Origin of the sequence: Campylobacter concisus, from assembly GCF_001298465.1 — a bacterium.
GTDB classification, from domain to species: Bacteria; Campylobacterota; Campylobacteria; order Campylobacterales; family Campylobacteraceae; genus Campylobacter_A; species Campylobacter_A concisus.
Window position 1 is genome coordinate 346029 of the sequence record NZ_CP012541.1, and the last position, 57671, is coordinate 403699.

Here is a 57671-nt window from a genome sequence, read left to right on the forward strand (position 1 = left end):
AGCAGGTAGGTCTGTGATGAGCTCAAGCTCGCTTAGACCATCTTTAAAGGCAAAAGCGTATCCATCCATCGCTGAAACTGGCTTTGCTGGGTAATTTTCAGCGGCTGTCACATCGTAGGCGATATTTCTATCAAGTGCGTCCGTAATGGCCACTTTTTCGATCTTATCCCACTCGTTTATAGTATCTTTTAAAATTTTTAGGCTATCTGCATAACTCATAAAATCTTTCATTATTAACCCTTTTATGAAATTTTTGCATATTTTATCTACTTTGCTCTTAAAAAAATTAATCTTTGTTTTATTTAATGATTATTAAAATGTCGTTTAAGAAATCAGTTTGATTTTACTCTATACACAGGAATATTTATGAATAAAACAGTGCTTTACATCATTGCAGGTGCAAGCCTTGGCATTCTTGGCCCAGTGCTTGTTTATTTTGGCAACCCAGCAAACATGGGCGTTTGCGCGGCTTGCTTTTTAAGAGATAGTGTAGGTGCTTTTGGTTTTCATCAAGCCAAAGTGGTACAGTATCTAAGGCCTGAAATTTTAGGGCTTATCATTGGAGGCTTTTTAGCTAGCCTGCTTTGGAGCAGAAATTTTACTCCAGTATCTGGCAGTGCAGCATTTTCTAGATTTTTCCTAGGTGTGTTTGCTATGATTGGTTGCCTTATCTTTTTGGGTTGCCCATGGAGAGCGTTTTTGCGCCTTGGCGGCGGAGATATGACTGCTATTGCTGGTCTTGTCGGTCTATTTGCCGGCGTTTTTGTTGGACGATTTTTCAAGAAAAATGGTTACGTTATACCTGAAAATGATGCCACTACAAAACCAGTTGCATTTTTGCCATTAATCATTGCTATTTTGCTTTTAGCAGCCCTTGTCTTTGGCTTAAAGCTTGGCGATAATGGTGCTTTATTTAGCTCAGAAAAAGGCCCAGGTTCACAGCACGCAAATATCTTTATCTCACTTATTTGCGCCATTGTTATTGGCATTTTTATGCAAAGAAGCAAATTTTGCTCGGTTGGAGCGATTAGTAAAGTTTTTGAGCGTGATCTTTCAATGTTTTATGGCATTGTATCTATCATCGTTTTTGCAAGTATCACAAATTTAGTTCTTGGACAATATAAATTTGGCTTTGAAGCTCAACCTATCGCTCATAATGATGTTCTTTGGAATTTCTTAGGCATGAGCTTGGCTGGTCTTTGCTTTAGCCTAAGTTATGGCTGCCCAGGCAAACATTTAGTGCAAATGGGAGCTGGAAATTTAAGCTCAGCTGTATTTGTTTTAGGCATGGGAGCAGGTGCCGCGATAAGCCACAACTTCATACTTGCAAGCTCAGGAGATGGCATCACTCCTTACGCTCCATATGCCGTAGCGATCGGCTTTATCTATGCTATTTATGTCGGAGTTTTTACTAAAAAAGCATAATATAAATTTGGCTGCCTTTGCAGTCAAATTTACTCACTTTTTATATTTATTATTTCATCAAAAAGTTTAAAAAGCTCACGTTGGTGTGTGATCATTAAAATACTAGCCTTAATCTTAAAATTTTTTAGCGGCAATAGTAATGCATTTTGTTTTAAGATATGGCAAACGATAATTCTAAATCGAACTAAAATTTTAACAATGAATTGATAAAATTAATAAACATCAATATAAAGTAAATATTTTAAGCTATTTTGATATAGAATATCGATTTTAATTTTATCTAAAGGAATTCTATGAAGTTTAGTATACTTGCTTCATCACTGATCTTTAGCTCGCTGTGGGCTTTAGATACAAATAACAGTGATTATTCAGTTGTTTTACCAACTATCGAGGTGGAAGGTATCTCGGAGCAAAATACCCTAAAAGGTTATATCGCGTATGATAGCGCGGATATCAATAGGAATGGACTCAGCAACAAAGAGACGCCACAAACTATCGAAAATATCGATATACAAAAGAATAGAAACTATGGCACAAACGATCTTTCAAGTATCCTAGAAGGAAATGCTGGTATTGATGCAAGCTATGATATGAGAGGCGAGAACATCAGGATAAGAGGCTTTAGTGTTGATGGCGGTGATATATATAGAGATGGTGTTAGAGACTCTGGCCAGATAAGACGCAGTACAGCAAATGTTGAGAGAGTTGAAATTTTAAAAGGACCAGCATCGATCTTGTATGGAAGAAGTGACGGCGGTGCGGTTGTAAATTTGGTTAGTAAAAAGGCAAATTTTATGCCTGTTTACAAGCTCTCAGGCAGGGTTGGTAGCTGGAGCAGATATGGCGGTGGTGTTGATATAAATCATGTAGTAAATAATCAATTAGCCGCAAGACTAACGACTGATATGGAGCGTGGAAAATCATGGAGAGAGGGCGTAAAATATAAAAATTTTATGATAAGTCCAAGTATTATTGTGACAAATGATGGTGGAACGGTGAGCTTTGAGGCGCAATACACATATGATAATGCTTGGCGCGTACCTGATAGAATGCCAACAAAAAGTGTCTATGACAAACTTGGTATCGACTATACAAAGGGATTTTCTCACGATGGAGACTTTGTTGAAGATAAGCTTCATTTCTTCCGTACTGAGCTAAATGCGCAACTAGTAAAGGATATAAATTTAAAATGGGTTTTTGGATACAGAAAAGCTAGTCAAAATTTTGATCATTATTTTAGTGGTACCATCATGCCTGGAAATAGATTAAAGCAAAACTATGCTAAACAACAAACCGATAATGACACGCTCTCAAATGCTATAACACTTACAAAAGAGCTTGAATTTACAAGATTTAAGCATAATCTTACTTTTGGATATGACAACAGCGTAGAAACTCGCCATCCAAGGCTTTGGTATGACAAAGCAAAAAATGTAACCATAAATCCATACGCATCAAGATTAAGTTGGGGTAGCGTGGGCTACATGCCGCTTACGACAGACAACAAACACAAAGCTATAAATAATGGAGTATTTTTAGAAGATCTAATAAGCCTAGATGATAAATATAGGCTACTTCTTGGTGGCAGGTTTGACTTTTATGAGTTTAAGACAAGAGACATAAATGGTAAAACAAATAGCTATAAAGGGGATTCTTTTAGTCCAAGAGTTGGCCTATTGTGGGATTTTTTGCCAGAGCATACCGCATACGCTTCATACTCAAAGAGCTTTGCCCCTTATGGTGGTCGCGGAAATATAGGTATAAGTACAGGCGATACAACGATGCTTGATCTAAAACCACAAAATAACGAGCAATACGAAATCGGCTTAAAAAGCACATGGGCTGATAATAGATTTAGCTCAAATCTTGCGATATTTCAGATCGAGCATAATAATATAAGATACCAACCAGATTCTAAAAATGATCCATATACATGGGCAGTTCGCGGCAAGGAGCGCAGCCGCGGTATCGAGCTAAACATCTTGGGTCAAATTTATGAGAATTTATACTTGCGTAGCTCTCTTGGATATATGAGAGCTATTATCGCAAGTGATAAGTCAAATCCATTAAACGAAAAACTTAGTCTAAAAAATACAACTAACTGGCAGGGAAATGTTTTTTTAAGATATGCTAAAAACGATAAATGGTATGTCGAAAGTGGCGTAACAGGATACTCTAAAAGATATAGTTACGAAGTAACTAAAACAAGCGTAACCGATCAACACTTGCCCGGCTTTGTAAGGCTTGATGCAAGTGCTGGATATAACTTTAATGAACACGCTCAAATAACACTGGCAATAAATAATATCTTAAATAAAAAATACTGGCGTTCTGATTCAAGACCGGGCGACGAGAGATCGTTTATGCTAAATATGCACTACACTTTTTAACTAAAATTTACACCGCCTTCTCTTTGGCGGTGTAATCTTTTGTCATGTGAAATTTGGAGAAATTTAGCCACCAAGGATGGCTAAATTTGAAGTTATCTTAAAATTTGAATCTTTGCTTTTGCGCGGAGTTTGTCAAAATAATCAGCCATAAGTTTTTCTTGCTCACCTTGATAAAGCTCGTTTATAACATTATCCTTAACATCTGCAAAGCTTGGAGTATATGAGCCGATCTTCTCTTTTACTAAAAACATATCAAAGCTGTCAGGCCCTTGCAAAGGCTGTGTGTAGTCACCGTTATTTGTGCTTGAGATGATCGCAGCAAGCCTTGGATCTATGCTTTGATAGTCCAAACTAACCTCTTGTGTTTGCACGCCGTCTAGCAGCTTCGGACTTGTCTTTTGAGCCTCAAGTAGCTCAGGATCTTTTGCTCTATAAACTACGACTCTAGCGGTGCTAAAGACCTTAAATTTATCAGGATTAGCATCAAAATACATCTTTGCTTTTTGCTCATTTACATTTTTACCAGCTTCAGCCAAGATGCTTTTATAAAGCTTTTCTTGAAGCATCTTTTTTTCTATGTTGTTTTTAAACTCCAAAAAGTCCATGCCTTGAGCTTGGATAGAGCTTCTAAACTGCGAATTTGTCATGCCATTTTGCTTTGCGATCGATTCGATTCTATCGTTTAGCTCAAATGGCGTTACACTAATGTTTAAATTTTTTATTTGAGCATCTTCGAGCCTATCTCTTATGAGTAAATTTAAAGCATCTTGTTCGCTAGCTCTTAGCTGTTCTTTCAAGCTATAAACTTCATAAAGCGTGATTGGTTCGTTCTCTACAATAGCTGCGATACCGTTTATCATCTGAGCCGAATATAAATTTAAAGCACTTAGCATGCCAGCAGCCAAAAAGAGCAATTTTTTCATAATAAAACCTTTATTTAAGTATTTAGTAAATATAATTTTGGGCAATTATAACATAAAAATAAGGCACAAAATGATAGTTACTAGATTTGCTCCGTCGCCTACTGGATACCTACATATAGGCGGACTTAGGACAGCCCTTTATAATTATTTATATGCAAGAGCTAATAATGGAAAATTTTTACTTCGTATCGAAGATACTGACCTAAAACGAAACTCAGAAGAGGCCACGCAAGCCATAAAAGAGGCATTTGCTTGGTGTAAGCTTGATCACGACGGCGAAGTGACATATCAGTCAAAGAGGTTTGATCTTTACAAAGAGTATGTTAAAAAACTACTTGAAGAAGGCAAAGCATATAAATGCTATATGAGCAAGGATGAGCTTGAGGAGCTTAGAGCCAGCCAAGAGGCTAGAAAAGAGCGCCCAAAATATGATAATAGATATAGAGATTTTACTGGCACGCCTCCAGCTGGCATCGAGCCAGTCATCCGTATAAAAGCCCCGCTTAGCGGCGAGATCGTCATACATGATGGCATAAAAGGCGAGGTTAAATTTAAGGTTGAAGACATATTAGATGACTTCATCATCGCTAGAAGTGACGGCACACCGACTTATAACTTCACGGTCGTAATAGATGACGCATTAATGGGCGTAACAGACGTCATCCGTGGTGATGATCACCTCTCAAATACCCCAAAACAGATCGTTCTTTACGAGGCACTTGGCTTTAAGGTTCCAAAATTTTATCACGTCGCTATGATAAACGGCGAGGATGGCAAAAAGCTTAGCAAAAGGCACGGCGCAACTGATGTTATGGAGTATAAAAAGATGGGCTACCTGCCTGAAGCGCTCTTAAATTTTCTCGTTCGTCTTGGCTGGAGCCACGGCGATGATGAGATTTTTACTATTGAAGATATGCTTAAATACTTCAATCCAAACGATATCAACAAAAGCTCAAGCACTTATAACGCTCAAAAGCTTGACTGGCTAAATTCTCACTACATCAAGACCTTGCCTTATGAGAGGCTAGCACAAGATATGCTTGAATTTGGCGTGGATTTTAAGGCTTTGGTAAAGGGTGAGCTACTTCTAAATTCGCTCCGTGAGAGATCAAAGACACTAATCGAAATGGCAAATAGCGCAAATGCGATCATCAACTCTCCAAAAAGCTACGATGAGAAAGCTTGGGCTAAATTTATAAATGAAAATAGCAAAGAAATCTTGGCTAAATTTGCTCAAATTTTAGACCGTGACCTTGACGCTAAGGGCTACGAGGAGCTAACTAATAAATTTTTAGAGCAAAATGGCTTAAAGCTAAAAGACCTAGCTCAGGCTCTAAGAATAGCGCTAACTGGCTCAAGCGTGAGCCCAAGCATCTTTGAAGTGCTTGAAGTAGTGGGCAGTAGCGAGACGAAAAATAGAATACAAAATTTATTAAAGGAAGAAAAATGACACATGTAACTAAAGAAGAAGCACTAAACTACCACATAGGCGGTAAGATCGAGATAAAGGTAAAGACGCCTTGCGAGACATCAAGAGACCTTTCAATGGCCTATACGCCTGGCGTTGCAGAGCCTTGCAAAGAGATAGAAGCTGACAATGAACTAGCTTATAAATATACAAATAAAGCAAATCTAGTAGCCGTCATCACTGATGGTACAGCTGTTCTTGGACTTGGCGATATCGGCGCTATCGCTGGTAAGCCAGTTATGGAAGGAAAGTCAGTTTTATTTAAAAAATTTGCAAATGTTGATGCCTTTGACATCGAGCTAGACGAGCATGATCCTGATAAGATCGTTGAGATTTGCAAGGCTCTTGCTCCGACATTTGGCGGTATAAATTTAGAAGATATCCGTGCTCCAAAGTGCTTTGAGATCGAGAGAAAGCTTCAAGAAGCAGTCGATATCCCAGTCATGCACGACGATCAGCACGGCACAGCGATGATAACAAGCGCTGGTATGATAAATGCGATGGAAATTTCTGGCAAAGATATATCTAAGATAAAAATCGTAGTTAGCGGCGCAGGTGCGGCTGGCATAGCGTGCGCGAAGATGTATAAAGCGCTTGGCGCAAAACACATCGTGATGATAGATAGTAAAGGCGTCATTCACTCAAAAAGAACAGACCTAACGCCTGAAAAGGTAGAGTTCGCGCTTGAAACTGAGGATAGAACTTTGGCTGATGCGATGAGGGGTGCTGATATGTTTTTAGGTCTTTCTAAGCCTGGTGTGCTTACAAAAGAGATGGTTGCGTCAATGAATAAAGAGCCTATCATCTTTGCTTTGGCAAACCCAGTGCCTGAAATTTATCCAGAGGACGTTGAGGCTGTAAGAAGTGACGTTATGATGGGCACAGGCAGAAGCGACTATCCTAACCAAGTAAATAACGTGCTAGGTTTCCCATTTATCTTTAGAGGCGCGCTTGACGTTAGGGCTAAAAAGATCACTGAAAATATGAAAATGGCTGCAGCTAGAGCGCTTGCGCAGCTTGCAAAAGAGCCAGTACCAGCTGAAGTTTTAAAAGCAAGTGGTGTTAGCGAGCTAAAATTTGGCAAAGAGTACATCATCCCAAAACCATTTGATAAACGTGTGCTAACAGCAGTTGCTCCAGCAGTTGCAAAAGCTGCGGTTGAAGATGGTGTAGCGAGAGTAAAAGATTTTGATGTTGAGGCTTACAAAGCCAAGCTTGCAAAAGGATTTTAAATTTTAGCCCAATTTTTGGGCTAAACTCTTTTGGCATTTTGTAAAGATAAACCCTGTAAAAACAGTAAATTTAAGGATAAAAAATGCAAAACGTTAAACTCATCTCGCACCCACTGATTGAGCATAAATTAACCATTCTACGTGATAAAAACACCCAACCTTTTCAGTTTCGTATGCTAGTTGATGAGATCAGTTATCTTATGATCTTTGAAGCGACTAGAAATTTAAAGGTAAAAGATGTCAAAGTCCAAACCCCAGTTGCGGTAGCAGATGCAAAAAGGCTTACTACAAAGGTGATGATATGTCCTATTTTAAGGGCTGCTCTTGGTATGCTTGATAGTGTTTTTACCATCATCCCAGATGCGAGTGTGGGCTTTTTGGGTTTTCAGCGAAACGAAGAGACCGCTCAGGCTGAGTTTTTCTACGCAAAGCTTCCAAAAGACGCAAAAGAGCGCATGGCGATCATCATCGATCCTATGTTTGCAACTGGCGGCACGGCGATAGATGCGGTCAAATTCTTGCGTGAAAAGGGCGTTAAAGAGATCAAATTTATCTCTATCATCGCCGCACCTGAGGGGTTAAAGAGATTTAGCGAAATTTACCCAGACGTCGAGGTCTATACGGCATCGATTGATGAGAAACTAAACGAGAAAAACTATATCGTTCCAGGTCTTGGTGATGCTGGCGATAGAGTTTTTAACACACTTTAAGGGCTAAATTTGAACAAAAGACTTTTGCCAGCCCTAGTTGCCTTTGTCATCGCTATCATCGTTGGCACCTTCTTTTTTTCAAAAGAGGGCGACGAGGCGAACAAAAACGCTCAAATTTTACTTGAGCAGCTAAACAAAGAGGGACAAAAGAGCCAGAGCCTCGCAGAAAATGGCTCGTACACTTCAAAAGATGAGGTCGCACTTTATATCTATAAATTTAACAAGCTACCAAAGAATTTCATAACCAAAAAAGAGGCACTTGAACTTGGCTGGGATGCAAAAAGCGGAAATTTATGGCAGATAAGCGGCGGCAAAAGTATCGGCGGAGATAGATTTTCAAACAGAGAAAAGAGGCTGCCAGAAGCTGATGGTAGAAAGTGGTTTGAGTGCGATGTAAATTATAATGGTGGTAGGCGCGGCGCTGAGAGAATTTTATACTCAAACGACGGGCTTATCTACTACACGCCTGATCACTACGAGCATTTTTACCTGCTTTATGAGAAGAGGATGCAATGAAAAGCGTGATCTTAGATGCCAAAAAGATGCTTGAAAAAGAAAAAATGCATGAGTATATTGCCAAGAAATTTGAGCTACCAGAGTACTACGGCAGAAATTTAGACGCACTCTTTGACTCTCTCTGCGAGATAAGTGAGCCAACATTTATAAAGCTAAAAAATGAAAATTCTTTGGATGATAGTACAAAAGAGAGCCTAGCCCTGCTATTTCGCGATGTTTGCAACGAAAACAAGATGGTTAAATTTGAGCTTGTAAAAGATGAAAAATGATATTTGGAAAGATTGATTATCTAAATTTACTCCCATTTCACGTATTTTTAAAATCAGCCCCACTAAGTTCTCAGATAAAAAAGGCGATCGAGTTTAAAAAGGGCGTGCCAAGTAAGCTAAATAGGGCGCTAAATGCCAGAAAGATCGACGCTGCGGTGATCTCAAGTATAGCTAGCAAAAAGTCAAATTTAAAGAAGCTAAATTTTGGAATAGTCGCCAAAAAAGATGTCAAAAGCGTGCTTGTTCGCAAAAACTCAGATATGAAATTTGACCCAGCCTCAGCTAGCTCAAATGCCCTAGCCAAGGTGCTTAATCTAAATGGCGAGGTGATCATAGGTGACAGGGCGCTAAAAGCATACTTAAGCGAGGGCAAAGAGTGCTTTTACGACCTTGGTCAAATTTGGCACGAAAAGACAAATTTGCCATTTGTTTTTGGTAGATTTTCTTACGTAAAAAACGGCTCGTTTTATAAAAGGTTGGTTGCAAAATTTTTGCAAAAAAATATAAAGATCCCAAACTATATCTTAGCCCAGTACGCTAAAAGTCGCGCCATAAGCGAGCAAGATATCAAGTGGTATCTTAGATTTATAAGCTACAAGATCGGTCCAAAAGAGCAAAAATCACTCAGAAAATTTTTTAAAGAAAATAGATTATTAAAAGCAGCAAAAAGAATTAAATTTTTATAGCTTCTTAGTAGTTGCCAAGAAGCTATAAAATTTAGTGGTGCATATGCATATTAGTTGAGTTATCTTCACTCATATTTTGCATCATCATCTTGTGGTGATCGTGCATCGGCATATCTGCTGGCATATTCATATGCATATCCATCGCGCCATCATTAGCCTTGTAGCCTGTTATGGTAGGATCAACCATGCCAAATATCATAGCGACGTGTCCGACGATCAAGAAGAATATGAGTAGGCAAAAATGAAGCTTTAGCTTTGCCTTTTCGCTTGCGTTTTTGTAGATCAAATTTAGCTCTAAAAGCGCGATGCCAAGAAGTGGTATGACGCCGATGAGATATGAGTAGATAGCTATAACATCGGCATATCCACGCCATTTTATACTTGGATAAATTTTTGCCATAAAATAGATTACAAGAGCTGTAAAATAGACCCCAAGCACTATGCCAACAAATTTACTAATAGCCTTAAAGCCAGCATTTTTGCCGCTATCCATGTGATACATCGTAAAAAACTCCATCGCCACTAAAAGCTCCGCAAGCCCCATAGGTATCACCATGTAGAGGATTAGGTTATAAGGTTGATCGAGCGATAAAAGCTCCATGTAGTGTGTCATTACCATTGTAAATCCTTTGTAAAAATTTAAAGAAATTTACTACCAAATTGCTAATAATTATAAAATATCAAGAATATTAGCAAATTTAAGCGGATGTTAAATTTACTCCTAGCCAGGCTAAGAGTAAATTTAAGCTAGTCTTTAAACTCGTGTGAAATGACTGGAGAAAATTCTTCCCAGTGAAGCTTGGTTTTAAATGTTGGCATCTTGCTTTGAAATGGCTCTTTCTTAAGAGCTGCCATAGCGACACTATCGCCTTTTGGTTTAGCTGGTGCTTCTACGTTTAAGACCGCTCTTTCAAGCTCGATGAAGTCTTTTAAGATGATCGCATACGAACGAAAGAAATTTGCCTCTTTGTGAGCTGAAAGTAGCTGAGAAAACTCATCTACAAATAAATTTAAAGTTTCAGAAAATAGCTTATTGCTAATATTTTTTGCATCATCAAACTCATCTTTTAAAAATGTAGCCATTGCTAAAAATATAAATCCAACGTAGTCCTCGCTGTCTTTGCAAAGCTCGCTATCACGTCTATATGGGCTTAGTTTTAAACATTCAATAACCCTAAGCCTAGCTGCTCCGTTATCTCTGCCCTCTTCATAAAATGAGGCACTTAAAGGGATATTTGTAAAGCCAAAAAGAACATCATTTTGTTCTTTTGAAAATTCTTCAAAGCTAAATTTATCTAAATTTTTAAATGCAGCATCACTATCCTCACTTAAAGGATTTGCGCTTAAGTATCTTAACTGCTCTTTCCACCTTGAAAATTTCTCATCATTTGTGTAAAAAAACATAGGATATGCTAGAAATTCGTAAAAATATGATCTTGCTTTTATGATGTTTTTATCCATTTAATAAATCCTCTTTCATCGCGTTTATTTGGGCTTGAACCATTAGTTTGGCCTTACAGTCAGCACAGCAGTAAAGCGCTTTTATCTTAACCCTATCGTTGCCAAATCTTGGTTGCATTATAGTTGCGATCTTTTCGACTGCTTTTTTAGTCGCAAACTCTTTTCCGCACTCCACGCAGGCAAATAGCTCGTCGTGTGCAAGCTCGCTATAAACGAAAAACTCAGGCTTAAGAGCGATCTTGCCGACCTCAAGTGAGATGGTGTTTTTCTCGGCGCAGCTTAGCTCGCAGTAGCCGCAGGCGGTGCAAATGCTTGGGTTAAATAAAATCGAATTTGTCTTCTTATCAGCCATCAAAGCGCTTACGTTACAAGCTCCAACACAGCTAAGGCAGAGCGTACAGGTGTCAGCATTTATCGTGACTTCGCCATATCTTATCATCTCGCCGCTTTTTACGACGCCAAGATCACTCTCTCCTACGATAAACTCAAGCCTTTTGGCAAAAATTTCTCTCTTTGGTAGCGCGTATTCTGTCATTGAATGCTGTGAGCCATCAATTAGTTTAGCCTTTTTTAGCGCATTTTCAAGGCTAGCCTTGTCTTTTGCGTGGTAGATCGCGGTCTCTTTAAATTTAAGCTCATAAATTTGATTTAAGATGCTAATGGCGTCTTTTTCGCCTTTGCCAAGAGTTTTGCTAAATAAAATCACACTCGCACCACTTTCTTGAAGGAGTGTCAAAAAGTGCGTTTGGCTTAGAAAATGTGCAGCTGAAATGGCAAAAGGTAGGACATTTTCTGGTAGGCTAACTCTAAGATCTTCTAAATTTATCTCTTCAGGCACAATGAGTGCAATCTTGCCTTTATAAAGCTTTGCCACAGCGGTAAATGAGCTTTGTGGCATTAGAGTATAATCAAGTGCGCCGCTAGGGCAGACGCTGATACAGTTTCCGCAGTTTGTGCAGTCTATCTGCGAAAAGACAAGGTGCTTTGTCTCGTCCTCTTTTAATATCGCAACCGTTGGGCAAACTTCGGCACAACGCCCACAAATTTCAGTCCTGCGCTCGTGATACTGGCATATTGACGAGTCGTACTGTGTAAAGCTTTTGTATCTAAATTTTGGGCTTTTTGCATTTAAAATTTCAAGCACTTTTTCATCTTTAAGCCCTGCTATCTCGTAACAGCCACTTTGTTTTAGCATATAGTCCCTTGCGTTTTCAACCAAGAAAAAGTCGCAATCAACTTCAAATTCGTCGTTTGCTCTAAGCACCAAAACACTTAACTCGCCAGCCGCACCGTATAAAAATTTTACTTCAAAGTGCGTTAGCTCAATGACTTTGTAACCATTTTCTTTTAGTAAATTTGCTAGCTCTTCGCGGCCTGAGTTGCTTACTATTACGACATTTTTGCCGACTTCTTTTTCGTAGTCGACATCCTTTGCCATGTCAAAGGCACTAGCTCTTGCCTCGTAGAGCAAAAGCGTGTTTTTGGCTTTTTCTAAGACGCTTGCGGTTGTATTTTTAAGGTAAAAATTTATCTCAGGTGCGATGACATTTGCTTTTAGCTTTGGCGAGTTAGAGACAAGATAGTCGCCATTTTCGTTGTTGATCTCTATTTGTTCATTTAGCATCAAAGCATCGTCAAAATCGTTATAAAAGCCAAATTCTTTCATTGTTTCTCCTATTATCAAAAACAGGCTTATTTTAATATTAATGGGATTAATGGACTCTGAATTTTATATGTTCCTTTTTGCTCTAAGGTTTAATTTATAATATTTTTTATGTTAAAATCACGGCTTGGTAAAACTAACTTACTAGGAGCACAAATTGAACGATTTAAGAAATATCCCACAAGTTGATAAGATCATAAAAAACGAAGCATTTTCGGGGCTTGATGTGAGTTTAGTCACAATGCTAGCAAGACAAATTTTAGACAAAGTAAGGGCTAAAATTTTAAATGAAAACGCAAGCTTTAGTGGCGAAGAGATAATAAATTTGATCCTAGATGAGTATGATAAATTTAACGAAGCCAGCCTTCAAAGGGTGCTAAATTTAACCGGCGTTGCCATACATACAAACCTCGCTAGAAGCGTTATAGATAAAGAAATTTTAAGCCGAGCGACACCTGTTATCACAGGTTATTCTAATCTTGAATATAACCTAGAAACGGGTAGTCGTGGCAACAGATATGACTATATAGGCTCACTCATAGCAAGAGCTTTTGGCTTTGAGGATGCTATCGTCGTAAATAATAACGCAAGCGCTGTATTTTTGGTGCTAAATACCTTTGCAAAGGGCAGGGAGGTAGTCGTTAGTAGAGGCGAGCTTGTCGAGATAGGCGGTAGTTTTAGAGTGCCTGAGGTGATGGCAAATGCAGGCTGCATCCTAAAAGAGGTTGGCACGACAAACAAAACTAAGCTAAAAGACTACGAAGAGGCAATTAGTGAAAATACGGTGATGCTTGTAAAGGTTCATCGCTCAAATTTTGACATAGTTGGTTTTAGCGAAGAAGCCACGGCAAATGAACTAAGCAAGCTAGCGCGTGAGCAAAATTTAATAGACTATTTTGATCTTGGCAGCGGTTTTTATGGAAATTTACCGTTTAATCTAGACAAAAACGAGCCAGATCTAAAAAATTTAAAAGATGTTTCCCTGGTTAGCTTTAGCGGTGATAAGCTGCTTGGTGCGGTGCAGTGCGGCATCATTGTTGGCAAAAAAGAGCTCATCACAAAGCTTAAGAAAAACCAGCTTTTAAGGATGCTTCGCGTCGATAAAGTAATCATCTCGCTTTTGGCTGAGAGCATAAAAGCTTATCTAAACAAAGAATTTGAGCTAATCACAACGCAAAAACTGCTTCACAAAAGCGTAAAAGAGCTTGAGAGCTTGGCAAATTTTATAAATAAAAGCCTAAAAACTCCGCTTGAAATAGTGCGAACTTCGACCTTTGTAGGGGGTGGTGCTATGCCAAATAAAAAGATCCCAAGCGTGGCGCTTGCATTTAGTGGCGACGCAAATTTAAACGAGCTAAAATTTAGGCAAAAAAGGGTGATCGGCCGCATAGAAAATAACAAATTTATGCTCGATCTTAGATCGCTTCTTGATGATGACGTAGAGACGCTAATAAAAATAATAAATGAAACGGAAGAAAAATGAGTTTAATAATAGGAACAGCAGGGCATATCGACCACGGCAAAACCGCGCTTATAAAGGAGCTAAACGGCTTTGAAGGGGACAATCTTGAAGAGGAGAAAAAGCGTGGCATAACGATCGATCTAAGCTTTTCAAATTTAAGTAAAAATGATGAGAATATCGCATTTATCGACGTGCCAGGACATGAAAATCTCATAAAAACGATGATAAGTGGTGCGTACGGCTTTGACGCGTGCTTGTTTGTGGTGGCGGCAAATGACGGGCTTATGCCTCAAAGCTTGGAGCACCTTGAAATTTTAAATCTTCTTGGCGTGAAATCTGTGATCGTGGCGCTTACAAAGTGCGATTTGGTTGATGTTGCCACCATAAAATTAAGAAAAAAAGAGATAAGAGATGAAATTTCTAAATTTAAAAACCTGCAAATTTTAGAAATTTTCGCCGTTAGCATAAAGGATAAGGCAAGCATCGATGAGCTTAGAAACTATCTCTTTACACTAAAAGCCAAAAAGCGCGATGAGGAGGGCGTTTTTAGATACTACATCGATAGGGTCTTTAGCCTAAAAGGTATCGGAAATGTCGTAACTGGGACTGTGATAGAGGGAAGTGTCAATAAAAATGAGAAGCTTTTTAACTACGACGCTGGTAAAGAGGTGCTAGTAAGAAGCGTGCAAAGCCATGATAAATTTGTAGATAATGCAGGGGTTAGCAGCCGTGTGGCGCTAAATTTGACAGGAATTGAGCTTAATGAGTTAAAAAAAGGGCAGTTACTTAGTAAAAAAGGCTATTTTAGAGGATTTAGAGAGGTTGATGCGGTCGTAACTGCTAAAAATCTCATTCACTCGCAAAGCGTAACCTTTTGCGTAGGAGCTAAAAATGTGCCTGCAAAGGTGCTAATCCTTAGCCAAAAAGATGATAGCTACTTTGTTACTTTTAAATTTCAAAGCGATATGTTTTTGAAATTTGACGAGGCATTTGTGCTTATCTCAGATGCACGCGTGATAGGCGGTGGCAGAGTGCTAAATCCTGTGCTTGAGCCACTAAAAAAAGCTGGCAAAATTCTCTTTTTGGCTGCACTTTTAAAGCATGATTTCATTGGAGCATTTTCTATACTTAAAGAAGCCCACAAAAATGGCTTTGGCATAATCTCTTCTTATCAAAGGTTTGGACTAAGTCACGAAGAGGCCGTAAATGTGGCTAAAAAAGTCTCAAACGTCTTTGTCGATGAAAAAGCTTTAAATATCTACGATCTAAGCGCGATTGAGCGGATAAAATCTGTGGTTAAATTTATGATAGAGAAAAATGAATTTGCCGTTTTCTCAGCTCAAAGTATAAGCCTAAAGCTTGCTTGGGCTAGTCAAAATTTGGCTCAAAAAGCACTTGATGAGCTTGAAAGTATAAACTTAATCTCTAAAAATGATGGCGTCTATACAAAAAAAGGCGTTGATATAAGCAAACTAAAAGTAAGGCTTGAAGAGAAAATTTATGAAATTTTAGAAAGCGGAAAGCTAGCTCCAACAGCACCTTATAATATATATGATGAGCTGGAAATAGATAGGTTAAGTGGTGATAATGCCCTTAAAAAGCTAACTGCAATGGGCAGAGTTGTAAGGCTGGAGCATAATCTTTTTATTACTAGAAATTCGCTAAAAATGGCACTTGATAAACTAAGAGAGATCATCAAAAATCAAGGCTTTGTAAATGTCACAAACGCCAAGGATGCACTAAATTTAAGTAGAAAATATGTAATCGCTTATCTTGAGCAACTTGACCTTGAGAGTGACATAATGAAGCAAGGAAATGATAGAGTCTTTCGTGGTTAGTATTCATTTACAAAAAGCAAATATAATCCGCCAAATTTTTAAAAAGGAAAAAAATGAAAAAAGTGGTTTTGGCCTCTATTATTGCAGCAACTAGTCTAATTGCAGCAAGTGATAAACAAATAGAAGATTTTTACTCAGAAGTTTTTAAAAATCAAAATATCGATGGTGTTAATGTAAAAGTCGTAGAACGCACTAAAATTTTAGATGATATAGAAAAAGTAAGCTTAAAATTTAGCAAAGGGGATATGTCTCAAGAAGATGTGACTTTTGTTAAGGGCGATCTTATGTTTCCTGATGTTGTAAATTTAAAGGAGCAAAAGTCTTATTTGGCTGAAGAAAAAAAGGTAATCGCAGAAAAAGCAGCACTTGATTTAGTAAAATCACTAGCTAAAATTTATAAAAATGAAGACAAAGCAAATGTTATAACTCTTGGCAATGATAGCAAAAAGCCAACTCTTATCATGTTTTCAGATCCTGAATGCCCATATTGTAGAGCCGAGCTAGCAAAGATCGAGACAACACTAAAAGATAGCAACGTTGAGATCGTCCTAACTCCAGTGCATGACATCTCATCACTTCAAAAAAGCTCGCTAATCTACAAAGATGCAAAAGCTGCTAAGAGTGACAGCGATAAGGTTAAAATTTTAAGAAAATACTACGCTGAAGACTACAATGTAGATGATAAGAGCGTTAGCAAAGATGATGTCGCAAAGATCGATAATCTCCGCAAAAAATACTTTGCAGCTGGCGTTAGATCAGTGCCATTTATCGTAAATAAAAGCGATCTAAAATAACATTTTCTAGGGAGATCTCCCTAGAATTTCTACTACAAATAAATTTCATAAATTTAAAGTATATTTAACTATATTTTTAATAAATACTTAACATTCGTAATTAAACTTTTATATTTACTTTGCTTAACTTATAAATATGCTAAATTTACATAGTTTAACTTTAGGGTACTAAAATGCCCTAAAATGGACTATTTGCGATATTTTAGAAATTCTAAATATGCAAATTTTACATATTAATGAACCAAATTTCTCAAAAATTTTTGAGGCATAAGGAGAAAAAATGCAAGGATCAAGAAGAGATTTTCTTAAAAAATCTCTAAAAGTCGGTGCTGCCAGCGGAGTACTCGCAGTCTCAGCCGTAGCAAAAGTGACTAGCGATGACTTGGCTCCTGATGACAATGGCGTTGTCGTAGGCAAGTCTAACAAAAAAGAGGTGCTTTATAAAAAAAGCAAGAACTGGGAAACCTACTATAAAATCGCATACTAAGGGAGATAACCATGAGTGATGCACGTATAGGAAGACGTTCATTTTTAAAGCTAGCCGCACTAGGTGCAGGCACTACAATGGCTTTTGGACAAAATGATACGATAAGACACGCTAGCGCAGAGGAGATAAAAGATCCTTTCCCTGGCTCAAAAAAGGTTAGAACTATTTGTTCTATTTGCTCAGCAGGCTGTGGTATCGAGGCTGAGGTACAAGATGGTGTTTGGGTTCGTCAAGATATGGCGATGTTTCACCCGATATCTCAAGGCTCACACTGCTCAAAAGGTATCGATCAGATCGACCTTACACACAGCAAACAACGCATCAAATATCCTATGAAAAAAGTTGATGGCAAATGGCAAAGAATTTCATGGGATCAAGCTGTAAATGAGATCGGCGATAAGATGCTTCAGATCCGCAAAGAAGACGGTCCTGATAGCGTTATATTCTTAGGATCTGCGAAATTTAACAACGAGCAAGCATATTACTTTAGAAAATTTGCTGCGTTTTGGGGCACAAACAGCAACGACCACGTAGCAAGAATTTGACATAGCGCAACAGTCGCCGGTGTGGCGAATACTTGGGGTTATGGCGCGATGACAAACCACTTTGGAGATATGGCTGCAAATTCAAAATGTATATTTATAATAGGTGCAAACCCAGCTGTGGCAAATCCAGTTGGCGGTATGAAGCACACTTTGCAAGCAAAAGATAGAAACAACGCAAAGGTGATCGTAGCTGATCCAAATTTTACAAAATCAGCCGCACACGCTGATCTATACCTAAGACAAAGATCAGGCACAGATATAGCGCTTGTTTATGGACTTATCCACATCATCTTAAAAAATGGCTGGGAAGATAAAGAATTTATAAAAAATAGAACTTACGGCATCGACGAGATAGCAAAAGAGGCTGAGCACTGGACACCAGAGGTCACATCTGACGTTACAGGTGTGCCAGTTGATAAGCTGATAGAGGCTGCAAATATCCTAGCTCACACAAAACCAGGCACAGTGATCTGGGCACTTGGTATCACACAGCACTCAGTTGGTAGCTCAAATACGAGAATTTTACCTATTTTGCAACTAATCCTAGGCAACATGGGCAAATCAGGTGGCGGCTGTAACATCATCCGTGGTCACGACAACGTTCAAGGCTCAACCGATATGTGTAACCTCTCAGATAGCTTGCCGATGTATTACGGACTAACTGACGCAGCTTGGAAGTATTACTGCCAAGGCTGGGGCGTTGATTATGACGAGTTTGTAAAACGCTTTGCAGTCTCAACCAAAGAGCCAAAACAAGGTGGCACACCAGTTAAAAACACTGTTTTTGAAGAGTATTACTACCACGATCCTAAAAATCCAGAGGATAGAAACTGGAGAAATGAAAAAGGCTGGTCACTTTCAAAATGGTGGCAAGGCGTCTTAAAAGAGGAAAATACCTTTAGCAGTGGCGCGTTAAGAGTTCTTTGGGTTCAAGGAACTGGCCTTACATCTATGGCGCACCTAGCTAAAATTCAAGAAGCAGCTTCAAAACTAGATATGATCGTAGTTGCTGAGCCATTTGTAAATGAAATTTCTATCCTTTCAGATAGAAAAGATGGCGTTTATATCTTGCCAGTGGCAACTGCCTTTGAAAATGAAGGTCACCTAAACGCTACAAACCGCTCAGGTCAGTGGAGAACAAAAGTCGTTGACCCACTTTATGAGAGCAAGGGCGATCACGAAGTAATGTTTGCATTTGCTAAGAAATTTGGCTTTTACGATGAATATGTAAAAGGCATGAAGATGGCTGTTGTAGATAGAGAGCTAAAACAAGTTAAAGATGACTTTGTATGGCCAGATGATGCAACAAATGAGATAGCAAGGGTTGGAAATTCTATCGGTTATGGCGGCAGAACTGCTGAGATGTTTAGACGTCACCAAGCAAACTGGGATAAATTTGACCCAGATACACTAATGGGTCTTGGTGGCGAAGTAAAAGGTGAGTACTACGGCAAGCCGTGGCCAGCATGGGATGAAAAACACCCTGGCACACCGATACTTTATGATATGAGTAAGTCTTATGCAGAGGGCGGCTCTGGCTTTAGAAACCGCTTTGGCTTAGAGCATAACGGCGTTAGTCAGCTAGCTAGCGAAGAGGCAACTTTAGTTGGCTCAGCCATAAAAGGTGGCTACCCACAAATCACAAAAGAGAATATAGAAAAAGTCTTAGGCATAACTCTAACTGAAGAAGAGAAAGCTAAGATGGGACCAAGCTGGAGCATGGATTATAGTGGTATTATCTTTGAAAAATGTCGTGAAAAAGGCGTTGTTCCTTATGGTAACGCAAGAGCTAGAGCCATTGTTTGGGAATTTCTCGATCCTATTCCAAAACATAGAGAGCCTATCCACTCACCACGCTGGGATCTTGTTCAAAAGTATCCAACATTTGAAGATCAGGCTAGAAATTTCCGTGTTGCTACTAAATATAAATCAGAGCAACAAGCAAAAGACTGGTCAAAAGAGTTCCCTATCGTGTTTAGTACTCAACGCGTCGTAAACCTAAGTGGTGCTGGTATGATCGAAAGAACGAGTAAATATCTCTCAGCTATTACACCTGAGATGTTTGCTAACGTTCACCCTGAGCTTGCTTTAAAACACGGCATAAAAGACCGCGACATGATGTGGATCCACAGTCCACAAGGTACGAAGATAAAAGTGAGATGTTATCACAGCTATATGGTAACTCCAGATAGAATTTGTATGCCTTACAACTTTGCTGGTGTTATGCAAGGTGTTGATCTTTCAGATCGCTATCCAGAGGGCACTAAGCCTTATGTTATCGGCGAGAGCTCCAACACGATCACAAACTACGGATTTGATCCTGTTACTCAAATATCAGAGTTTAACGCGGGCCTATGCCGCATAGAAAGGGCTGAAGAAGATAAATTTGCAAAATCGTTTTTCCATGAGTATGGCGAGAGAGACGCCACTGGTAAAGAGTAAGGAGAGATAAAATGGCAAGAATGAAATTTTTCGTAGATACTAATAGATGTATTAGTTGTTATGGGTGTCAAGTAGCTTGCTCTTCTGCTCACGAGCTTCCGGTTGGAATTTATAGAAGAAAGGTCATCACGCTTCATGATGGCATAGAAGGTAAAGAGGTCTCGACTACCATCGCATGCCAACACTGTACTGATGCACCTTGCGAGCAAGTTTGTCCAGTAGATTGTTTTTACATTAGAGCTGATGGTATCGTGCTTCACGATAAAGATAAATGCATAGGCTGTGGATACTGCCTATATGCTTGTCCATTTGGTGCACCACAGTTCCCTAAAGATGGAGCATTTGGCATAAAAGGTGTAATGGATAAATGTACTATGTGTGCAGGTGGTCCAGAGCCAACAAACTCGCACGAAGAGAGAGAGCTTTATGGCCAAAACAGAATGGCTGAGGGTAAAATACCTATGTGTGCGGCAGTTTGTGCTACAAATGCACTTTTGGTTGGTGATGCAGCCGATGTGTCAAATGTATACCGCAAACGCGTTATGCTAAGAAATACAGGATTAAACGTATAACACTAAGGAGGGCGCTTGCTCTCCTTTTAAATTTATAAAATTTAAATTATTTTTTATGATTTTTATAATCTAAAATTTCATCAATAATTTTTCTTATCTATTGAAATTATCAAAAATATATAACTTTTTTATCCCGATATGAAATTTTACTCTGATCCTCTAAAGCCCTAAATTTAGGTAAAGTTGATTATTAGATTGTAAAAAATATTATTTATACTTTCAATTTACATTCTTTTATGATAATCGTTTTTATTTTAATCAAAGTAAAGCATTGGTAATATTTCACTTTAAAATAATCTCACAGGTGGTTTAATTAATGAATAAAATTTTTAAATTTATGCTTATCATGCTACTGCCTATCTGGCTTGTGGCAAAAAATGACGACTATACACAAGTCGCAGCTCAGATAAAAGAGTCATTACAAAAAGTAATAACAGAGTATAGAGCTGGCAACGTCGAGCAAGCAGTTAGCGATACTCAAAATGCTTATTTTGGTCTGTTTGAAGATGTCGAAGCTGGCATCAGAATAAATTTAGGTCAGAAAAAAGCTTACTCTATGGAGAAACAGTTTGGCGAGATCAGAAAGGCGATAAAAGCTGGCGAAGCACCAGATGATGTGCAAAAAAGAATAGATCAGATAAATAGCGAAATCGCTGAAGTTTTGCCAGTTATTTTAAATGGTCATAAGCTTGTTGGTGAGTACTCAGACAGCCCAGCACAAGCTGCTGCAAGTGGCTATGACACTTCTAAATTTATCCCTGAGTGGAAGGTGGCATTTGAAAATTTATCAGCTGCTCTAGATAAAGCTATAGCAAGCTACGAGGGCGATAAACAAGATGATGCTAAAAATTCTATCCAAGATGCTAAATTTAATGATTATAGAAACACTCAACTTGAAATCGCCGTTCGCCAATATATAGAAAATGGCAAAAGCATAGATGCTGACATCCAAAGAAAGATGGGTGAAGCGATCAGTGGCATCACAAATGGCATAAGCAAAGATGACTTTAAAGTAAAGCTAGAAGAGATCAAAAAGTTAGCTTATGATGCCGTTGCAAAACTTCCAGCTGAAACAGTAAAACTAGCAAAAGTTGATATGAGCAGTGCAGTATCTAGCGATAGCAGCGAAGATAGTGGCACAGACTACACTCAAACTGTTAAAAACATAAATGACAAAATTCAAGCAGCCATCGCGCTTTACAAAGGTGGCAATAGTGCTAAAGCTATGGGCGATATCCAAGACATCTACTTTGATGAGTTTGAAGGTAGCGGCATGGAGAACAAAGTAGGTGCGATAGATGTAAATTTAAAAACAGCTATCGAAGCTACATTTGGTAACCTTGTAGCCCTTATGAAATCAGGTGCAGACGAAAAAACACTTGAAGAGAGTGCAAGCAAGATGTCATCTCAGCTAGCAGCTGCACTTGAGAAAACTAGCGGTTCAAGCTCACCTTGGACGCTATTTATCTGGGCACTAACTATCATCTTAAGAGAGGGTTTTGAGGCTCTTATCATCGTTGCAGCCGTCGTTGCATATCTTGTAAAAACTGGCAATGCTAAACAAATGGGCAAGGTCGTATATAGCTCAGTCGGCGTGGCTGTCATCTTAAGCTTTGTCATGGCTTGGATAATGAACATCATCTTTGGCGAGGCAGCAGGTCAAAAAAGAGAGCTTATGGAAGGCATCACGATGCTTGTTGCTGTGGGACTTCTATTTTATGTTGGCTTCTGGCTTCTTTCAAATGCTGGCGCTAAAAAATGGAACGACTACATCAAATCTCACGTATCTGAGTCTATCTCAAGTGGCTCAAGCACGGCGCTTTGGTGGACTGTATTTTTAGCGGTATTTAGAGAGGGCGCTGAGACAGTGCTATTTTATCAAGCACTTATCTTTGATGCAAAAGACTCAGCTGGCTACTCAATGATCGCAGCTGGCTTTGTCGTAGGTCTTATCGTTCTTTTAATAGTCTATTTCTTATTTAAAATTTTCGCTGTTAAAATTCCTATTAAGCAATTTTTTATATTTACATCAGCTATCATCTTTTACATGTCGATCGTCTTTGTTGGCAAGGGCGTTGGCGAGCTAGTTGAGGGCAAAATTTTCATCCCAACTATCATAAAAGGACTAAATTTCCCTGACTGGATGAGAGACTGGCTAGGACTTATGCCATATTACGAGAGTTTAGTACCTCAAATCATTATGGTGCTTGCCCTAATTATAGGCATTGTTATCATGAAATCAAAACAAAATAAAAACTAATCTTATTTAAAGGAGAGGATATGAATAAAATTCTTAGTTCAGCTCTAGCACTTAGCCTAGCAGCTGGTTTTGCACTTGCTGGAGAGCACCCAATCGGCGAGCCTGTAGAGGCTAATGGCATGGAGATAGCTGCTGTTTATCTTGAGCCAATCGACATGGAGCCAAAAGGCGTTGATCTAGCTCCAAGCTTAGCTGATCTTCACCTAGAAGCTGACATCCACGCTGTAAAAGGCAACAAAAACGGCTTTGGCGAAGGCGAGTGGATCCCATATCTAAAGATCAACTATGAGCTAAAAAACCTTGATAATGGTAAAACTAAAAAAGGTACATTTATGCCGATGGTTGCAAGTGATGGCCCACACTACGGCGCTAACGTAAAAATGGATACAGGTGTTGGTAACTATGAGCTTAAATTTCACATCGACAATCCAGAAAAACAAGGCTTTGGTCGCCACGCTGACAAAGAGACTGGTGTTGGTAAATGGTTTGAGCCTTTCACAACAACTTATAAATTTCAATGGACAGGTGGTCCTGTTAAATAATCACTTTGGGGCTTTCTCGCCCCTTTTTAAAAATTCTCATAGGGTTTAGTTATGTCAATTTACTTCTATCAGGTCTTTTTAGCCCTCCTTGGATTTACGCTTTTTGCTGCCTTAAATAACAATGGCAAAAGTTTAAAAACGATCTTTTTACCGTCATTTCTTGGTGTTGTTGCTGGTGTACTTATCTTTAAAGCTGCTCGTCATGCGCTTGTTGATGACCAGTTTAAAATTTTCATAGATTCTGTGACACTGGTTTTTCTACTCATTAGCATTTTATGGATATTTTTCGAGCTTAAGATAGCAAAAATCGTAACGTTTTTTATTTTAGGCATCGGCTTTGGCTTTGGCTATAGCTCAAGCAGTGTGTTATTCCCACTATTTGGTGGCGAACTGCTTGACACGCTTTCAGTCATAAGCTTCTTTTTGATGATCTTTGCGATGATCTTGATACTATTTTTATTTTTCTTCATTTCAAATTTAAAAGCAAGCATCCCATCATCAATAGCTAAAATTTTAGCTCTTATCACATTAGTATTTTTACTAGTTGATAGAAGCTCACAAACTGCACTTGAGCTTTTACGTGCAGGCGCTTTAAAGATAAGTAGCGAGCTAAATTCTCAAATTTTATCTATCAGCGCAAAAGGCATCTACGTCACAGAATTTAGTGCCTATTTTTACATAGTAGTGATTCTTCTTTTATGCATCATCGCGCTTTGCTTTGTGCCAAAGAGTATCGATAAGAGCACGTTTGGCTCTATCAAATACCGCTTTACAAAAGCCATTAGAGAAAATGTCTTTGACAATGCAAAATTTGCATTTTGCAGCGTTTTAATAGCGCTTGGATTTTCACTTTATTTTGATCTTTACGCATCTCGCCCACCTCAAATTTCAGAGCCGGTCTTGGTTGAGCCAGTGGGAGATAAATTTATATTTGATGTTGATATGCTAAAAGATAATGAACTTCACAGATTTGCCTACATCACAGATGAGGGTAAACAGATAAGATTTTTCTTACTAAACCGCTTTAGTGACCGCCCATCTCCAGTCATCGTCTTTGACTCGTGTATGATCTGCGGCGACATGGGCTATATCAAGAAAGGAAACGACCTTATCTGCATCTCTTGTAACGTCAGAATTTTCTTACCGTCAGTTGGCAAAGAGGGTGGTTGTAACCCGATCCCTATGGCATTTACCTTTGATGGTAAAAATATCATAGTTGATTACAAAACGATCGTCGCAGGGGCAAACTACTTTAGCAAGGTCGTCGAAAAGATGGTGCTTGACCCAGTTAGTCGCAAAAAGGTGAGCAATCTTGATTCAAGATCATATTTATACTACGGACGCACATATTTCTTTGAGAGCAACGAAACTCAGGCGAAATTTGAAGCAAATCCAGAAAAATATGTAGAAACAAATGGAACGTTAAAATGAAAAATATGCAACTAAGAATGATAAAAAGCTCGATCACGGGCTCAAAGGTGCAAAAGACGATGGCCTTTATCACTATCTTGCTAGCTGCTCTTTTGATAGCTTGCATGCTAAATATCACGCTAAAAATCGGCGATCAAGTAGCAACCGAGCTTAGAGGATATGGCTCAAATATCGTTGTTTTACCGCGCGGTGAGAGTTTAAGCATCGAGATCGAGGGTAAAAATTTCACTCCACTAAAATCACAAAATTTACTCCCAGAGGCTGATATCTACAAGATAAAAGAGATCTTTTGGAGAAACAATATCGTTGCTTTTGCGCCGTTTTTAGAAGCAAAAGTTAAAGATGAAAAAGGAATTGAATTCGCTTTTGAAGGAACCTATTTTGATAAAAATATCGGTCTAAAAGATGAGCCAGAATTTAGCACAGGCGTTAAGAGCTTGTATGGATTTTGGGGCGTTGAGGGTGTTTGGCCAAAAGATGAAAGTATGGATGAAATTTTAGTTGGCGAAGAACTTTCTAAGGCTAAAAATTTAAAGGTTGGCGACGAGCTTAGCCTTGTGGGCAAAAATGGTACAAGAGAGGTTAAAATAGTTGGAATTTTAAAAGGAGCTAGTGACGAGACGCATAAGCTAGTTGGCTCATTAAAGCTTGCTGGAGATCTTTCAGGTCACGCTGGCTCATATACAAAGGCTGAAGTCTCAGCTATGACGATCCCAGAAAATGACCTATCGTTAAAAGCAAGAAGAAATTTAGACAATCTTGATAGCGCAGAGTACGATAAATGGTACTGCTCAGCCTACGCTGGCTCGATCGCATTTCAGATAGAAGAAAATTTACCAAATGTTAGCGCAAAGGCAAGCCTTCAAGTAAGCGATGCAGAGAGTAACATTGTAAAGAAAATTCAAAGCCTAATGGGCATTGTTAGCATCATCGCTCTTGTAGTCTCAGCTATCGGTATAACGTCGCTAATGACAAGTGAAATTTACCGCCGTAAGAAAGAGATCGGTCTTTTAAAAGCCATAGGCGCAAGTAACTTTGAAATTTACGCCCTTTTTGCTAGCGAAAGCCTTGTGGTTGCATTTTTTGCGGGCATCACTGGAGCATTTTTAGGATATGCGCTAAGCTACGCGATGTCTTACATCATATTTTCTCACGGTATAGGCATAGCTTGGATCGTGCTGCCAATCAGCGTGGCATTTGCCCTGCTTATCTCAGTCGTTGGCTCGCTAATGCCAATGAGAAACGTCATAAATTTACTACCTGCGGAGGTGCTATATGACCGCAAATAGCAAATTCTTTTACAATACAATTTATAAAAGTTTAAAAAACGGCTCATCAAGAGTGATGGTCATCGTGATCTCTATCTTACTTGGAGCATGCGTGTGTGCTGCGTTTGTCAATGTCTATCTTGACATTGACTCAAAGGTCTCACGTGAGCTAAAAACTTATGGTGCAAATATGATCTTTGCTCCAAAAGATATGGCTACAAGTGATGATATGAGTGAAAAAACTTACAATGAAATGATCGCTAAAGTGCCAAAAGACAAGCTTCTTGGTGAGAGCGGTTATCTCTTTGCTCAGGCAAATATCGGTCCAACAAACGCTATCGTCATGGGAACAAAATTTAGCAATCTAAAAAAAGTTAAACCATTTTTAGATGTTAGAGATGGAACGATGATAAATGTCGATTTTGACGATAAAAACGTGCTAATAGGCGTCGATCTAGCTCGTCAGGCTGGCTTTAAAGCAGGCGATGATATAGAAATTCGTGCCATTGGCTCAAATGAGAGCATAAATGTAAAGATAAAAGGCGTAGTCGCAAGCGGCGATAAAGAGGATGCACTTTTGATCACGTCACTATCTTTGGCTCAAAAAATTTCAAATAAAGCTGGCAAAATAAACTATGCTGAAGCTGTTGTGCTTGGTAACTTTTATGAGATAACATCGCTCGCAAAGACTATAAGCAATGATGAAATAGCTGCAAAACCAGTGGCAAAGGTCTCAAAGTCTGAGGGATATATTTTGGAGAAAATAAAGCTATTAATGGCACTTGTTAGCCTTGTTATTTTGCTCATTACTTCAATGTGCGTAAACACAACGCTTAGTGCTATCTTGCTCTCTCGCTCAAAGGAAATCGCACTTCTTAGAGCCATAGGTGCAAGCAAAAAAGATGTACTAAATCTATTTGGTTTTGAAACATTTGTGACAGCGCTCATCTCAGCATTAGTTGGTGCATTTTTAGGATATTTACTAGCTCAAATTTTAGGTTATGCGATATTTGATTCTAGTATTGATTTTAGAATTTTAAGCATCCCAGTAGCTGTGATAATATCGCTTTTATTTGCAGCGATCGCAGCATTTTATCCGATCAAACGGGCACTTAATAACAAAATGGCAGATACATTAAGAGGAGAATGATATGCAAAATGCACTAGAATTAAAAAATATTTGTAAAATTTTTGGCGATGTTAAAGCACTTGATGATATAAATTTTGAGGTTAAAAAAGGTGAGTGGGTCAGCGTAATGGGACCAAGTGGTAGTGGTAAGAGTACGCTTGTAAATATCCTTTCTCTAATGGATACTCCAAGCAGTGGTACTTATATGCTCGGTGGGGATGACGCGAGCAATCTAAATGCTGATGATACACTTAAATTTAGACGTGAAAAGATCGGTCTTATTTTTCAGCAGTTTCACTTAGTACCATATCTTAGTGCGCTTGAAAACGTGATGATCGCTCAGTACTATCACAGCTCAGTTGATGAAGAGGACGCTAAAAAGGCACTCGAGGCAGTTGGTCTTTCACATAGGCTAACGCACAGACCAAGTCAGCTAAGTGGTGGTGAGCAACAACGCCTTTGTATCGCGCGCTCGCTCATAAACGATCCTGAAATTTTAATAGCAGATGAGCCAACTGGTAACCTTGATGAAGCAAATGAAAGAGTTATACTTGATCTATTTTGCAAGCTAAGGAAAGATGGAAAAACTATTCTTCTAGTAACTCACAACCCTGATCTTGGCGAGTATGGCGATAAGATCGTCTATCTAAGACATGGTAAGCTAGAAAAAATTCGCACTATTGAAAATCCAAAGGTACCAAATGAGATATAAAATTTTATTTTTATGTCTAGTCTCAGCCCTAGTTATGGGCTGCGTCAAGCAGTACGAAAAGCATCATATCACGCTAAATGACTCAAGCGGCATTGATACGCAGTTTTTTCCAACAGAAAAGAGGCTAAAGATAGGCGATAAGCCATATATGCTATTTTTCTTTGGTACGGACTGTGGAGTGTGCAAGGCCGCTATACCTGATCTAAATACACTTGAAAAAGAGTATGGTAAAGAGGTTCAATTCATTGGTGTTTTAGGACCTAGTAAAGGCTTTGATAAAGATATTGAGCTTTTAAAAGAGCACAACATTACCTTTAAAACTACGAGCGATAAGGTTTCAGTTGATTACTTTAGCAAGGCAGTTGGTGGCGTCATGGGCGTGCCAGTTATCTATTTTTTTGATAAAGATGGTAAGATGCGATCAAAATTTATCGGTCTTACACCAAAAAGCGTACTTGAAAGTGCTATAAGATCGCTCTTGTAGGAGTGAATATGAAAAATTTATTTTTATTTGTCTTAGCGGCATTTTTTGTTGGATGTGCTAACAGCACTCCAAATATCTCGGTCAAAACGAGTGAGCCTATATTTTTTACGCTTAATGAAGCAAATAAAAGCGTTTATGTAAATTTTAAAAATAGTGCGACCGGGCAAGATGTAAATGCTGAAATTTTAAGCGAATTTGCAAAGGCTGGCTTTAGAAACGAACCAAATATCAAAAATGCCGACTTCATCATCCTTGGCGATGTGCAAAGCTTTTCTAGGATAATCAAAAGAGATCCTAGATTTTCGATGGGAATGGGATATGGCTTTGGTAGACCAAGCTTTGGCTTTGGCTACTCGATGTTTTTCCCATTTGGCTATTACGATGATGATGACTTTAGTACAAATAGCTACACTTATCACATGCAAGTAAGCGTGCTAGTGCGTCTAAAAAATGGTGGCGAAAAGGCGACAAATATCTCGCTTATGCAAGCTGGTAATGTCTATTCGCCAAGCTATATCTGGCCGTTTTTTAAAGAACGCCTAGCAAAACAGATCGTTAGCTTTTTTTATAACGTCTCGCAAAAATAGGAGAAATTAGCAAATTTAAAAGGATTTAAATGCTAGTTGATGGAAGCTATGAAATTTCATCTTGTGATGATATTGAACTTGGTATAAAAAGAAGCTCTCCTCTCTCCTTTTATTCCTGTTATGACGATGCCAAGGATGCAAAAGCCCTTTTGGTGATTATCCCTGGGCTTGGAGAAGACTCTGACCTTGGATATAGAGCTAATCTTATTCGGACTATGGCAGAGACTTATGATGTTGCATGCATTAGTGTGGATTATCACTGCATAGGCAACCGCCCACAGCTTGGGGCGAAATTTGGGCTTGATGATATAGATCGATCAATATTAATAAGGGAGCTAGCAAAGATTGGTATAACATTACCTATTGATTTAAAAATAGTTAATAATTATGATAAAACTTGTGTTTTGCTTAAAAGCCTTAGCGAAGAGATTACTATGCAAAAAGAGAGTGGAGTCTTGCCATGTGATTTTAGCTTAGATATTAGCATGACTATGATGCCAATAAAAAACGAATATCAAAATTTTGGTCTTATGCAAGCACTAGACGTGCTAAATGCTCTACTTTATACAAAAAAATATATAAATAATGGTAAGTTTGAGTATCTACCAGTCATAATGGTAGGTAGCTCACATGGTGGATATTTGGCACACATGTGTGCTAAGATTGCTCCATGGCTAGTTGATGCCGTGATAGATAATAGCTCTTATGCTATATTTTTGTGGCGACTTATTGGTTTTGGTAAAGAGATTGACTTTACTAGATTTGCTGGCTGTGGCACCAGAGTTTTATATAAAAATTTAAATCTTTACTTCTGTGATAAAACTTATTGGACTCTTAATAAAAGTTCACCGTATTATTTTAGTGACGCAAGAAAGGAAATAAGAAACATCCTAAATTTAGATCATTTAAATGTTCAAAGCAGCTATAAAAAGCCAATTTACGTGAGCTATCACTGTATTTGCGATAAAGAAATAGCTCCAGCAAAGGATAAAATCGAGCTCTACGAGGCTCTTAAGAAGCTTAAATTTAATGCAACATTACATATGATAAAAGATGAGAGTGAGGTTGATGGCAAATTTATAAAGTCTCTAACGCATGGAATGGGGATGTCTTATAAACTACTTTTACAAAAAGAGCTTCCCAGTATGATGGAGAAAATTTTATCTCAAAAAAACAAAAAGAGCAGCAAGAGTATTGAGTATAAATGCGGCGATACGATCTATAAATTTAGTGAAGTCTTAGATCAAATAAATCTTGAAATTTTAGATATTGCTTAGTATTTAACTAGGCCCATAAAGACCTAGTTTTTATCAGTCATTATCTATCTCAAAGTCGTAAAATTCGCTTTCATACTCAACATTTCCTATTTTGCTGTATTGTATAAGAGCTGCTTTTATATTATCTATCTGCTGATACATTAGGCCAAGAGCTATTCTATTTTCGATAGCACTAGCATCATTTAGTTTTGTTAGCTCTAAAAGTGCGATTGCGTTTGATACTTTTCCAGCTCCTATCGCGGCCACAGATGCTAAAAACAATGTGCTAGCGTCATTTACTTTAAACTCATCGATTGCCTGATTATAAAGTTTATAGCTTTCATCAAAGTCGTTTGTAAAGATATCGACATAGGCCAGAGTTTGGATTAAATTTATATTCTTTGGAGTATTTTTTAGCTCAGCTCTTAACTTATCACGCTCTCTTGTAAGTAAACCTGAAATTTGAAGTAGCTTGATGTATTGCTTTTTGATGATGTCAGCGCCGTGATAGAAAGCGTTTGAATCAAGCTGCTTGCCATTAAAGTGAATTTGTATCGCTTTTGCATACTCTTTGACATTTTGCTCTTTGTTTTTAGAAATGAAATTTAAGATATTTGCAATAATATCATTTGGCAAAATTTTTAGTAGCTCATCAGCTTTTTTTACCATTAGCTCATCATTGTTTGTTGTTTTTGCGATGATGATATCAAAGGCTAAATTTAGCATTGTCTGCTCTTTTGGCTCTTCAAGCCATCTTATCATCGCACTTTGGTTGCCGCTAACCAGGCTTAGAAGCGAGGCATATAAATTTACAGGCTTTAAACTCTTATCGTTTTCTAAATTTTCACCGATCTCCTCGATGAGTTTTGGATTTAAATTTCTATTTATATCTAGACAAATCGCCCCAAAAATACCTGCAAGATGGTTATTTACGTCCTGGTGATAGCTTGCTATGAAGTGCTTTGCAGCAAGGCTAAAATTTCCAAGCTGAGCGTAGCTTAGAGCAAGGTTGTATTGCAAGATAGAGTGATTTGGATAAGTACTAGCTAGCTCTTCAAACTCTTTATTTGCTTCTTTTAAGCGGTAGCTTAGTGCTTTTGCAATAGCTTCGCTAAGTTTTGCATTTACTTTTGAAGCAGCTGCACTTTGGCTAAGATAGTCATTTGCTGCTGATGTATCGTCTAAAAAGACGCTAACACCGCCTTTTCTTATCTGCTCGATGCTCTGTTTTGCATCAAAGACCTTGTAAGGCGCGAAGTAAAAAAGCGTCTCATAGCGCCTTGTTCTATCAAAAAACATATCATCGCTAAAGTGTGCCTGAGCTAGGCTGACATCAAAAAGATCAGGCTTTAGTATCGTTTTTATCTTGTAAATTTTGCTTGGCAAAAAAGCATTGTAGTCGTAAACATCTTTGATAAATGCAGCTGCGTCGCCGTAGTCAGCAGTTTTTAGATCAATTAGCGCCTCAGTCATCTTGATAAGATCGATATTTGGCGTATTTTTAGAAGCTTTTGTTAAATAATCCCTTGCCTTGTCATATTTGCCAAGTCTTGCGTAAAGTTGAGCTAGCGTGAAGTCGGCCTTAAATGCTTTTTGGCTCTCAAGTTTGGCTATTGCTCTTTCATCATCTCCAAGAAGTGATAAAATTTTTGCACTTAAATATGCATATTCGTTTTTATAATCTGCAGTATTTGGATGAGAAAGTGCTTGAAGTGCCTCGTAATAGTTGCCTTTATAGTAGTTTATAAGCGCGTAGTAATAGCTATAAAGTGGCGAGTTGTTTTCATACTGCAAAAATGAGTCAGCAAGTCCTATATAGTAGTTAAAATTTTTAGTGTTATTTAGCTCAAGTGAGCAAACGGCAGCATTTATGGCGCTAACTGCTGTGTTTTCTCTATCGGTTATAGCTTTGTTAAAAGATACGATCGCCTCATCACATCTTTCTTGTTTCATCTGCGAAACACCGAGGTTGTAGTTTGAGAGAGACTGGTTATAAACAGCTACGTTTTCATAAATTTTTAGAGCCTCAAATTTATTGCCACGCTCATAAAGCTGATTGGCTTTATTTATCATTTCATCGATCTTTGAAGCGCCAAAATTTTGCGTTTGGTAGTTATTTTCTATATTTTTTACGATACTTGCAGTATCTATGTTCTCTTTTTTGTCTTTCTTTAGCAAGATAACTAGCAAAACCACTATCAAGATGATAAGTACTAGAGCGACCATACCTGCTATTATAAAGAGCTTTTTATTGCTCTTTTTTACAGGGATTGGCTCTGGGATGCTCTCATCTTGTAGCACACCTTCACTTGCGATACTCTCAAGTGAGACGATCTCTTCAGGCGCTTCGGCTTTTGCCTCTTCAGGCGCTTGCTCTGCTTGCTCGCCAGGTGGTTTTAAAACTACAACCTCTTCTTCAGCCACTACATATACCTTTTAAGAACTTCTGGAATTTCGATAGTACCATCTGCCTTTTGATAGTTTTCCATAATGGCAATAAGAGTCCTACCCACAGCTAGACTTGAGCCATTTAGCGTATTTACAAGCATATTTTTCTTGCCATCTTTAAAGCGAATTTTTGCACGCCTTGCTTGAAAATCACGAGTGTTGGAAATAGAGCTAATCTCTCTATATTTACCTTGACCAGGCAACCAAACCTCAAGGTCTATCGTCTTTGCCGCGCTAAAGCCTAGGTCACCACTGCAAAGAAGCATATGGCGGTGAGGAAGCCCAAGGCTAGTTAGTAGATCGCTCGCACACGCTACCATTTCATTTAGCACGTCTTCGCTTTGATCAGGTCTTGTGATACTTACTAGCTCGACCTTTTCAAACTGGTGCTGGCGGATCATACCTCTAGTGTCACGTCCTGCTGAGCCTGCCTCTTGGCGGAAGCATGCTGAGTAGCAAGTCATCTTTATAGGTAACTGCTCAGCTTCAATGATCGTGTCATTGTATAGATTTGTCACAGGCACTTCGCTAGTTGGGATGAGGTAAAGATCCTCATTGCGCACTTTGTAAAGATCATCTTCAAATTTTGGAAGCTGACCGGTGCCAAAAAGCGTGTTCGAGTTTACAAGATACGGCACATTTACAAGCTCAAATCCACGAGCACTGTTAAAATCGATCATGTAGTTTACAAGTGCTCTACTTAGCCTTGCTCCCATACCACGAAGCACGGTAAAGCGTGATCCAGAGAGTTTTGCACCTCTTTCAAAGTCAAGCCAACCAAGACTCTCGCCTAGTTCCCAGTGTTCTTTTGGACTAAAGTCAAATTTACGTGGCTCAAGCACCGTTTTGATGCAGACATTGTCATCTTCGTCTTTGCCAAAAGGTACGTCATCATCGGTGATATTTGGCACATTAAATGAAATTTGCTCTAATTTTTCTTCGTAGCTTTTTACAATATTTTCAGCGTCAGCAAGGGCGGTTTTATTTAAATTTAGCTCATTTTTAAGCTCGCTTACATCTTCGCCAGCTCTTGCCTTTATGCCAAGCTCTTTGCTCTTTGCGTTTTGGATCGCTTGGAAATTTTCAAGTGCTTTACGTTTTTGTTTTAGCTCGTTAAAAGTTTGTAAAAGCTCGTCAAGTAGCCCAGCTTTTACATTTTTGCCCTCAAGCTTTTTTACAAATTCATCGTAATTTGTCTCGAGTAGTTTTAAATTTATCATCCTATATCCTTAAACCATAAACATAACTTTTGCAAAAAGTACGATAAAAACTGCCGCTGTTAGCGCAAATGGATGTATGTTGCCAAGTGGGCTAGGGCGTTTAAATATAAATTTGCAGCTCAAATTTGTTATAACTGCAGCTACGATTAGCATCGCTAAGAAAAATTTGATCATAAAAATGATTTGTAAATTTGTCTCAAAGTAGCCTCCAGCCTTTGATCCGACCCAGTTACTCATCATCATGCCTCCAGTTAATACCAAAAGCAAGATACAAAGTGGCATTATCTTAATAGCAACTGAACCGATAGCTTGTTTTGCCTTTTGAGCAAGCTCAGGTGGCATTTTTTTACAAGCTGCCTTAAAAATGATTACATCAAAAAAGAGGTAACCAACAAAGATGATTGCACAGAAAAGATGAACTATCTGTGCGTATGGATATAAATTTTGCATATTTTTCCTTTATTAATAAATTCCGACTGCTTCACGAACTTTTTTTATTGTTGTTTGAGCAACATTACTTGCCTTTTTGGCTCCTATTTCTAAAATTCCAGACACTTCGCCAGGATTATTTTGATAATGCTCAAATTTCTCTCTCGCATCTTTAAAATAGTCCCAAATAAGCTCATTTAGATAAGCTTTAAAGTGCCCATGACCCTCGCCACCACGCTCATATCTAGCTTGAAGCTCTTTTTGCCCACTCTCGTCTAAGAAAAGTTTGGCTATATTATATACGTTGCAGTTTTGCCACTGCTTTGGCTCTTCAAGTGGCGTGCCGTCTGTCACGATGCTAGAAATTTGCTTTTTAAGCGTTTTGGCATCGGCAAAGATGTCGATTGTATTGCCATAGCTTTTGCTCATCTTTTCACCGTTTGTGCCAGGCACGGTGGCAACATTTTCATCGATCTTCGCCTCAGGCAATGTAAAAATTTCTCCATGTTCGTTGTTAAATTTTATCGCAATATCACGTGCGATTTCTACGTGCTGGATCTGGTCTTTGCCCACGGGTACGATCTGCGCATTATAAAGCAAAATGTCAGCTGCCATCAAAACTGGATAGCTAAAGAGTCCGTGGTGCGAGCTAAGACCTTTTGCGACTTTATCTTTGTAACTATGCGCGCGCTCAAGTAGGCCCATAGGCGTGTGCTGACTTAGTACCCAGTAAAGCTCAAGCACGTCTTTAACGTCACTTTGCACCCAAAATATGCTTTTGTTTGGATCGATCCCAAGTGCCAAAAACGCACACGCAGCCTCAAAAGTATTTTGCTTTAGGGCTCTGGCCTCGCTAAGGCTCGTCATCGCGTGGTAGTTTGCTATAAACATAAACATCTCATTTTGCTCTTGCATATCAACCATCTGCTTTATCGAGGCAAAGTAGTTGCCAAGGTGTAGTTTGCCGGAGGGTTGGAGGCCGGTTAATACTCTCATCTTATCCTTTCAAATTTTGGCTTTTTCTCGTGAACGCTTTTGATAGAGATTTGAAATTTTAAGCTTTCGGCAGACTATGTGTCTAGCCTCGGCTTAAAATTTCTACACAACTCTCGTCGCTTTAGCGTTGCGAACAAAGAGAAGCAAAAAATCATCTCACGATACTTCGCCAAAAATACTTTTTAAATTTTAACGTTACATTAGAGTTTTTGTATCTAATCTAATCTTAAAATTTAGCTTAGCAGGCTAAATGCCTAGCTTTGATTAAAATTTGACTGCGCAGTATTTAAATTCTCCTCAAACATTTTGCCAAAATTTCTAACTACAAAACGTTAAATTTAGCTCAAACATTTCAAATTTTAACACCACGCGAGATAGCCATCTAGCCTGATCTTAAAATTTATCGTTGCAAGCGGGCCTTACCACTTTACAATTAAATTTTTAAAAGCATCCTTATCTCTTTTACGATTTGCTTTGGAGTTTTGCCCTCGACTTCGACGATGTAATCAGCCTTTTTCTCATAAAGCTCCTCTCGCTCCAGATGTAACGCCTCAGCTCTTTTTAGATCACTTAAAAGCGGACGTTTAGCGAGTTTTTTCTCGCTATTTTTGCTATTTTTTAGCCTTTGCATGATCGCATCAAAACTAGCTTTTAGATAGATCACGGTGCCAATTTTCTTTAAATTTTTAACCTTCGCAAAGCCTCCGCCAGTTGAGATGATTGCATTTTTGACATTTGTTGCTAGAAATTTAGCCAGATCCTTTTCAAGCTGCCTAAAATGCTCCTCTCCGTACTCTTCAAAGATAGCCTTTATCTTCATGTTTTGTGAGCTCTCCAGTAGGTCGTCGCAGTCAAGGTTCATTGTCTTTAACGCCTTGCTTAACGCCCTTGCAGTCGTGCCCTTGCCAACGCCCATAAATCCTATCAAAACGATATTATTATTCTTTGTTTTCATCGCTCTCTCCACGTTTTTTAGGGATTAGCACGATAGGCACGCCAGCTAGGCTAAAGCTCTCTCTAAGCTTGTTTGTTAGGTAGCGTTTGTAGCTAAAGTGCAAGCATTTTGGGCGGTTCATTATGAGCGCTATCATGATAGGTGCTGTCTTAAACTGCACTGCGTAGTAAATTTTCACAACTCTGCCTTTATCTCGTGGCAGAGGGTGTGCCTTGGTCGCTTCGCCGATCACCTCATTTAGCTTTGAAGTTTGGATTTTTTGAGTGTAGTTTTTATAAATTTCAACTATTAGCGGATAAATTTTATGTACTCTTTTGCCACCAAGTGCCGAGACGCTAATTATCGGCGCATATGCTAAGAATTTAAACCTATCTTTTATCTCCTTGCAAAGCTCGTCAAATTCTTCGCTACTTTTGTCCCATTTGTTTAGCACGATGATGACGCCAAGCTCAAATTTCGAAGCGATGCCAGCGATACGCTCATCAAGCTCAGTTAGTGGCTCAGAGCTATCAAGTACGAGTAGAGCTACGTCTGTCTCTTCTAAAATTTTCTCAGTTCTATTTAGCGCGTATCTCTCGATGCCTTCGATCTTGCCACGCTTTCTAATACCTGCAGTATCAACAAACTCAAAAACTCTGCCATCATGCTCGTAAATTTCATTGACTGGGTCGATCGTAGTGCCTGCCACGTCGCTAACGACAGCGCGACTCTCTTTTACAAGAGCGTTTAGAAGTGAGCTTTTGCCGACATTTACGCGGCCTATGATGCCCACTCTTATGTTTTTGTTCTCATAGTCTATCTCGTCGCTTAGCTCGCCCTCGTCGTTATAGTTTTCTAAAAAATCCTCAAAATCTTCACTCGTGTCAGCCTTTATCTGCACTTTATCTTCTATGTGCTTTGCTAGCCACATGCTAAGCTCATCAACGCCAGTGTTGTGGCTTACTGAAATTCCAAAGGTGTTTTTCGCGCCAAAGCTTATAAATTCCCACTCCCTTTGCTCATCTTTTTTGCTGTCGATTTTGTTGATGACTAGAGCGATTGGTAAATTTAGCTTGTTAAGCTCGTAAAAAATGGCTCTATCCTCGTCATCTGGCATCCTTTTGCCATCGACCATATACAAGATAACGTCTGAATTTCTAGCCTCTGCTAAGGTCTTTGCTTTTACGTTTTTAAAAAGCTCGCTACTATCATCAAGGCCACCGCTGTCGATTAAAATGCACTCTTTGCCCTCAACCTCGATCTTAGCTTTGTTCGTATCTCTTGTCGTGCCGCTAACATCGCTTGTTATAGCGATACGACGACCAGCTAAGCGGTTAAAAAGTGAGCTTTTGCCGACATTTGGCTTGCCTACTAATATTACTTTTTGCAAATTTTGTCCTTTTCGTGATGGCTGATTATACAAATTTTTCTCTTATATAAAGTATAAAAATTTGCTTAAAAGCGCCAAAATAAAAGAAAAAATCAACCAAAATTTAAGCCACTTTTCATTAAAATGGCTACTTTAATTTTAAAGGTCATGTGATGTTAAAAAGGTTTTATATTTCGCATCTTGGCATTTTTTATATGCTCTTTGCTTGCTTTATGTTTGCTGTTACTGGCGCATTTGCAAAGTATCTTAGCAAGGATATGCCATCTATCGAAGTTGTATTTTTTAGAAATTTAATAGGCCTTTTTATCGTCATTTATGCCATTTATAGATTTCCATTTAAGCAAGCTGGTGGACACTTTTTTTTGTTAATGTTTCGTGGCTTTGTCGGCACGGTCGCACTTTTTGCTTTTTTTTACAATGTCGCTCATGTAAATTTGGCCACAGCCTTTACATTTCAAAAGACAAATCCAATCTTTACAGCCATCCTCGCAGCCTTTATTTTCAAAGAGCGTCTAAGCTCACTTGGCTGGTTTGCTGTATTTTTGGGATTTGGTGGAATTTTGCTTGTTATCCAGCCAAATTTAGGCATAAGCAAGACTGATATTATCGGTGTTTGGAGCGGCCTTGGTGCGGCGATCGCATACACAAGCGTAAAGGAGCTAAACAAGAGTTACGGTACAAATGTTATCGTGCTAAGTTTTATGCTTTGGGGCTCGTTTTTGCCACTTATTTGCATGGGTTTGGCAGAATTTTTCACCTACGAGCCACTTGATTTTTTATTTTCAAAATTTAGCATGCCAAGCTGGTATAACGTTGTTTTTATCTTGCTAATGGGGCTTAGTGGATATTTTTTTCAGTCGTACATGACAAAGGCGTTCGCTGTTGGTAAAAAGGCTGGAGTGATCGCTGCAGTTAGCTACGCGGATGTTATTTTTACACTTATTATTGGCTATTTTATGGGCGATGCGTTACCAAATCACCTAGCGCTTGTAGGCATCATACTTGTCGTGGTTAGTGGAATTTTAGTTGTTAGAGAAAAATAAAGGAGAAAAAATGATATTAATAGCAGGGCCTTGCGTCATCGAGAGCGAACAGCTCGTTTTTGACGTGGCAAAAAGGCTGGTTAAATTTAACGAAGATAAGCGGATAGATTTTTATTTCAAATCAAGCTTTGACAAGGCAAATCGCACGAGCATAAGCTCATTTCGCGGGCCCGGACTTGAAAAAGGGTGCGAAATTTTAGCCAAGGTAAAAAAGGAATTCGGTTTTAAAATTTTAACCGATATCCACGAGAGTTATCAGGCTGGGCCTGTTGGCGAAGTGGCCGACGTGCTGCAAATCCCAGCGTTTTTGTGCCGCCAGACCGATCTGCTCGTGGCTGCGGCTAAGACAAAAGCCGTGGTAAATATCAAAAAAGGGCAGTTTTTAGCGGCGTCAGCTATGAAGCATTCTGTTAAAAAAGTGCTAGAAACGCGCGGCGTGAGCGGCGATGGATACGAGGTTGCTAAGCAAAACGGAGTGTGGCTAACGGAGCGTGGAAGTACCTTTGGCTACGGAAATTTAGTCGTAGATATGCGAAATTTGGTGCTCATGCGCGAATACGCGCCCGTGATTTTCGACGCTACTCACAGCGTACAAATGCCAAGCGCTCTTGGCGAAAAAAGCGGCGGGGACGCGAGATTCGTGCCTTATCTAGCGCGAGCTGCGGCAGCTGCCGGCGTGGATGGATTTTTTTACGAGACGCACGTAAATCCTTGCGAGGCGCTTTGCGACGGGCCGAATATGTTAAATTTGGACGAGCTAAACGCAAATATCGCTCAAATTTTTAAGATAAAAGACGCCTTAGGCGATGCAAACTAAGGGCTTTTTGTGGGTGCTAGGCGGCGCGGTCGCCGAGTGCGGCTGGGCGTATGGGCTAAAACAGGCCCAAGATGCCGTAGGATTCGCGCTTACTGCCGCGTTAGTCTGCGTTAGCTTCGTATCGTTTATGAAGGCTATGAAATACTTGCCCGTTAGCGTTGCATATACCGTATTTGTGGGATTTGGAGCGTTTTTTATCGTGGTCGCCGAAAGCGTTAGCGAATACAGCTCAAGCGGCCAGACGCCAGATCTCTTGCGGCTATTTTTCATAGCGACGCTGATCGCGGGCGTGCTGGGGTTAAAAAGGCTAAAATCTTGACGCATGTTTTGGCTCTTTTGGCGGCCGGGTGTTGCGAAGTCTCGGGCGTATTTTTTCTAACCAAATTTCAAAAAAGCTTCGGCGTGAAAAAGGCGGCGAATTTTTTGATTTTAGTTGCAAATTTTGCCATTTCGCTCTGGCTTTTGGGCTACGCGATGCAGGCGATGGCGATGTCTGTGGCTTACGCGATTTGGACCGGTATCGGAGCGGTCGGGGCCGTGGGCGTCGGAGTGATTTTTAACGGCGAAAAAATGAGCGCGCAAAAGGCGTTTTATCTATCGCTAATAACGCTAAGCGCGGTAATGTTAAAAATAATCTAAGGGACAAATTTGGAGGTAGTAGAGCAGGTCACGTCGCGAGATAAATCCATCGTAAAAACAGGCCTCATAGGCATAGTGACAAATGCCATTTTAGCGGCTATGAAGGCGGTAGTGGGCTTTGCTAGTGGCTCGATCGCTATCATTTTAGATGCGGTAAATAACCTAAGCGACGCTCTCTCGTCGGTCATTACCATTGTCGGCATAAAAATAGCCGGGAAAAGCCCTGACAAGGAGCATCCATTTGGCTACGGCAGAGTGGAGTACCTAACGGCTATCGTTATAGGCGTGATCATACTTTATACAGGCGGCACGTCCGTGGTCGAGTCGGCCAAAAAGATCATCTCGCCAAGCACCCCAAACTACGACACTGTCTTGCTCGCACTGATAGCCATTTTGGTAGCAGTCAAATTTGCACTTGGGCTTTACACACAAAAAGTCGGTCAAAAGGTAAATTCTGACTCGCTCATAGCAAGCGGAGTGGAGGCAAAATTTGACGCTCTCATCTCGCTTGGTACGCTTTTGGCGGCTTTGGTTTTTGTATTTTTTGGCGTTAGCCTTGAGGCATATCTTGGTGTGATCATATCGCTACTTCTTATCAAGGCGGCACTTGAAATTTTACGTGACGCGATAGATAAAATTTTAGGCGCAAGGATGCCTAGTGGCGATAGCTCGGAAATTTATCAGTGTGTACGCTCGTTTGATGGCGTGCTTGGGGCGTATGACCTTATCTTTAACGACTACGGCCCAGACAAGAAGCTAGGTAGCGTGCATATAGAGGTGGCGTACGATATGAACGCTGCGCAGATAGACGCACTTACTAGACGTATACAAAACGAAGTTTTTGCGAAATTTAACATAGTTTTAGATACCATTGGCATCTATGCGTTTGATAAAGAGGACAACGCAACAAGGCTAAACGTCGAAAAGATAGTTTTTGGACATAAATTTATCAAGTAAATGCATGGATTTTACATAAATAAAGAGACAAATACGATCACGTTTGATATCATCATAGACTTTAACGCGCCAGATAGCTCGGCGCTCTACCGCGAAATTTTATCGCAAGTAAGTAGCGCCTACCCTAGCTACAAGGTCATCATCACGCGTGACACGGACTACAACGGATAGAAATTTAAGGAGCAGACATGAAAATAATCGAAGGAAATTTGGCTTTAAAAGGCGGCGAGAAGGTCGCCATAGTAGGTGCTAGATTTAACCACATCATTACCGATAGGCTGGTAGAGGGCGCGAGGGACGCGTTTTTGCGCCACGGCGGAGACGAGGTGAATTTGAGCCTCATTTTGGTGCCGGGCGCGTTTGAGATACCGATGGCACTTGAAAAGGCTCTGGCTAGCGGCAAATTTGACGCCGTTTGCTGCGTGGGAGCAGTGATCCGCGGCTCTACGCCTCACTTTGACTACGTGAGCGCCGAGACGACCAAGGGCATCGCAAACGTCACGCTAAAATACGGCAAACCGGTGACCTTTGGCGTGCTAACGGTAGATAGCATCGAGCAGGCCATCGAGAGAGCGGGCTCAAAGGCCGGAAACAAGGGCTTTGAGGCGATGACGGGCGTGATCGAGATGCTAAATTTGTATAAAAATTTGGAGGCGTAAAATGGCGACTCGTCATCAGGTCAGGCAGGCTGTCGTTTCGCTACTATACTCAAACGAGATAAATCCGGTAACTGCTACATTTGAAGAGGAATTTTTGGAAGAAAAAAAGATAAGAAACGAGCGAAAATATGAGGCGCAGCAGACCTTTAAAGAGGTGCTCGCAAATAAAGAAAAACTAGATGAAATTTTAAAGCCATATCTAAAAGACGGCGATTTTAGCAAGGTTGGTGCAACCGAACTAGCCATCCTTAGACTTGGGCTTTATGAAATGAAATTTAGCCAAACTGATAAAGCAGTTATCATAAACGAAGCGATCGAGCTTGCGAAAGAACTTGGAAGTGATCAGGCACCAAAATTTATAAATGGCGTACTTGATAAGCTAAAGGGCGATCTGTGAGGCTCTGTGTTGCACTTGATATGGCTAGTCGTGAAGAGAATTTAGCCCTTGTTCGCGAGCTAAAAGGGCTTGATCTTTGGCTAAAAGTGGGACTTAGAAGCTATCTTAGGGATGGGGCAAAATTTATAGAAGAGCTAAAAGGGATTGAAGGTTTTAAAATTTTTCTTGATCTAAAACTTTATGACATACCAAATACGATGGCAGACGCGGCTGAAGTCGTATCAAAAATCGGCGTAGATATGATAAATGTGCATGCTAGTGCTGGCGAGCGTGCGATGAAGACAGTTATAGATAGGCTAGCTGGTCTTGGCAACCGTCCTTTAGTGCTCGCAGTGTCGGCACTTACTAGTTTTAACGAGAGTGAATTTGAAATGGTTTATAACGATACGCTTGCTCGCTCAGTTAGAAAATTTAGCCGGATGAGCTTTAAGTCAGGGCTTGATGGAATGGTCTGCTCTGTTTTTGAAAGCAAGCTCATCAAAGATGTAACAAACGAGAAATTTATTACGCTTTGTCCTGGCGTTAGGCCTTTTGGCGAGAGCGCTGGAGATCAAAAAAGAGTAGCAAACTTAGTGAGTGCAAAGCAAGAGGGTAGCGACTTTATTGTCGTTGGCAGGCCGATCTATGAAAATGCAAATCCAAGAGAAATTTGTGAACGAATTTTGGAGCAAATTTAATATTTGAGTTTGTCTAAAGTTGTTTTAATCAAAGCTTCTATATTAAAATTTTTACAAAATATTGAGTGAAGACGACATCAAAGCGAAGTGGAGAGCTAAATTTGAGTGATTTTAAGAAAATCCCCTATGTCGGCGAAGCGACGCAGGCCGATCTGCTGGCACTCGGCTACACAGACATTGCTTCGTTAAAGGGCGCGGATCCGGACGAGATGTTTGAGCGCACAAAGGCGCTCGGACGCGGCAGTGATAGGTGTATCCTCTATGTTTACCGTATGGTTTGCTACTATGCAAATACGTCGCACCCAGACAAAGCCAAGCTAAAATGGTGGCTTTGGAAGGATTAAATTTAGAAATTTGACTTGCGGCGAGTCGTTTAAATTTGAGTAGTTTGTTCGGCTATTTTTCTACGGGAGAGTGGTAGGCGCGAAAATGCAAATTTAAGCAAGATATCAGCAGTATTCAATTATAATGCGATTTCTTTTTTATGGACAGATGGGTGAGCGGCTGAAACCACACCCCTGCTAAGGGTGCAGCTCTTAATCGGGGCTCGAGGGTTCAAATCCCTCTCTGTCCGCCACAAATCCCTAAATTACGGCATTTAACAACAAATTTATAAAATAAAAAAATCCCTATGACGACCCAAATTAATAAATTGAAATATCTCGCTTAAAATCTTTTAAGTTTGAATTAAGATAATTTACATATACATCGTAAATCATTTTAGGAGTGGAATGGCCCAAGAGCTTTGATAACTCTACTGGAGTAACATAGTTACCATAAAGCATAGAAGTAGCATAAGTATGACGCATATTGTAAAGTCGCCTATATGGCAAATTTAATTCATATAATATAGGCTTCCAAAAATCAGAAGTAAAAACACCAGTATCTCTATAAGGTTCATTATATTGCGTTTGTAAAAGATAAATATTGTCTTGATAGTTCTCAATATATTTTTTAAGCTTACTATACAAATTATCCAAGATAGGTATAGTTCTAATTGAATAAATTGTTTTAGGTGTATTCTCGCCAAACCTGGAGCGAGTAGAATTAATATTTATAACCCTATTTTCTAAATCAACATCTTTCATCTTTAAGGATAATATCTCGCCAGTCCGCATGCCAGTAAAAAAACCAATATATAAAAAAATTTGAAATCTATCGTTATATCTAGTAGATAATCTTAAAATATCATTTACCTGCTGGCTAGTAAAAGGCTCAATTCTTGGTGTTTTATGGACTATGCTTTTAATATGTATAATAGGATTTTTATCAATTATTTCATCTTCTAGAGCAAGCTTTAAGATCATTGATAAAGAGTTCAAATAATGTTTTTTACTTTTATTAGAAACGTCTTGTATAGAATTAAGCCATAAACGAATAACACTAGGCTTTATTTCGTAAATATCTAAATCAAAGAAAACATTTAACCTATTTTTTACAATGCCTTTATTCTTGCAATACGTCGATAATTTCCACTCAGACTTACCGAGCTTAAGATATAAATCGGCATAGTATTTAAATTTAACATTTAGTGTCATTAAATATGCTCAAAACTATCATAATCAAATTTTTTAGCAAAGGCTTCAAGAAGATCATCAAAACTAGAAAAATCACATAACCCATATTTAGAAAAAGAATAATAAGTTTCAAAAAAGGTAGTATCAAATTCTTCATAATTATATAAATGAAATTCTTCTACAGAAATACCTAAATCTAATTGTGGAAAATAACAACAAGGATAGTGAGAACAATCAACTAATAATTTTTTCATAATATACTCCTTAAAATTCATTACAAATCAAAAATCTATTTACAAAGCTATCAATATCAGGGGCATTAAGATCGTGCTTTTTGTGATAGCGTGTAAAATTATCTAAATTTCTATCAAGCATTAAATTTTCAACATAAGCTAAATGCTGGGCATTTACATCACCACCCAAGCTTTGATAATAATTAACTAACTCGTAATCTTTCATTCTACTTATTGGTTTAGGCTTTTCATCGCTTTTAAAAAGCTCATCGCAAAGCTTTAAAATTTGCCTTTGTTTTAAGGAGTTGCCAAAGCTCTTTATCTCATCGCTTGCATCTTCATATCGTTTAATAGTGTTGTTATCTTTAATTATTCTAGTCTTTTGCCAAAGTTCGCCAAATTCATCAAATATTTTTAAAGGCTTCCTGGTATCAGGATCAACGACAACAGTAACCAAGCCTTTATTATAATTTTTAGTAAGAGATATTAGGTCGATACTGCCGTTTAGTTTTCTATAAATTTCAAGACTTACAAATGTTTTTGACATTGTAAAACGTCTAATTTTATGCTTTAAATACCAGTAGCTAATATCGGTCAAGTTATCTAAATCAGGATTTTGGCGAAGATCATCAAGAGTCTTAAAAATGTATTTCATAATATAAGAAGTTGGATTTTTAATATTAGTTTCAACCCTGCTATGAGTATCTAAAAAACGACTTTTAATAGCTATAACACAATCATTTATTTTTTCTTTAGGAACAAAAACAAGCAAATTCAAATGGCAAGTTCCGTCTAAATGTGGCTCTTTAGTAGTAATATAGCATTTTTGAAACTGCGAAATTTTTCTAAAATGCTTTGAGTTCATAATGCTTCTAACCAGGGCTTGAAGTTTGCTAGCTCCTGCGCTAACGCTATGATCTTCATCATCGATATACTTTTTATTATAAACAAGCTTTTTCTTGCCACTCTTAAGAGTTATAAGCTTTTGTTTATGATACTCACTAGGCAAGGTAAAAACTGCGAAAATAGGACAAAACCCTTGACTTTGAGCATAATCATTAAGGCTGGCTACTCGGTTATTAAGTTCAGCAATGTATCTATTAGAGTTATGCCAGCTGGAAAAATAAAAATTTGAGTAAGGAACATACTCGCCATTTATCATAAAGAAATTGCTATCAAGAAATTTCTTTTGATTTTCTAGTTTGGTTTTTAAAAAGATTTTATCAGTTTCACTAATTCCATACATCTTATTCCTTTAGGGTACACACTTATATTATATATAGCCAAGAGCGCACGCTCATTCCCCACTACGTGGGGCCCCTTTTGCGTTGCGCGCTGCGCTCGTTAGGTAGCGTTCTAAGGCAAGGTGTTTATCTTTTGGATCATAATAAAACTCAGAAAAAATATCTTTTTCAGACGGAAGCATTGTTATAAATATACTAAAACTATAATCAGTTGTCTTTTCGCTCTTATATGTAGTTATATCGCCAAGAATAGGTATATTTTCAACAAAGGGAATAGTTTTTGTTGATTTTATTGTTTCCTTGCTATTAATACCGCCAATAAGAAAAGAGTTTGAATCAGTAAGATATACATTTGTTTTTAGATGCCTACTAGAAATTCTAGGAGTCAATGTATCATCAAGCAAATTTTCTATATATAAATCCAAAGTAAAGCTAACGCTATCATTAGTAATTAAGACATTTGTAATATAAAGCTTTAAGCCAACATCTTGATAATCAACTTGATTCGTAGTCATTCTTTGGTTGTTTTGAATTTCGATTGATGATTTTTGAATAGGGGTCTTTATAACGCTCTCAATTACGCTATCTTTATTATCAATAAGGGTAACTCTAGGATTATAAAGTAGATCAGATACACCCTTTTCTTTAAGCAAATTTATAAGACTGGTGACAGAATCTTTATTGACTTTAGTGCTATCGACTGTAAGAACGTTGGTAATAATTTTAAAATAAAAATGATCTAGTGGATTTAAAAGTGATTCTATACGTGGGCCAATTTCTTTAAGTTTTGTGTTATCTGTGCTAATAATTGTAAAGCTAAGCTGCCTTAATTGATAGCTAGTATCTAGCCCATTAATAAGATTATTAATAATCTCATACTGGCTTTCAGTAGTAATAAGCAGTATCCTATCACTATAAACAGTGTATTTTATATTTTCACTAAATAAAGAAAGAGCTGATACAACATCTTCTTTGGAAACGTGCTTAAATTTGATTATATAGTCATTCAAAACTGGCTTATCTTCAACAGTTGGATTATATATCAACAAGACACTATCTTGTATCAAATAATCAAGACCATTAACGTTTAAAATATCTTTAAGCAACTTAGAAAAAGTATCAGTATTGCTTAGATCAAGCGTAGGTAAAAATACATCAAAGTTAGTATCAACATTACCACTAATGACAATATTTTTGCCAGTTATAGAACTAATCTCGCCCAAGAAATCGTTAAAGGTAATGTTACGATATTCTAAGGCAGATAAACTACTTGAGAGTAGGAAGCATAGGACTAGAATCAGTCTTTGGAGATTTTTCATTTGCAAACCCTTGTGATGAATTTTCTAAGCTTTTTAAAACTCTTTCAAAATCTGCATGGCAAGAAACAAAATAATCAATGTAGTTGCCTGACTTCTTATCTTGTAAGAATATATGGCAGTTTGAAAAAGAAAGAAGTTCTAAGAAGCTATCTAAAGATAAATCAATGGCATAATTTCTAAATTTACAACCATTTGGAAAGCAAGTTATCCTTAGATAGATTCTATTGTTATTAAAAATAGTGGTGTTTATATCTGAATTATCTACGCTATTTGAAATTGTTTTAGGCTTTTTAGAATCAGAAGTATTTAAATCAACAAATCTAGTATCTTGAATAGTTGATTGAGCTGGCTCATGCTTAGGCTCTAGAAATTTATATATAGCGTAAGAAGCTATAATAAAAATTATTAAAAATAAGATCTTTTTAGTTGCATAGCTTTTATAAATTTCTTTTGAGCCACTACTATATAAATCTGATACTTTTTGATTAAATTTTAGATTTTCAGAGCGAATAAGATTATAATTAAAATTAGACGAAGTGCTATAAACCTTATATTTAAAAAGACTACTAAAGAGCCTTTTGCCACTAGGCTGGGCCATATACATTAATTCAGTATGAACTAAATATTCTCTATTTGTCTGACGTTTAGACTGAAATAAAAAAATAATATCAATGCCAAAATGTCCATGATAACTTAAAAACCTACCAAGACTATCGTTAAATGTTTTTGTAAAGGTGTTGTAAGCTTCATCAAGAACTATCAAACAATGATGATAATTTTCATAGATGCCATTTTTTAAAGCATACTCATCATAATTATCTATATTATCTAAAAAGCCATTTTCATATTGAGAACTAAGCGTATATTCTTGACTAACAGCGGTAAGAAAATCATTTTTATCATATTGCTTTACAAAGCCATCAAAATGATCAAATTTTAAGCCGTTAATATTAGTATAAATAAATCTATACTTTGATTCATTTTTTAAATGTAATTCGTATTCATCGTTTATTATATGAACAGCTTTGTAAGTTTTACCAGAACGTGGCGGACCTATAATCAAACTTAACATTTTATCTACTCATTAATGTCAATAGATCGGTTATGATCTTAGTAATGTTGGCTCTAACATACAAGATTACCTTATAAAGCTGGAGAGCAAAGAAAAGACTAAGAATAGATATAAATAAAGTAATGGCAGTTGAAAAGGCAGAAGCTAGACCACTTTGATGTAAAAACTCCATAGAAGAGTTTAAAACAGTTTGATTAGGCAAGCCACCAAAAGAACCGCTAACACTAGAGCCATAATCAAACATTTTAGGGATATATTCTCTTAGTAAATTCCAAATTTTCATAATAAATAAAATGGCATAGCCGGCAAATGCAATAAGAAAAGCTACAAAAGAAGCATAAATAGGCACAACAAAAGCTAAAATAGTATTTCTTATACCAATTTTCTTGACTAGAAATTCAATAAAATTAACTATAAAACCGCCAACGGCACCAATTAACCATTTCATGATTCACCGCCTACCCTAAAGAGATATTTCAAAGAAAACATAATGATCTCAAAGCTAAACCAAATCGTAAAAAATAGCGTAAGAATAGACCTATAAGGGGTAACAATACGACAAGGATCGATCACAAATAAATTATTTTTCTCACTACCAGGAGTCGGACCGCTAATAGTAAAAGGGCAAGTCCCTTTAGGAATTTCTGGAGTATCTATACCATTCTTAAAGACTTCTAGCGACTCATTAAAATTATTCATTAAATTGTCAATATCGCTTTTAAAATTATTCAAAAAATTAAAAGCGTCATTAACAGACACGTCAAATTTAGCAAGCTCGCTTTGTAGTGCAGAAAAAGAAGTGGCAGTATTAACATTAGGCTCATAGTTCCATTGCTCGAGCTGCTGATTTTTTATAGAGGTTAAAGTATCGTTTATAGCATCAAGCTTAGCACCATTTCTATTTATAGCTTGCTCTAAAGAGCTTAAATCAATAGACTGGAAAGGCTGGGTAGGCGTAGTAGTAGATGAACCACTACCGCCATTACCTGGACTAGACGAGTTACCACCTGAACTTGACGTACCGTCTTTAGGAATAGAATTATTAACTCTATTATCAGAACCAATAGTATTAACATAACCAGTTGAAAATTTACTACTACCTTTTGGAGTTTTATAAGTATAAGAATAAGTTACATCTTGAACCCTTGAACCAGTCTGTGTAGTAGTTTCAACAACATCAACATCTATAATACTTTGATCAGGCGTAACAATATTACCTTTGTAGGTTGCTTTATTGCCAGTATTGCTAGTTTGCTTAATTGTCATCGGCAAATTAGGAGTAGGCTTATCAGAAGTCTTAAACATAGTATTTAGATCATAATCAAGATTTATATTTTTAACTTCATTAGGAACAGTTATTTCTTTTGTGGGGATAGGCTTAGACATATCCTTTAGCTTTGCGGTAACAATAGTATTGTTTTCAATTTTAGAAACCGAAGCATCTTTTGGTAAATCAAATTTTCTTAAATTTGGAGAAACATCGGCTAGTTTTTGTGGAGATTTTATAATATTTGATGAAGTTGAAGCAGCAGGATCAATCTTGCCAGTTTCTCTAAAGGTATTATTTAAAGCAATAGCGGAATCATCAACTGGCTTAAAATCAAAAACTGGCTCAGGACCAGCCTTAGTAGCTTTAATATCAACTATTTGGGGTCTATACTCTAATAAATTTATCTTAGGCGCTTTTGAGCCACTAGCAAACAAACCTTTAAAAAAATTAGATAAAGAAGTAAGACCATTTTTTATAGAATTAATAGGCAATGGAATCATAAAACCGCCCATAAGAAAAAGATCACTTTCGAGCTGTTGCTCGGCTTCAAGTTTATAAAGGGTAGAAGTTGTATAACAACCTTCAGGGAAACTCATACAAGCGGTTAATTCAAGACCATAAAGATCAGCACAATCATGATAAACCATGCCAAATGATTTACACTTATCCCTATCAATGTTAGGATCAGGAAGACACTCTTCAACAGTTGCATCTCTCAAAAGAAGCTCCACCTTTCTTTCATTGTAGATCATAGGAGAAGGACACCAATCAGGACGTTTTAGTTTAGGCTCACATTTACCAGTTTCTTTATTGAAAATTTGATCAGCAGGGCAAGGATCAACACAAGCATTTTTTTCAACGTCCCAAGTCTGGCCAACTGGACAAGAATCAACGCATTGCATAGTATCGGTGTTAAATTCTTGATTTAGCTTACATTTAGCAACTTCTTTTGAAACAAAGACAGTAAAATCGTAATAATCAAAAACTGGATCTTTAGGATAATCAGAAGCAACAAAATAATCAAAAATACCACCACCACCACGCTGACCAAAACGGCCAGTCCTACGCTCGCCACCTATATAAACATAACCATAGCCAAACCCAGCATAAAAACCAGGAGTTTTTGAGCCTAAAAAATAATAAGCTTCTTGAGTAATTGTAAAAGAATAGATATAGTAATAGCCAGTTTCTGGCGATCTAATGCCAAAATAATTATTACCTTTTAAAAATTTACCATCGACGAGCTTAAAAGAGCTATCAAGGTCTTTATCACGAATAACCGAACATAAGCCACTAGGGCAATTATAAGAAAAAGCAAGAGAGCATAAAAGAGATAAGAAAATGAAAGATCTAACTAGAAATTTCATATAAAATCCTTAAATAAATTTTTATTCATATAAATTACTGACGCCCTTCGGTTGTCGCTTCATTTTTTCAGGAAAAAATGAAGTTAAAAATTTAGTATTGAGCGCCTTTAAAATTTAAAACCTATTTGACAAAAGAAAGAGCTATAACGTAAATAAAAATAGGAACGAAAAAGAGAGAAAAAACGTTTAAAAAATAGTTAAATACATCGTTGTTAAATACTTCAATCATCGTGTAGCTCCGACTATGATTAAGCCAATAAGGAAAGAAAATGCTATAAGTATCGCAGAAAGACCCATTAAAAAATTAAATTGATGTTCGTATATACCTAAGTTTGAAATTAAATCATTTTTTTGCATGTAGCAAATATTAGTTTCAGTATTAAAAATATAATTAGTTTGAAAATTAGAAAGAGAATCATAAGAAATAGAAACGCTACTATCAAAATTTTCAAGAAATATTGTTTTATCTTTTATATAAAAATCTTTAACGCAGGTATTTAAACTAGGGATATATATAGCATTTTCTTTCATTATTATGCACCTTTAAAGGGGCAAGAAGCCCCTAAAATTACTTGATGAAAGATTTAACTCTGCCAGCTATCATAAAGATGAAAGCAACAGCGATAACACCAGCAAATACGTAGTCAAATAAAGCATAGTCAGCTTTTAACGGCGTAGTTGGAATAACTGGAGCATCTCCAGCGAAAAGAGCAGGAGCTGAAAGCAATGCAGAGCCAACAGCAGCAACTTTAACCTTAGTAGATTCTAGAAAATTTTTAGTTTTTTCCATATCTAACTCCTTTTTATAAAATTATGAGTTTTAAACTCTAGAAAATCTATAAAAATAAACTTTCTAGAGATTAATGCGGGAGAGTGGTTTGCTACTCACATTAAGGCATAGCCCCCGCTTTTTGTTATTTAGATGGCTTTGTTTCCTTTAAAAAAGGATTTTCATTAAAGACTTGGAAACTCAAACTCTCATCAGGGAACATATAAGCACCATTACGAGTATTTAAAAAACGATATGGAACGGCAATATATTTGCCTTTGACAGAATCAAATTTTGCTTTAAGAGAAAAATCATAATTGATAGTTTCGGTTGATTTGACAAGATAGCCATGCTGATCACGACTTTCAAAGGTAATAGTTACATCAATAGATGATGAAACTTCGCCAGTCTTTTTGTCGATACGAGAAATAGGACGAACTTCGTCACAAAGGCCTAAAAGGTAAGTGTACATGTGTAGCTCCTTAAGAAATATTTTGTTTGTAGCTTAGTATTTTAGGGGCAGAGCTACACCACCCCCAACAGTTTTACAACGTATTAAGGTTGTAACAACCAAGCCCCAAAACATCTTCACTATGTTGCGGGCGGTAAGTTAAGTTATAAATTTATAAGATATTGCTAAAATCCTCTTGCTTAATTAGAATTATTGCAATTTCTTAAACGGAATTATTGCATAATAATTATAAAACAAATCTTAAATATTGGAATAATTTCAAGAAATGAACAAGAAAGAAGTAGCCGAATTTATCGGAAAGGATATAAAAACTATCTACAACTGGGAAAAAACTAACCCAAACCTATACAAAATACTAGAATTTTATTTTCAAAAAGAAAGTGAAATTAATCCAACGCACAAAGAGTTAATAGAACTATTTGATAAGTTGAGTGAGATAGAACAACAATTTTATTTATCAGACATAAGAGCAAGAATACTTAAAAAAGAAATAGGATAATAAAGTGAGAATACTAAAAGCTTTATTATTGATTTGTATTTTCTTAATAGCAGATCCCATAGAAATACAAATAGAAAAAAAGAACAATCAAGAAAAATACATAAAAGATTTAAATTTAGTAGGCGACTGGAACATACAAACGGAGAGATACTTTATAGATTTTATACTAACAGCAGGCAATAATTGGGATATAAGTTTTGAGAAAAATCACGAAATTTTACTTGATAATAAACCAAGAGAAATGTTTTGGGACTACGACAACGAAAAAAGAAAAATAAGCATCTACAACAAAAAAGAAATAACCATGTACATCGGAGATGAAATAATAATAAAAGAATATATAGGAAATAAATGTTTTAAAGCAGAACTAAACAAAAACCATAAAATAAAGATGTGTAAAACAAAAGGAATAATAGTAAATAACATAAAAAACTTGATAAAAATAGAAATCAATTAAAAAGTTAGTATTCAAATCCCTCTCTGTCCGCCATTGCTTATAGATAATTATAAATTTTATTATTGTTTAACATTATTTTTTGTACATCTTTATATAAAATTTTCTGCGTTATAAAATTGCTTAACTATATAAGTAAAATTTCATGACAATCGCACATCTATTTTTGAAAAATTATGATTTTTTTGGTTATATTGTTGTTTCAAACTAATTAAAAATATCTTGAATTAAGTTTTTATTATAAAAAGTATTATATTTTACATGATTAATTATATTGACAATCAAAAAGCTATTTTTTTGATAAAAGCTCAGAATTCGCTTTTTACAAACTATTGACATTTGGAATTTATATATTTAATTAATATATTTTTTTCTTAAAATATAAAATTTCTCATATAAAGTTATATCTTATAAAGATAGTATATAATCACGTAAAAATTTAAATAATACAAAAAATAATAAGGAGTAATCTTGGCTAAAGAAGCTGGAGTAGTAAAATTCATTAGTGGCAAGGCGGTCGCTATCGATCAAAACGGAAATGAGAGAGAGCTAAAAGTAGGTGACATCCTTTATATGGGAGAGAGCATCAAGACAAGTGATGCCGCTGATAAAATAACAATCGTTTCAAATAATGGAAAAGAGATTACGATCGTAGGCAATGATACACTTGCTTTAAATCAAAGTACTATAGGCGCGGAAGGCTTGGCAGATGTTAGTGATTTGCAAAATGCTATTTTAAATGGTGGAGATTTAACAAAGCTTGAAGAGACTGCTGCTGGTGGAAACACTGCTGCTGGTGGTGGAGATGGCGTTAGCCTAAGTGATGCTAAATTTGCTGAGGGTGGACACTATTCAAACATTAATGCAACATATAGAAATTTAAGTGACACAAACAGAGCTTTTGCATCATATGATAGCCCAATAAGCGGATACAATGGTGGAGATGATACTATAATCCCAAGCAATCCTCTTGTAACTTTTATAAGCGATCTTAATAACGATGGTACTTTAAGCAGGGTTGAGCATGCACGCGATACAAATTTAAACACATCAAAAGTTCTTATTACAATTCCAAATGATGGCACAGTAAGGGCCGGAGATATACTAAATATCACTATAACTAAGCCAGATGGTAATACTGAAAATAAAACAATTCCTATCACCCCAACTATCATAAGCAATGGTTATCAGTTTGATGCACCAATACAGACTGGTAAAATTTCAAAAGTTGATGCAACTATTACAAATTTTCAAGGAAATGTTAGTGGTAGAAGCGAAGATAGCGTAACTTCAAGTGGCTTTAGTGCTCCAGAGGTTAAATTTACAGAAGATAACAGCCCTGATAATAATCTATTAACATATACTGAAAATGCTAAAGATGGTAAATTAAATGAAACTCCAGTACTTATAACTGTAAAAGATGTGATTGTTGGAGATATGCTTCACGTGACTTTGACAAAGCCTGATGGTACAACTGAGGTTAGAAATGTATCTATTGATCAAAACATAATAGATAATGGATATAAGATAGATAATATGCCAGTCGAGCACGGGAAGCCTTCAAAAGTAGAAGCTTATGTAGCAGATAGCACAAACACGATGAGAAGTGCAACTGCAAGTGACTCTACTACTCTTGATGTAAAGCCAACTTTGAAATTTACTGAAGATACAGATGATAATATCTATCTATATGATAATGAAAATAAGCAAGATAACGACTTTAGAAGCACAACAGTAGAAATAACTCTACCAAAAGATGTAGTTATTGGCGATAAGATCGTTATAACTTATACCGATCCACTAACCAAGCAAGATACAACAAAAGAAATTTCTCTTACACAAGAGATGATTGATAATCAAAAAGTAAATACCTCTCTTCCGATATTTCCAGATGTAAAAACATCAGCTAGTGTTCATGTGGTAGATAAAAACAATGTTCGAAAAAGTGAAGAGTCAGATCAAGATAGTGTAATGCCTATTGGCAGAAATTTAGAAATGACATTACCAGAAGAAAAGACTCTTCATGAAATTTCAAGACAAGAAAGTACTGATGACAATGAAGTAAATAAAACCACAGCAAGGATTACTCTGCCAAATAAAATTGATAATGGCGATAAGCTTACGCTAACTATTACTGGACCTGATCCTGATGATCCTGTAAATAATCCATCTAAAACTTATACAAGAGAATTTACTATACATATGGATAGTAAAGGTGCTGTGACTAGTGTAACAGAAAACGGAACTTCTAATGTTTTAACACCGATAAAATCAGGTGACAATCAATATACCATTGATGTTTCTGGTATACAGCTAAAGCATGGAGAAGATACGACTATTAAGGCCAAAGTTACAAATTTAAATCCAAATAGACATACATCCATAAATGAGTCAGAAGTATCGGCTAGTTTAGAATATGTAAAAAAACCTGAAGTTATCTTTGGAGAGGCTAATGGCACTAGGAGCATGAGCAGAGAGCAAGCTATTAGTGATCATGATCTTAATAGCACAACAGTCACTATAAAGCTTCCTAAAAATGCAGTAAGTGGAGATAAACTAACTGTAACTATAAAAGAGCCAAATGAAGCTACTGCTAGAGAAATAAAATATACTATTGGAAAAGATAATAATGGTAAGTTCTTTGTAAAAGATAGCGATGGCAATAAAATAGATACAGAAACAGATGGTAGAAGCTTTAAAATTTCTGGCATTAAGACAGCAACTGGTCTAGAAACTAAAGTAACAGCTGAGATAAAAGATAAAGATGGTATTCAGCATGCAGAAGATGCAAGCACAGTTACTATCTCAAATATAAACGATATGGCGGTATATTTCAAAGAGGACGCTGACCGTAATGTATCTTTAACGAGAGCAGAGAGTAAAGACGCAGATGGCGACCTACATAAAACGACAGTAGTAGTAAAAGTGCCAAATAACGTTATAGCTGGTGATGTTGTAAATGTAACAATAAACAATGGCACTTCAACTGAGACTAAAAAGTATAGTGTTATAAGCAATGTAAATGGAGAAATAAAGTTAGGATTAGAACATGTAAAGGACGATGGTACTAAAGAAACCATAGATATTACTACAAATGCCACAAAGAATAATGAGATAGAAATTCCTGGCGTAAAGATCATTGCTGGCAAGACCATCAATGTAACTACTGAGACTACCGATGCAAGCGGTGGTAAAAAAGCTGAAGCACAAAATCATAATACTCTTGAAAAGCTTCATGAAGACATGGAGATAACTTTTGAAAAAGATACCAATAATGATGGTATTTTGGGTAGTGCAGAGGCAACTGGAGCGACTACTATAGCAACTATCAAGCTTCCTTCAAATTTTGTTTTAGGTGATAAATTAATAGTAGAGTCACACAACGAAGACACACCAAATAATAAAACGACCAAGACATATGAGATAGTAAAAGACAATAACGGCAAATTAATAGCCAAAAATGGTAGTGAAGAGCTTGATATTACCGATGATGCTGATAGCAATAAGGTGGTCAAATACACACTTGGCTTAACAGAAGATCATAAGACTATCATTAATGCCAAGGTTACTGATAATACTGGTGCTGATAAGGTTGAGACAAATAGCGATATTACGCTTGATGCTCAAGGTAGCGGTTCTGGAACAGGCTTTAGGCTATTTATTGATGAGGATAAAGATAGAAATGGTGTTCTAAACAGAGATGAAGCTATGAAGGATGGAAAATTAAATACCACTTCGGCAACACTTCAGATCCCAACCACTGTAAATAGCGGTGATATTATAAAAGTCAAGGTAAATGGCGGAGCAGAGAAAACTTATACCGTTGATTCAAATGATGGTACAAACGTTACTATAAAAGATGCAGGTGGTAGCCTTGTCGCACTTGAGCCAGGAAATAAACTAAAAATTTCTGATGTTCATATAGATAAAGATCATCCAGCAGTGGTTGAAGCTACTATAAATGGAGTAACAAAGACAGCTAAAGCTACATTAGAATCAGTAGATACTAAAAATTTAAAGATTGAATTTGTTGAAGATAATGCAAGTAGAGACAATGTAATAGACAGAGATGAAGCTATTTTGGACAATGATATAAAAAAGACAATTATAAGTGTTCAGGTACCGCATAATGTCACAAATGGTGATAAGGTAGCAGTAACAATAAAAGAACCTCAAGCTAATGGTACAACAGGGTCTAGAACCATAACTTATACAGTTTCGAAAACTGCTAATGGTAAAATTTCACTTACAGATGATACTACTCATGTTACTACACAGTTAGCAAACAATACTATAA

Annotated in this window: 57 protein-coding genes, 1 tRNA gene and 1 pseudogene (2 of these 59 cut by a window edge); 38 read left to right on the forward strand and 21 right to left on the reverse strand. The window is 37.5% G+C overall.

Annotation, left to right across the window (positions count from 1 at the left end):
* A protein-coding gene (locus CCON33237_RS01720) for a molybdopterin molybdotransferase MoeA (protein ID WP_054196127.1) crosses the window boundary here: on the reverse strand, window positions 1-231 show its start. It extends 969 nt beyond the left edge of the window; only the first 231 of its 1200 coding nucleotides appear in the window; its start codon is at window positions 229-231; its stop codon lies beyond the left edge, outside the window.
* Between the two features lie 135 nt (window positions 232-366).
* Between CCON33237_RS01720 and yedE the strand changes: the two genes are divergently transcribed.
* Both yedE and CCON33237_RS01730 read left to right on the forward strand, forming a co-directional pair.
* The gene (gene yedE / locus CCON33237_RS01725) at window positions 367-1425 is read left to right on the forward strand and encodes a YedE family putative selenium transporter (protein WP_054196128.1); all 1059 of its coding nucleotides are present in this window, start codon (window positions 367-369) and stop codon (window positions 1423-1425) included.
* 293 nt (window positions 1426-1718) lie between these two features.
* Window positions 1719-3815 (forward strand): TonB-dependent receptor, encoded by a 2097-nt coding sequence (locus CCON33237_RS01730; RefSeq protein WP_069174573.1) that lies wholly within the window; start codon window positions 1719-1721, stop codon window positions 3813-3815.
* A gap of 92 nt (window positions 3816-3907) precedes the next feature.
* On the opposite strand, the gene CCON33237_RS01735 is transcribed toward CCON33237_RS01730, so the two are convergent.
* The gene (locus CCON33237_RS01735) at window positions 3908-4738 is read right to left on the reverse strand and encodes a peptidylprolyl isomerase (RefSeq protein WP_021091056.1); all 831 of its coding nucleotides are present in this window, start codon (window positions 4736-4738) and stop codon (window positions 3908-3910) included.
* A 70-nt stretch (window positions 4739-4808) separates the two neighbouring features.
* Here CCON33237_RS01735 and gltX point away from each other — a divergent pair, with 70 nt between their 5' ends.
* The 6 genes from gltX (at window position 4809) to CCON33237_RS01765 (ending at window position 9619) form a co-directional block, all read left to right on the forward strand.
* Window positions 4809-6188, forward strand: coding sequence for a glutamate--tRNA ligase (gene gltX, locus CCON33237_RS01740; protein WP_054197371.1), 1380 nt, complete (start codon window positions 4809-4811; stop codon window positions 6186-6188).
* Window positions 6185-7438: a malic enzyme-like NAD(P)-binding protein gene (locus CCON33237_RS01745; RefSeq protein ID WP_054196129.1), complete on the forward strand. Its 1254-nt coding sequence runs from the start codon at window positions 6185-6187 to the stop codon at window positions 7436-7438. The genes gltX and CCON33237_RS01745 overlap by 4 nt, the downstream gene beginning before the upstream one ends.
* A gap of 83 nt (window positions 7439-7521) precedes the next feature.
* Entirely contained in the window at window positions 7522-8148 is a 627-nt protein-coding gene (gene upp / locus CCON33237_RS01750) for a uracil phosphoribosyltransferase (RefSeq protein ID WP_004317747.1), read from the forward strand.
* Between the two features lie 9 nt (window positions 8149-8157).
* Window positions 8158-8664 carry a ribonuclease domain-containing protein gene (locus tag CCON33237_RS01755; protein ID WP_054196130.1) on the forward strand — a complete coding sequence of 169 codons (507 nt, stop codon included), beginning with the start codon at window positions 8158-8160 and terminating at the stop codon, window positions 8662-8664.
* The gene (locus tag CCON33237_RS01760; RefSeq protein ID WP_054196131.1) at window positions 8661-8933 is read left to right on the forward strand and encodes a barstar family protein; all 273 of its coding nucleotides are present in this window, start codon (window positions 8661-8663) and stop codon (window positions 8931-8933) included. Before CCON33237_RS01755 ends, CCON33237_RS01760 begins: the two co-directional genes overlap by 4 nt.
* On the forward strand, window positions 8930-9619 hold the full coding sequence (locus tag CCON33237_RS01765) for an MqnA/MqnD/SBP family protein (protein WP_054196132.1): 690 nt from the start codon (window positions 8930-8932) through the stop codon (window positions 9617-9619). Before CCON33237_RS01760 ends, CCON33237_RS01765 begins: the two co-directional genes overlap by 4 nt.
* A 31-nt stretch (window positions 9620-9650) precedes the next feature.
* Here CCON33237_RS01765 and CCON33237_RS01770 read toward each other — a convergent pair whose 3' ends face one another.
* The 3 genes from CCON33237_RS01770 to CCON33237_RS01780 all read right to left on the reverse strand — a co-directional run bounded on the left by CCON33237_RS01770 (window position 9651) and on the right by CCON33237_RS01780 (window position 12746).
* Window positions 9651-10238 carry a DUF6803 family protein gene (locus CCON33237_RS01770; protein WP_054196133.1) on the reverse strand — a complete coding sequence of 196 codons (588 nt, stop codon included), beginning with the start codon at window positions 10236-10238 and terminating at the stop codon, window positions 9651-9653.
* A 128-nt stretch (window positions 10239-10366) separates the two neighbouring features.
* A complete protein-coding gene (locus CCON33237_RS01775; protein WP_054196134.1) occupies window positions 10367-11080 on the reverse strand; it encodes a TorD/DmsD family molecular chaperone in 714 nt (237 codons plus the stop codon).
* Entirely contained in the window at window positions 11073-12746 is a 1674-nt protein-coding gene (locus tag CCON33237_RS01780) for a 4Fe-4S binding protein (protein WP_054196135.1), read from the reverse strand. Before CCON33237_RS01780 ends, CCON33237_RS01775 begins: the two co-directional genes overlap by 8 nt.
* A gap of 154 nt (window positions 12747-12900) precedes the next feature.
* Here CCON33237_RS01780 and selA point away from each other — a divergent pair, with 154 nt between their 5' ends.
* From selA to CCON33237_RS01860, 16 genes and pseudogenes are all read left to right on the forward strand, one after another.
* The gene (gene selA / locus CCON33237_RS01785) at window positions 12901-14226 is read left to right on the forward strand and encodes an L-seryl-tRNA(Sec) selenium transferase (RefSeq protein ID WP_054196136.1); all 1326 of its coding nucleotides are present in this window, start codon (window positions 12901-12903) and stop codon (window positions 14224-14226) included.
* Entirely contained in the window at window positions 14223-16043 is a 1821-nt protein-coding gene (gene selB / locus CCON33237_RS01790; RefSeq protein ID WP_054196137.1) for a selenocysteine-specific translation elongation factor, read from the forward strand. The genes selA and selB overlap by 4 nt, the downstream gene beginning before the upstream one ends.
* A gap of 53 nt (window positions 16044-16096) precedes the next feature.
* Entirely contained in the window at window positions 16097-16837 is a 741-nt protein-coding gene (locus CCON33237_RS01795; protein WP_054196138.1) for a thioredoxin domain-containing protein, read from the forward strand.
* Window positions 16838-17117: 280 nt separating this feature from the next.
* Window positions 17118-17324, forward strand: coding sequence for a twin-arginine translocation signal domain-containing protein (locus CCON33237_RS01800; RefSeq protein ID WP_004317725.1), 207 nt, complete (start codon window positions 17118-17120; stop codon window positions 17322-17324).
* Between the two features lie 77 nt (window positions 17325-17401).
* Window positions 17402-17596, forward strand: a pseudogene (locus CCON33237_RS09815) (hypothetical protein); the annotation flags it as partial.
* A gap of 60 nt (window positions 17597-17656) precedes the next feature.
* Window positions 17657-20311, forward strand: coding sequence for a formate dehydrogenase subunit alpha (locus CCON33237_RS01810; protein WP_234402274.1), 2655 nt, complete (start codon window positions 17657-17659; stop codon window positions 20309-20311).
* A gap of 11 nt (window positions 20312-20322) precedes the next feature.
* Window positions 20323-20883 carry a formate dehydrogenase FDH3 subunit beta gene (gene fdh3B, locus CCON33237_RS01815; protein WP_054196140.1) on the forward strand — a complete coding sequence of 187 codons (561 nt, stop codon included), beginning with the start codon at window positions 20323-20325 and terminating at the stop codon, window positions 20881-20883.
* A gap of 316 nt (window positions 20884-21199) precedes the next feature.
* On the forward strand, window positions 21200-23143 hold the full coding sequence (locus CCON33237_RS01820; protein WP_054196141.1) for an FTR1 family iron permease: 1944 nt from the start codon (window positions 21200-21202) through the stop codon (window positions 23141-23143).
* Window positions 23144-23163: 20 nt separating this feature from the next.
* Window positions 23164-23685 carry an iron transporter gene (locus CCON33237_RS01825; protein WP_009294901.1) on the forward strand — a complete coding sequence of 174 codons (522 nt, stop codon included), beginning with the start codon at window positions 23164-23166 and terminating at the stop codon, window positions 23683-23685.
* 51 nt (window positions 23686-23736) lie between these two features.
* A complete protein-coding gene (locus CCON33237_RS01830; protein WP_054196142.1) occupies window positions 23737-25116 on the forward strand; it encodes a Fe-S-containing protein in 1380 nt (459 codons plus the stop codon).
* Window positions 25113-26405: an ABC transporter permease gene (locus CCON33237_RS01835; protein ID WP_054196143.1), complete on the forward strand. Its 1293-nt coding sequence runs from the start codon at window positions 25113-25115 to the stop codon at window positions 26403-26405. The genes CCON33237_RS01830 and CCON33237_RS01835 overlap by 4 nt, the downstream gene beginning before the upstream one ends.
* Complete coding sequence (locus tag CCON33237_RS01840) at window positions 26392-27534, forward strand: ABC transporter permease (protein WP_054196144.1); 1143 nt, start codon at window positions 26392-26394, stop codon at window positions 27532-27534. Before CCON33237_RS01835 ends, CCON33237_RS01840 begins: the two co-directional genes overlap by 14 nt.
* Window position 27535: 1 nt before the next feature.
* A complete protein-coding gene (locus CCON33237_RS01845) occupies window positions 27536-28225 on the forward strand; it encodes an ABC transporter ATP-binding protein (protein ID WP_054196145.1) in 690 nt (229 codons plus the stop codon).
* Window positions 28215-28709, forward strand: coding sequence for a TlpA family protein disulfide reductase (locus CCON33237_RS01850; protein WP_021090806.1), 495 nt, complete (start codon window positions 28215-28217; stop codon window positions 28707-28709). The genes CCON33237_RS01845 and CCON33237_RS01850 overlap by 11 nt, the downstream gene beginning before the upstream one ends.
* 8 nt (window positions 28710-28717) lie before the next feature.
* Window positions 28718-29296 (forward strand): hypothetical protein, encoded by a 579-nt coding sequence (locus tag CCON33237_RS01855; protein WP_054196146.1) that lies wholly within the window; start codon window positions 28718-28720, stop codon window positions 29294-29296.
* 29 nt (window positions 29297-29325) lie between these two features.
* Window positions 29326-30573, forward strand: a complete 1248-nt coding sequence (locus tag CCON33237_RS01860) for a DUF2920 family protein (RefSeq protein ID WP_054196147.1) — start codon at window positions 29326-29328, stop codon at window positions 30571-30573.
* 33 nt (window positions 30574-30606) lie between these two features.
* Here the strand turns inward: CCON33237_RS01860 and CCON33237_RS01865 are convergent, their stop codons facing one another.
* The 6 genes from CCON33237_RS01865 to der form a co-directional block, all read right to left on the reverse strand.
* Window positions 30607-32976 (reverse strand): tetratricopeptide repeat protein, encoded by a 2370-nt coding sequence (locus CCON33237_RS01865; RefSeq protein ID WP_054196148.1) that lies wholly within the window; start codon window positions 32974-32976, stop codon window positions 30607-30609.
* Entirely contained in the window at window positions 32976-34220 is a 1245-nt protein-coding gene (gene serS, locus CCON33237_RS01870) for a serine--tRNA ligase (protein WP_054196149.1), read from the reverse strand. Before serS ends, CCON33237_RS01865 begins: the two co-directional genes overlap by 1 nt.
* Window positions 34221-34229: 9 nt before the next feature.
* Window positions 34230-34670: a hypothetical protein gene (locus CCON33237_RS01875; protein ID WP_021090475.1), complete on the reverse strand. Its 441-nt coding sequence runs from the start codon at window positions 34668-34670 to the stop codon at window positions 34230-34232.
* Between the two features lie 12 nt (window positions 34671-34682).
* A complete protein-coding gene (trpS, locus tag CCON33237_RS01880) occupies window positions 34683-35645 on the reverse strand; it encodes a tryptophan--tRNA ligase (protein WP_054196150.1) in 963 nt (320 codons plus the stop codon).
* Window positions 35646-36078: 433 nt separating this feature from the next.
* On the reverse strand, window positions 36079-36600 hold the full coding sequence (locus CCON33237_RS01885; RefSeq protein ID WP_054196151.1) for a shikimate kinase: 522 nt from the start codon (window positions 36598-36600) through the stop codon (window positions 36079-36081).
* Window positions 36584-37969, reverse strand: coding sequence for a ribosome biogenesis GTPase Der (gene der, locus CCON33237_RS01890; RefSeq protein ID WP_054196152.1), 1386 nt, complete (start codon window positions 37967-37969; stop codon window positions 36584-36586). Before der ends, CCON33237_RS01885 begins: the two co-directional genes overlap by 17 nt.
* Before the next feature lie 152 nt (window positions 37970-38121).
* Here der and CCON33237_RS01895 point away from each other — a divergent pair, with 152 nt between their 5' ends.
* From CCON33237_RS01895 to CCON33237_RS01940, 11 genes are all read left to right on the forward strand, one after another.
* Window positions 38122-39012: a DMT family transporter gene (locus CCON33237_RS01895; protein ID WP_054196153.1), complete on the forward strand. Its 891-nt coding sequence runs from the start codon at window positions 38122-38124 to the stop codon at window positions 39010-39012.
* A 10-nt stretch (window positions 39013-39022) separates the two neighbouring features.
* A complete protein-coding gene (kdsA, locus tag CCON33237_RS01900; RefSeq protein WP_054196154.1) occupies window positions 39023-39829 on the forward strand; it encodes a 3-deoxy-8-phosphooctulonate synthase in 807 nt (268 codons plus the stop codon).
* Entirely contained in the window at window positions 39819-40148 is a 330-nt protein-coding gene (locus CCON33237_RS01905; protein WP_054196155.1) for a DMT family transporter, read from the forward strand. Before kdsA ends, CCON33237_RS01905 begins: the two co-directional genes overlap by 11 nt.
* Window positions 40145-40468 (forward strand): DMT family transporter, encoded by a 324-nt coding sequence (locus CCON33237_RS01910; protein WP_054196156.1) that lies wholly within the window; start codon window positions 40145-40147, stop codon window positions 40466-40468. Before CCON33237_RS01905 ends, CCON33237_RS01910 begins: the two co-directional genes overlap by 4 nt.
* Window positions 40469-40477: 9 nt before the next feature.
* A complete protein-coding gene (locus tag CCON33237_RS01915) occupies window positions 40478-41425 on the forward strand; it encodes a cation diffusion facilitator family transporter (RefSeq protein WP_234402263.1) in 948 nt (315 codons plus the stop codon).
* Window positions 41426-41596, forward strand: a complete 171-nt coding sequence (locus tag CCON33237_RS09820; RefSeq protein WP_234402262.1) for a hypothetical protein — start codon at window positions 41426-41428, stop codon at window positions 41594-41596. It abuts the gene before it with no gap.
* Window positions 41597-41613: 17 nt separating this feature from the next.
* Complete coding sequence (ribH, locus tag CCON33237_RS01920) at window positions 41614-42084, forward strand: 6,7-dimethyl-8-ribityllumazine synthase (protein ID WP_054196157.1); 471 nt, start codon at window positions 41614-41616, stop codon at window positions 42082-42084.
* Window position 42085: 1 nt separating this feature from the next.
* Window positions 42086-42481 (forward strand): transcription antitermination factor NusB, encoded by a 396-nt coding sequence (gene nusB / locus CCON33237_RS01925; RefSeq protein WP_054196158.1) that lies wholly within the window; start codon window positions 42086-42088, stop codon window positions 42479-42481.
* Window positions 42478-43158 carry an orotidine-5'-phosphate decarboxylase gene (gene pyrF, locus CCON33237_RS01930; protein ID WP_054196159.1) on the forward strand — a complete coding sequence of 227 codons (681 nt, stop codon included), beginning with the start codon at window positions 42478-42480 and terminating at the stop codon, window positions 43156-43158. Before nusB ends, pyrF begins: the two co-directional genes overlap by 4 nt.
* Before the next feature lie 101 nt (window positions 43159-43259).
* Window positions 43260-43502 (forward strand): helix-hairpin-helix domain-containing protein, encoded by a 243-nt coding sequence (locus tag CCON33237_RS01935; RefSeq protein WP_054197372.1) that lies wholly within the window; start codon window positions 43260-43262, stop codon window positions 43500-43502.
* Between the two features lie 142 nt (window positions 43503-43644).
* Window positions 43645-43735, forward strand: a tRNA-Ser gene (locus CCON33237_RS01940).
* Window positions 43736-43802: 67 nt separating this feature from the next.
* Here the strand turns inward: CCON33237_RS01940 and CCON33237_RS01945 are convergent.
* From CCON33237_RS01945 to CCON33237_RS01990, 10 genes are all read right to left on the reverse strand, one after another.
* On the reverse strand, window positions 43803-44696 hold the full coding sequence (locus CCON33237_RS01945; protein WP_054196160.1) for a tyrosine-type recombinase/integrase: 894 nt from the start codon (window positions 44694-44696) through the stop codon (window positions 43803-43805).
* Window positions 44696-44929, reverse strand: coding sequence for a hypothetical protein (locus CCON33237_RS01950; RefSeq protein ID WP_054196161.1), 234 nt, complete (start codon window positions 44927-44929; stop codon window positions 44696-44698). The genes CCON33237_RS01945 and CCON33237_RS01950 overlap by 1 nt, the downstream gene beginning before the upstream one ends.
* 10 nt (window positions 44930-44939) lie before the next feature.
* On the reverse strand, window positions 44940-46154 hold the full coding sequence (locus CCON33237_RS01955; RefSeq protein WP_054196162.1) for a replication endonuclease: 1215 nt from the start codon (window positions 46152-46154) through the stop codon (window positions 44940-44942).
* 51 nt (window positions 46155-46205) lie between these two features.
* Window positions 46206-47471: a type II secretion system protein GspD gene (locus CCON33237_RS01960; protein WP_169748869.1), complete on the reverse strand. Its 1266-nt coding sequence runs from the start codon at window positions 47469-47471 to the stop codon at window positions 46206-46208.
* Entirely contained in the window at window positions 47419-48543 is a 1125-nt protein-coding gene (locus tag CCON33237_RS01965) for a zonular occludens toxin domain-containing protein (RefSeq protein ID WP_054196164.1), read from the reverse strand. The genes CCON33237_RS01960 and CCON33237_RS01965 overlap by 53 nt, the downstream gene beginning before the upstream one ends.
* 1 nt (window position 48544) lies before the next feature.
* Window positions 48545-48991: a hypothetical protein gene (locus CCON33237_RS01970; protein WP_054196165.1), complete on the reverse strand. Its 447-nt coding sequence runs from the start codon at window positions 48989-48991 to the stop codon at window positions 48545-48547.
* Window positions 48988-51180 (reverse strand): hypothetical protein, encoded by a 2193-nt coding sequence (locus CCON33237_RS01975; RefSeq protein WP_054196166.1) that lies wholly within the window; start codon window positions 51178-51180, stop codon window positions 48988-48990. The genes CCON33237_RS01970 and CCON33237_RS01975 overlap by 4 nt, the downstream gene beginning before the upstream one ends.
* 225 nt (window positions 51181-51405) lie before the next feature.
* Window positions 51406-51711 carry a hypothetical protein gene (locus CCON33237_RS01980; protein ID WP_054196167.1) on the reverse strand — a complete coding sequence of 102 codons (306 nt, stop codon included), beginning with the start codon at window positions 51709-51711 and terminating at the stop codon, window positions 51406-51408.
* Window positions 51712-51748: 37 nt separating this feature from the next.
* Window positions 51749-51970, reverse strand: a complete 222-nt coding sequence (locus tag CCON33237_RS01985; protein WP_054196168.1) for a hypothetical protein — start codon at window positions 51968-51970, stop codon at window positions 51749-51751.
* A gap of 124 nt (window positions 51971-52094) precedes the next feature.
* Window positions 52095-52421: a hypothetical protein gene (locus CCON33237_RS01990; RefSeq protein ID WP_054196169.1), complete on the reverse strand. Its 327-nt coding sequence runs from the start codon at window positions 52419-52421 to the stop codon at window positions 52095-52097.
* Window positions 52422-52686: 265 nt separating this feature from the next.
* Between CCON33237_RS01990 and CCON33237_RS01995 the strand changes: the two genes are divergently transcribed.
* The 3 genes from CCON33237_RS01995 to CCON33237_RS02005 form a co-directional block, all read left to right on the forward strand.
* A complete protein-coding gene (locus CCON33237_RS01995) occupies window positions 52687-52920 on the forward strand; it encodes a hypothetical protein (RefSeq protein ID WP_054196170.1) in 234 nt (77 codons plus the stop codon).
* A 4-nt stretch (window positions 52921-52924) separates the two neighbouring features.
* Window positions 52925-53377: a hypothetical protein gene (locus CCON33237_RS02000; protein WP_054196171.1), complete on the forward strand. Its 453-nt coding sequence runs from the start codon at window positions 52925-52927 to the stop codon at window positions 53375-53377.
* A 468-nt stretch (window positions 53378-53845) separates the two neighbouring features.
* Window positions 53846-57671: the 5' portion of a retention module-containing protein gene (locus CCON33237_RS02005; protein ID WP_054196172.1), read on the forward strand. The gene runs 1238 nt beyond the window's last position; the window shows 3826 of its 5064 coding nt (coding positions 1-3826); it begins with the start codon at window positions 53846-53848; its stop codon lies off the right edge, out of view.

Excerpts from the sequence above, each read along its gene's own strand:
- yedE (WP_054196128.1), top strand. The coding sequence starts at position 367 with ATGAATAAAACAGTGCTTTACATCATTGCAGGTGCAAGCCTTGGCATT.
- CCON33237_RS01730 (WP_069174573.1), top strand. The coding sequence starts at position 1,719 with ATGAAGTTTAGTATACTTGCTTCATCACTGATCTTTAGCTCGCTGTGG.
- CCON33237_RS01735 (WP_021091056.1), bottom strand. The coding sequence starts at position 4,738 with ATGAAAAAATTGCTCTTTTTGGCTGCTGGCATGCTAAGTGCTTTAAAT.
- gltX (WP_054197371.1), top strand. The coding sequence starts at position 4,809 with ATGATAGTTACTAGATTTGCTCCGTCGCCTACTGGATACCTACATATA.
- CCON33237_RS01745 (WP_054196129.1), top strand. The coding sequence starts at position 6,185 with ATGACACATGTAACTAAAGAAGAAGCACTAAACTACCACATAGGCGGT.
- upp (WP_004317747.1), top strand. The coding sequence starts at position 7,522 with ATGCAAAACGTTAAACTCATCTCGCACCCACTGATTGAGCATAAATTA.
- CCON33237_RS01760 (WP_054196131.1), top strand. The coding sequence starts at position 8,661 with ATGAAAAGCGTGATCTTAGATGCCAAAAAGATGCTTGAAAAAGAAAAA.
- CCON33237_RS01765 (WP_054196132.1), top strand. The coding sequence starts at position 8,930 with ATGATATTTGGAAAGATTGATTATCTAAATTTACTCCCATTTCACGTA.
- CCON33237_RS01770 (WP_054196133.1), bottom strand. The coding sequence starts at position 10,238 with ATGGTAATGACACACTACATGGAGCTTTTATCGCTCGATCAACCTTAT.
- CCON33237_RS01775 (WP_054196134.1), bottom strand. The coding sequence starts at position 11,080 with ATGGATAAAAACATCATAAAAGCAAGATCATATTTTTACGAATTTCTA.
- CCON33237_RS01780 (WP_054196135.1), bottom strand. The coding sequence starts at position 12,746 with ATGAAAGAATTTGGCTTTTATAACGATTTTGACGATGCTTTGATGCTA.
- selB (WP_054196137.1), top strand. The coding sequence starts at position 14,223 with ATGAGTTTAATAATAGGAACAGCAGGGCATATCGACCACGGCAAAACC.
- CCON33237_RS01795 (WP_054196138.1), top strand. The coding sequence starts at position 16,097 with ATGAAAAAAGTGGTTTTGGCCTCTATTATTGCAGCAACTAGTCTAATT.
- CCON33237_RS01800 (WP_004317725.1), top strand. The coding sequence starts at position 17,118 with ATGCAAGGATCAAGAAGAGATTTTCTTAAAAAATCTCTAAAAGTCGGT.
- fdh3B (WP_054196140.1), top strand. The coding sequence starts at position 20,323 with ATGGCAAGAATGAAATTTTTCGTAGATACTAATAGATGTATTAGTTGT.
- CCON33237_RS01820 (WP_054196141.1), top strand. The coding sequence starts at position 21,200 with ATGAATAAAATTTTTAAATTTATGCTTATCATGCTACTGCCTATCTGG.
- CCON33237_RS01825 (WP_009294901.1), top strand. The coding sequence starts at position 23,164 with ATGAATAAAATTCTTAGTTCAGCTCTAGCACTTAGCCTAGCAGCTGGT.
- CCON33237_RS01830 (WP_054196142.1), top strand. The coding sequence starts at position 23,737 with ATGTCAATTTACTTCTATCAGGTCTTTTTAGCCCTCCTTGGATTTACG.
- CCON33237_RS01835 (WP_054196143.1), top strand. The coding sequence starts at position 25,113 with ATGAAAAATATGCAACTAAGAATGATAAAAAGCTCGATCACGGGCTCA.
- CCON33237_RS01840 (WP_054196144.1), top strand. The coding sequence starts at position 26,392 with ATGACCGCAAATAGCAAATTCTTTTACAATACAATTTATAAAAGTTTA.
- CCON33237_RS01845 (WP_054196145.1), top strand. The coding sequence starts at position 27,536 with ATGCAAAATGCACTAGAATTAAAAAATATTTGTAAAATTTTTGGCGAT.
- CCON33237_RS01850 (WP_021090806.1), top strand. The coding sequence starts at position 28,215 with ATGAGATATAAAATTTTATTTTTATGTCTAGTCTCAGCCCTAGTTATG.
- CCON33237_RS01855 (WP_054196146.1), top strand. The coding sequence starts at position 28,718 with ATGAAAAATTTATTTTTATTTGTCTTAGCGGCATTTTTTGTTGGATGT.
- CCON33237_RS01860 (WP_054196147.1), top strand. The coding sequence starts at position 29,326 with ATGCTAGTTGATGGAAGCTATGAAATTTCATCTTGTGATGATATTGAA.
- serS (WP_054196149.1), bottom strand. The coding sequence starts at position 34,220 with ATGATAAATTTAAAACTACTCGAGACAAATTACGATGAATTTGTAAAA.
- CCON33237_RS01875 (WP_021090475.1), bottom strand. The coding sequence starts at position 34,670 with ATGCAAAATTTATATCCATACGCACAGATAGTTCATCTTTTCTGTGCA.
- trpS (WP_054196150.1), bottom strand. The coding sequence starts at position 35,645 with ATGAGAGTATTAACCGGCCTCCAACCCTCCGGCAAACTACACCTTGGC.
- CCON33237_RS01885 (WP_054196151.1), bottom strand. The coding sequence starts at position 36,600 with ATGAAAACAAAGAATAATAATATCGTTTTGATAGGATTTATGGGCGTT.
- CCON33237_RS01895 (WP_054196153.1), top strand. The coding sequence starts at position 38,122 with ATGTTAAAAAGGTTTTATATTTCGCATCTTGGCATTTTTTATATGCTC.
- kdsA (WP_054196154.1), top strand. The coding sequence starts at position 39,023 with ATGATATTAATAGCAGGGCCTTGCGTCATCGAGAGCGAACAGCTCGTT.
- CCON33237_RS01905 (WP_054196155.1), top strand. The coding sequence starts at position 39,819 with ATGCAAACTAAGGGCTTTTTGTGGGTGCTAGGCGGCGCGGTCGCCGAG.
- CCON33237_RS09820 (WP_234402262.1), top strand. The coding sequence starts at position 41,426 with ATGCATGGATTTTACATAAATAAAGAGACAAATACGATCACGTTTGAT.
- ribH (WP_054196157.1), top strand. The coding sequence starts at position 41,614 with ATGAAAATAATCGAAGGAAATTTGGCTTTAAAAGGCGGCGAGAAGGTC.
- nusB (WP_054196158.1), top strand. The coding sequence starts at position 42,086 with ATGGCGACTCGTCATCAGGTCAGGCAGGCTGTCGTTTCGCTACTATAC.
- CCON33237_RS01945 (WP_054196160.1), bottom strand. The coding sequence starts at position 44,696 with ATGACACTAAATGTTAAATTTAAATACTATGCCGATTTATATCTTAAG.
- CCON33237_RS01950 (WP_054196161.1), bottom strand. The coding sequence starts at position 44,929 with ATGAAAAAATTATTAGTTGATTGTTCTCACTATCCTTGTTGTTATTTT.
- CCON33237_RS01955 (WP_054196162.1), bottom strand. The coding sequence starts at position 46,154 with ATGTATGGAATTAGTGAAACTGATAAAATCTTTTTAAAAACCAAACTA.
- CCON33237_RS01960 (WP_169748869.1), bottom strand. The coding sequence starts at position 47,471 with ATGAAAAATCTCCAAAGACTGATTCTAGTCCTATGCTTCCTACTCTCA.
- CCON33237_RS01965 (WP_054196164.1), bottom strand. The coding sequence starts at position 48,543 with ATGTTAAGTTTGATTATAGGTCCGCCACGTTCTGGTAAAACTTACAAA.
- CCON33237_RS01970 (WP_054196165.1), bottom strand. The coding sequence starts at position 48,991 with ATGAAATGGTTAATTGGTGCCGTTGGCGGTTTTATAGTTAATTTTATT.
- CCON33237_RS01975 (WP_054196166.1), bottom strand. The coding sequence starts at position 51,180 with ATGAAATTTCTAGTTAGATCTTTCATTTTCTTATCTCTTTTATGCTCT.
- CCON33237_RS01980 (WP_054196167.1), bottom strand. The coding sequence starts at position 51,711 with ATGAAAGAAAATGCTATATATATCCCTAGTTTAAATACCTGCGTTAAA.
- CCON33237_RS01985 (WP_054196168.1), bottom strand. The coding sequence starts at position 51,970 with ATGGAAAAAACTAAAAATTTTCTAGAATCTACTAAGGTTAAAGTTGCT.
- CCON33237_RS01990 (WP_054196169.1), bottom strand. The coding sequence starts at position 52,421 with ATGTACACTTACCTTTTAGGCCTTTGTGACGAAGTTCGTCCTATTTCT.
- CCON33237_RS01995 (WP_054196170.1), top strand. The coding sequence starts at position 52,687 with ATGAACAAGAAAGAAGTAGCCGAATTTATCGGAAAGGATATAAAAACT.